Origin of the sequence: Bacillus sp. AFS055030, assembly GCF_002574545.1 — a bacterium.
Taxonomy (GTDB): Bacteria; Bacillota; Bacilli; order Bacillales; family Bacillaceae_G; genus Gottfriedia.
The window spans coordinates 173,015-230,685 of the sequence record NZ_NUGT01000020.1; the positions used below are offsets into that span (position 1 = coordinate 173,015).

Annotated in this window: 61 protein-coding genes and 2 pseudogenes; 13 read left to right on the forward strand and 50 right to left on the reverse strand. The window is 31.5% G+C overall.

Going from position 1 to position 57,671, the window contains the following annotated elements:
* Window positions 1-272: 272 nt before the first annotated feature.
* The 11 genes from CN925_RS09565 to CN925_RS09615 form a co-directional block, all read right to left on the reverse strand.
* Window positions 273-1,232 carry a PDR/VanB family oxidoreductase gene (locus CN925_RS09565; protein WP_098846024.1) on the reverse strand — a complete coding sequence of 320 codons (960 nt, stop codon included), beginning with the start codon at window positions 1,230-1,232 and terminating at the stop codon, window positions 273-275.
* A gap of 15 nt (window positions 1,233-1,247) precedes the next feature.
* Window positions 1,248-1,736, reverse strand: coding sequence for a hypothetical protein (locus tag CN925_RS09570; RefSeq protein WP_098846025.1), 489 nt, complete (start codon window positions 1,734-1,736; stop codon window positions 1,248-1,250).
* Window positions 1,737-1,742: 6 nt separating this feature from the next.
* The gene (locus CN925_RS09575; protein ID WP_098846026.1) at window positions 1,743-2,693 is read right to left on the reverse strand and encodes a heme-dependent oxidative N-demethylase family protein; all 951 of its coding nucleotides are present in this window, start codon (window positions 2,691-2,693) and stop codon (window positions 1,743-1,745) included.
* A 338-nt stretch (window positions 2,694-3,031) separates the two neighbouring features.
* A complete protein-coding gene (locus CN925_RS09580; RefSeq protein ID WP_098846027.1) occupies window positions 3,032-3,328 on the reverse strand; it encodes a rhodanese-like domain-containing protein in 297 nt (98 codons plus the stop codon).
* Between the two features lie 16 nt (window positions 3,329-3,344).
* The gene (locus CN925_RS09585; RefSeq protein WP_098846028.1) at window positions 3,345-3,704 is read right to left on the reverse strand and encodes a rhodanese-like domain-containing protein; all 360 of its coding nucleotides are present in this window, start codon (window positions 3,702-3,704) and stop codon (window positions 3,345-3,347) included.
* Between the two features lie 55 nt (window positions 3,705-3,759).
* On the reverse strand, window positions 3,760-4,020 hold the full coding sequence (locus CN925_RS09590) for a metal-sensitive transcriptional regulator (RefSeq protein WP_098846029.1): 261 nt from the start codon (window positions 4,018-4,020) through the stop codon (window positions 3,760-3,762).
* Window positions 4,021-4,527: 507 nt separating this feature from the next.
* Complete coding sequence (lepB, locus tag CN925_RS09595; RefSeq protein WP_286138309.1) at window positions 4,528-5,064, reverse strand: signal peptidase I; 537 nt, start codon at window positions 5,062-5,064, stop codon at window positions 4,528-4,530.
* 139 nt (window positions 5,065-5,203) lie between these two features.
* Complete coding sequence (locus CN925_RS09600) at window positions 5,204-6,847, reverse strand: AMP-binding protein (protein ID WP_098846030.1); 1,644 nt, start codon at window positions 6,845-6,847, stop codon at window positions 5,204-5,206.
* A 186-nt stretch (window positions 6,848-7,033) separates the two neighbouring features.
* Window positions 7,034-7,432, reverse strand: a complete 399-nt coding sequence (locus tag CN925_RS09605; RefSeq protein WP_142339210.1) for a BsuPI-related putative proteinase inhibitor — start codon at window positions 7,430-7,432, stop codon at window positions 7,034-7,036.
* A 164-nt stretch (window positions 7,433-7,596) separates the two neighbouring features.
* Window positions 7,597-11,274 (reverse strand): M4 family metallopeptidase, encoded by a 3,678-nt coding sequence (locus CN925_RS09610; RefSeq protein ID WP_098846032.1) that lies wholly within the window; start codon window positions 11,272-11,274, stop codon window positions 7,597-7,599.
* A gap of 684 nt (window positions 11,275-11,958) precedes the next feature.
* Window positions 11,959-13,215, reverse strand: a complete 1,257-nt coding sequence (locus tag CN925_RS09615; protein ID WP_098846033.1) for a cation:dicarboxylate symporter family transporter — start codon at window positions 13,213-13,215, stop codon at window positions 11,959-11,961.
* A gap of 636 nt (window positions 13,216-13,851) precedes the next feature.
* On the opposite strand from CN925_RS09615, the gene zwf (CN925_RS09620) reads away from it, so the two are divergent.
* Window positions 13,852-15,351, forward strand: a complete 1,500-nt coding sequence (gene zwf, locus CN925_RS09620) for a glucose-6-phosphate dehydrogenase (protein WP_098846034.1) — start codon at window positions 13,852-13,854, stop codon at window positions 15,349-15,351.
* A 56-nt stretch (window positions 15,352-15,407) separates the two neighbouring features.
* Here the strand turns inward: zwf (CN925_RS09620) and gndA are convergent, their stop codons facing one another.
* Entirely contained in the window at window positions 15,408-16,814 is a 1,407-nt protein-coding gene (gndA, locus tag CN925_RS09625) for an NADP-dependent phosphogluconate dehydrogenase (RefSeq protein WP_098846035.1), read from the reverse strand.
* 249 nt (window positions 16,815-17,063) lie between these two features.
* On the opposite strand from gndA, the gene CN925_RS09630 reads away from it, so the two are divergent.
* Window positions 17,064-18,173: an AbrB family transcriptional regulator gene (locus CN925_RS09630; protein WP_098846036.1), complete on the forward strand. Its 1,110-nt coding sequence runs from the start codon at window positions 17,064-17,066 to the stop codon at window positions 18,171-18,173.
* Window positions 18,174-18,206: 33 nt separating this feature from the next.
* Here the strand turns inward: CN925_RS09630 and CN925_RS09635 are convergent, their stop codons facing one another.
* Window positions 18,207-18,953: an SDR family NAD(P)-dependent oxidoreductase gene (locus tag CN925_RS09635; RefSeq protein ID WP_098846037.1), complete on the reverse strand. Its 747-nt coding sequence runs from the start codon at window positions 18,951-18,953 to the stop codon at window positions 18,207-18,209.
* Window positions 18,954-19,065: 112 nt separating this feature from the next.
* Window positions 19,066-19,515: a MarR family winged helix-turn-helix transcriptional regulator gene (locus tag CN925_RS09640; RefSeq protein ID WP_142339211.1), complete on the reverse strand. Its 450-nt coding sequence runs from the start codon at window positions 19,513-19,515 to the stop codon at window positions 19,066-19,068.
* Between the two features lie 411 nt (window positions 19,516-19,926).
* Between CN925_RS09640 and CN925_RS09645 the strand changes: the two genes are divergently transcribed.
* Window positions 19,927-21,474 (forward strand): bifunctional GNAT family N-acetyltransferase/carbon-nitrogen hydrolase family protein, encoded by a 1,548-nt coding sequence (locus tag CN925_RS09645; RefSeq protein ID WP_098846038.1) that lies wholly within the window; start codon window positions 19,927-19,929, stop codon window positions 21,472-21,474.
* Window positions 21,475-21,906: 432 nt separating this feature from the next.
* Entirely contained in the window at window positions 21,907-22,686 is a 780-nt protein-coding gene (locus CN925_RS09650; RefSeq protein WP_098846039.1) for a nitroreductase family protein, read from the forward strand.
* An 85-nt stretch (window positions 22,687-22,771) separates the two neighbouring features.
* On the opposite strand, the gene CN925_RS09655 is transcribed toward CN925_RS09650, so the two are convergent.
* Window positions 22,772-23,431 (reverse strand): class I SAM-dependent methyltransferase, encoded by a 660-nt coding sequence (locus tag CN925_RS09655; RefSeq protein ID WP_286138311.1) that lies wholly within the window; start codon window positions 23,429-23,431, stop codon window positions 22,772-22,774.
* Window positions 23,432-23,662: 231 nt separating this feature from the next.
* Here CN925_RS09655 and CN925_RS09660 point away from each other — a divergent pair, with 231 nt between their 5' ends.
* A complete protein-coding gene (locus CN925_RS09660; RefSeq protein ID WP_098846041.1) occupies window positions 23,663-24,244 on the forward strand; it encodes a TetR/AcrR family transcriptional regulator C-terminal domain-containing protein in 582 nt (193 codons plus the stop codon).
* A 139-nt stretch (window positions 24,245-24,383) separates the two neighbouring features.
* Here the strand turns inward: CN925_RS09660 and CN925_RS21290 are convergent, their stop codons facing one another.
* The 3 genes from CN925_RS21290 to CN925_RS09665 form a co-directional block, all read right to left on the reverse strand.
* Window positions 24,384-24,554: a hypothetical protein gene (locus tag CN925_RS21290; RefSeq protein WP_180232920.1), complete on the reverse strand. Its 171-nt coding sequence runs from the start codon at window positions 24,552-24,554 to the stop codon at window positions 24,384-24,386.
* 193 nt (window positions 24,555-24,747) lie between these two features.
* The gene (locus CN925_RS21295; protein WP_180232921.1) at window positions 24,748-24,915 is read right to left on the reverse strand and encodes a hypothetical protein; all 168 of its coding nucleotides are present in this window, start codon (window positions 24,913-24,915) and stop codon (window positions 24,748-24,750) included.
* 92 nt (window positions 24,916-25,007) lie between these two features.
* Complete coding sequence (locus CN925_RS09665) at window positions 25,008-25,334, reverse strand: hypothetical protein (protein WP_098846042.1); 327 nt, start codon at window positions 25,332-25,334, stop codon at window positions 25,008-25,010.
* A 177-nt stretch (window positions 25,335-25,511) separates the two neighbouring features.
* On the opposite strand from CN925_RS09665, the gene pssA reads away from it, so the two are divergent.
* On the forward strand, window positions 25,512-26,003 hold the full coding sequence (gene pssA, locus CN925_RS09670; RefSeq protein WP_098846043.1) for a CDP-diacylglycerol--serine O-phosphatidyltransferase: 492 nt from the start codon (window positions 25,512-25,514) through the stop codon (window positions 26,001-26,003).
* Window positions 26,004-26,085: 82 nt separating this feature from the next.
* On the opposite strand, the gene CN925_RS09675 is transcribed toward pssA, so the two are convergent.
* The 12 genes from CN925_RS09675 to CN925_RS09730 all read right to left on the reverse strand — a co-directional run bounded on the left by CN925_RS09675 (window position 26,086) and on the right by CN925_RS09730 (window position 37,709).
* Window positions 26,086-26,439, reverse strand: coding sequence for a hypothetical protein (locus CN925_RS09675; protein WP_098846044.1), 354 nt, complete (start codon window positions 26,437-26,439; stop codon window positions 26,086-26,088).
* A 184-nt stretch (window positions 26,440-26,623) separates the two neighbouring features.
* Window positions 26,624-26,938 (reverse strand): iron-sulfur cluster biosynthesis family protein, encoded by a 315-nt coding sequence (locus CN925_RS09680; RefSeq protein WP_098846045.1) that lies wholly within the window; start codon window positions 26,936-26,938, stop codon window positions 26,624-26,626.
* A gap of 22 nt (window positions 26,939-26,960) precedes the next feature.
* Entirely contained in the window at window positions 26,961-28,019 is a 1,059-nt protein-coding gene (locus CN925_RS09685; RefSeq protein WP_098846046.1) for a lactonase family protein, read from the reverse strand.
* A gap of 116 nt (window positions 28,020-28,135) precedes the next feature.
* Window positions 28,136-28,801, reverse strand: coding sequence for a fructose-6-phosphate aldolase (gene fsa / locus CN925_RS09690; RefSeq protein ID WP_098846047.1), 666 nt, complete (start codon window positions 28,799-28,801; stop codon window positions 28,136-28,138).
* Between the two features lie 48 nt (window positions 28,802-28,849).
* Window positions 28,850-29,743, reverse strand: a complete 894-nt coding sequence (gene gnd, locus CN925_RS09695) for a phosphogluconate dehydrogenase (NAD(+)-dependent, decarboxylating) (RefSeq protein ID WP_098846048.1) — start codon at window positions 29,741-29,743, stop codon at window positions 28,850-28,852.
* A 92-nt stretch (window positions 29,744-29,835) separates the two neighbouring features.
* Window positions 29,836-31,830 carry a transketolase gene (tkt, locus tag CN925_RS09700; RefSeq protein ID WP_098846049.1) on the reverse strand — a complete coding sequence of 665 codons (1,995 nt, stop codon included), beginning with the start codon at window positions 31,828-31,830 and terminating at the stop codon, window positions 29,836-29,838.
* Complete coding sequence (zwf, locus tag CN925_RS09705; RefSeq protein WP_098846050.1) at window positions 31,831-33,342, reverse strand: glucose-6-phosphate dehydrogenase; 1,512 nt, start codon at window positions 33,340-33,342, stop codon at window positions 31,831-31,833.
* 348 nt (window positions 33,343-33,690) lie between these two features.
* On the reverse strand, window positions 33,691-34,881 hold the full coding sequence (locus CN925_RS09710; RefSeq protein WP_098846051.1) for a DUF445 domain-containing protein: 1,191 nt from the start codon (window positions 34,879-34,881) through the stop codon (window positions 33,691-33,693).
* 191 nt (window positions 34,882-35,072) lie between these two features.
* Window positions 35,073-35,498, reverse strand: coding sequence for a GNAT family N-acetyltransferase (locus CN925_RS09715; RefSeq protein WP_098846052.1), 426 nt, complete (start codon window positions 35,496-35,498; stop codon window positions 35,073-35,075).
* A 75-nt stretch (window positions 35,499-35,573) separates the two neighbouring features.
* Complete coding sequence (locus CN925_RS09720; protein ID WP_098846053.1) at window positions 35,574-36,392, reverse strand: SPL family radical SAM protein; 819 nt, start codon at window positions 36,390-36,392, stop codon at window positions 35,574-35,576.
* An 18-nt stretch (window positions 36,393-36,410) separates the two neighbouring features.
* A complete protein-coding gene (locus CN925_RS09725; RefSeq protein ID WP_098846054.1) occupies window positions 36,411-36,929 on the reverse strand; it encodes a methylated-DNA--[protein]-cysteine S-methyltransferase in 519 nt (172 codons plus the stop codon).
* A gap of 207 nt (window positions 36,930-37,136) precedes the next feature.
* Window positions 37,137-37,709, reverse strand: a complete 573-nt coding sequence (locus tag CN925_RS09730; protein WP_098846055.1) for a DUF1836 domain-containing protein — start codon at window positions 37,707-37,709, stop codon at window positions 37,137-37,139.
* A gap of 142 nt (window positions 37,710-37,851) precedes the next feature.
* Between CN925_RS09730 and trhA the strand changes: the two genes are divergently transcribed.
* Window positions 37,852-38,499, forward strand: a complete 648-nt coding sequence (trhA, locus tag CN925_RS09735; protein ID WP_098846056.1) for a PAQR family membrane homeostasis protein TrhA — start codon at window positions 37,852-37,854, stop codon at window positions 38,497-38,499.
* 50 nt (window positions 38,500-38,549) lie between these two features.
* Here the strand turns inward: trhA and CN925_RS09740 are convergent, their stop codons facing one another.
* The 7 genes and pseudogenes from CN925_RS09740 to CN925_RS09765 form a co-directional block, all read right to left on the reverse strand.
* On the reverse strand, window positions 38,550-39,677 hold the full coding sequence (locus CN925_RS09740) for a Ger(x)C family spore germination protein (RefSeq protein WP_098846057.1): 1,128 nt from the start codon (window positions 39,675-39,677) through the stop codon (window positions 38,550-38,552).
* Entirely contained in the window at window positions 39,667-40,770 is a 1,104-nt protein-coding gene (locus CN925_RS09745; protein WP_180232922.1) for a GerAB/ArcD/ProY family transporter, read from the reverse strand. The genes CN925_RS09740 and CN925_RS09745 overlap by 11 nt, the downstream gene beginning before the upstream one ends.
* Window positions 40,760-42,256: a spore germination protein gene (locus CN925_RS09750; RefSeq protein WP_098846059.1), complete on the reverse strand. Its 1,497-nt coding sequence runs from the start codon at window positions 42,254-42,256 to the stop codon at window positions 40,760-40,762. Before CN925_RS09750 ends, CN925_RS09745 begins: the two co-directional genes overlap by 11 nt.
* A 177-nt stretch (window positions 42,257-42,433) precedes the next feature.
* Window positions 42,434-43,780 (reverse strand): annotated as a pseudogene (locus CN925_RS09755) (PTS fructose transporter subunit IIC); the annotation flags it as partial.
* A gap of 77 nt (window positions 43,781-43,857) precedes the next feature.
* Window positions 43,858-44,281 (reverse strand): annotated as a pseudogene (locus CN925_RS21760) (PTS sugar transporter subunit IIA); the annotation flags it as partial.
* 11 nt (window positions 44,282-44,292) lie between these two features.
* The gene (gene pfkB / locus CN925_RS09760) at window positions 44,293-45,204 is read right to left on the reverse strand and encodes a 1-phosphofructokinase (protein ID WP_098846061.1); all 912 of its coding nucleotides are present in this window, start codon (window positions 45,202-45,204) and stop codon (window positions 44,293-44,295) included.
* The gene (locus CN925_RS09765; protein ID WP_286138312.1) at window positions 45,201-45,956 is read right to left on the reverse strand and encodes a DeoR/GlpR family DNA-binding transcription regulator; all 756 of its coding nucleotides are present in this window, start codon (window positions 45,954-45,956) and stop codon (window positions 45,201-45,203) included. The genes pfkB and CN925_RS09765 overlap by 4 nt, the downstream gene beginning before the upstream one ends.
* Before the next feature lie 288 nt (window positions 45,957-46,244).
* Between CN925_RS09765 and CN925_RS09770 the strand changes: the two genes are divergently transcribed.
* Window positions 46,245-46,736 (forward strand): DinB family protein, encoded by a 492-nt coding sequence (locus tag CN925_RS09770; protein ID WP_098846063.1) that lies wholly within the window; start codon window positions 46,245-46,247, stop codon window positions 46,734-46,736.
* Window positions 46,737-46,795: 59 nt separating this feature from the next.
* On the opposite strand, the gene CN925_RS09775 is transcribed toward CN925_RS09770, so the two are convergent.
* The 3 genes from CN925_RS09775 to CN925_RS09785 all read right to left on the reverse strand — a co-directional run bounded on the left by CN925_RS09775 (window position 46,796) and on the right by CN925_RS09785 (window position 48,606).
* On the reverse strand, window positions 46,796-47,581 hold the full coding sequence (locus CN925_RS09775; protein ID WP_483295185.1) for a DUF4931 domain-containing protein: 786 nt from the start codon (window positions 47,579-47,581) through the stop codon (window positions 46,796-46,798).
* A gap of 35 nt (window positions 47,582-47,616) precedes the next feature.
* Window positions 47,617-47,817 carry a hypothetical protein gene (locus CN925_RS09780; RefSeq protein WP_142339212.1) on the reverse strand — a complete coding sequence of 67 codons (201 nt, stop codon included), beginning with the start codon at window positions 47,815-47,817 and terminating at the stop codon, window positions 47,617-47,619.
* Window positions 47,818-47,895: 78 nt separating this feature from the next.
* Entirely contained in the window at window positions 47,896-48,606 is a 711-nt protein-coding gene (locus CN925_RS09785) for a phosphotransferase (protein ID WP_098846066.1), read from the reverse strand.
* Window positions 48,607-48,845: 239 nt separating this feature from the next.
* On the opposite strand from CN925_RS09785, the gene CN925_RS09790 reads away from it, so the two are divergent.
* Complete coding sequence (locus CN925_RS09790) at window positions 48,846-48,998, forward strand: YpzG family protein (RefSeq protein WP_098846067.1); 153 nt, start codon at window positions 48,846-48,848, stop codon at window positions 48,996-48,998.
* A 96-nt stretch (window positions 48,999-49,094) separates the two neighbouring features.
* Here the strand turns inward: CN925_RS09790 and CN925_RS09795 are convergent, their stop codons facing one another.
* The 5 genes from CN925_RS09795 to CN925_RS09815 all read right to left on the reverse strand — a co-directional run bounded on the left by CN925_RS09795 (window position 49,095) and on the right by CN925_RS09815 (window position 51,235).
* On the reverse strand, window positions 49,095-49,226 hold the full coding sequence (locus CN925_RS09795) for a DUF4023 domain-containing protein (RefSeq protein WP_056466015.1): 132 nt from the start codon (window positions 49,224-49,226) through the stop codon (window positions 49,095-49,097).
* An 82-nt stretch (window positions 49,227-49,308) separates the two neighbouring features.
* Window positions 49,309-49,632 carry a DUF2085 domain-containing protein gene (locus CN925_RS09800; RefSeq protein ID WP_098846068.1) on the reverse strand — a complete coding sequence of 108 codons (324 nt, stop codon included), beginning with the start codon at window positions 49,630-49,632 and terminating at the stop codon, window positions 49,309-49,311.
* A gap of 14 nt (window positions 49,633-49,646) precedes the next feature.
* A complete protein-coding gene (locus CN925_RS09805; protein ID WP_098846069.1) occupies window positions 49,647-49,931 on the reverse strand; it encodes a hypothetical protein in 285 nt (94 codons plus the stop codon).
* A gap of 80 nt (window positions 49,932-50,011) precedes the next feature.
* Window positions 50,012-50,308, reverse strand: coding sequence for a hypothetical protein (locus CN925_RS09810; protein ID WP_098846070.1), 297 nt, complete (start codon window positions 50,306-50,308; stop codon window positions 50,012-50,014).
* Window positions 50,309-50,479: 171 nt separating this feature from the next.
* Window positions 50,480-51,235: a sporulation protein gene (locus CN925_RS09815; RefSeq protein WP_098846071.1), complete on the reverse strand. Its 756-nt coding sequence runs from the start codon at window positions 51,233-51,235 to the stop codon at window positions 50,480-50,482.
* Between the two features lie 184 nt (window positions 51,236-51,419).
* On the opposite strand from CN925_RS09815, the gene CN925_RS09820 reads away from it, so the two are divergent.
* Window positions 51,420-51,857, forward strand: a complete 438-nt coding sequence (locus CN925_RS09820) for a cupredoxin domain-containing protein (protein ID WP_098846072.1) — start codon at window positions 51,420-51,422, stop codon at window positions 51,855-51,857.
* A 91-nt stretch (window positions 51,858-51,948) separates the two neighbouring features.
* Here the strand turns inward: CN925_RS09820 and CN925_RS09825 are convergent, their stop codons facing one another.
* Window positions 51,949-52,329 carry a FixH family protein gene (locus CN925_RS09825; RefSeq protein ID WP_180232923.1) on the reverse strand — a complete coding sequence of 127 codons (381 nt, stop codon included), beginning with the start codon at window positions 52,327-52,329 and terminating at the stop codon, window positions 51,949-51,951.
* Window positions 52,330-52,518: 189 nt separating this feature from the next.
* Here CN925_RS09825 and CN925_RS09830 point away from each other — a divergent pair, with 189 nt between their 5' ends.
* Window positions 52,519-52,983, forward strand: a complete 465-nt coding sequence (locus CN925_RS09830) for a hypothetical protein (protein ID WP_098846074.1) — start codon at window positions 52,519-52,521, stop codon at window positions 52,981-52,983.
* A 58-nt stretch (window positions 52,984-53,041) separates the two neighbouring features.
* On the opposite strand, the gene CN925_RS09835 is transcribed toward CN925_RS09830, so the two are convergent.
* The 4 genes from CN925_RS09835 to CN925_RS09850 all read right to left on the reverse strand — a co-directional run bounded on the left by CN925_RS09835 (window position 53,042) and on the right by CN925_RS09850 (window position 55,519).
* Window positions 53,042-53,665 (reverse strand): histidine phosphatase family protein, encoded by a 624-nt coding sequence (locus tag CN925_RS09835; RefSeq protein ID WP_180232924.1) that lies wholly within the window; start codon window positions 53,663-53,665, stop codon window positions 53,042-53,044.
* Between the two features lie 40 nt (window positions 53,666-53,705).
* Entirely contained in the window at window positions 53,706-54,059 is a 354-nt protein-coding gene (locus tag CN925_RS09840; RefSeq protein WP_098846076.1) for an NIPSNAP family protein, read from the reverse strand.
* Between the two features lie 26 nt (window positions 54,060-54,085).
* Window positions 54,086-54,937 (reverse strand): alpha/beta fold hydrolase, encoded by an 852-nt coding sequence (locus CN925_RS09845; protein WP_098846077.1) that lies wholly within the window; start codon window positions 54,935-54,937, stop codon window positions 54,086-54,088.
* A 117-nt stretch (window positions 54,938-55,054) separates the two neighbouring features.
* Window positions 55,055-55,519: a GNAT family N-acetyltransferase gene (locus CN925_RS09850; protein WP_098846078.1), complete on the reverse strand. Its 465-nt coding sequence runs from the start codon at window positions 55,517-55,519 to the stop codon at window positions 55,055-55,057.
* Window positions 55,520-55,735: 216 nt separating this feature from the next.
* On the opposite strand from CN925_RS09850, the gene CN925_RS09855 reads away from it, so the two are divergent.
* Window positions 55,736-56,563: a 5'-nucleotidase, lipoprotein e(P4) family gene (locus CN925_RS09855; RefSeq protein ID WP_098846079.1), complete on the forward strand. Its 828-nt coding sequence runs from the start codon at window positions 55,736-55,738 to the stop codon at window positions 56,561-56,563.
* 439 nt (window positions 56,564-57,002) lie between these two features.
* Entirely contained in the window at window positions 57,003-57,650 is a 648-nt protein-coding gene (locus CN925_RS09860; RefSeq protein WP_098846080.1) for a 2OG-Fe(II) oxygenase, read from the forward strand.
* Window positions 57,651-57,671: the final 21 nt, after the last annotated feature.

The following is a 57,671-nucleotide window of genomic DNA, read 5'->3' on the forward strand; positions in this document are numbered from 1 at the left end:
GCTGTCTAATTAGACAACCTGATACTGAATATTTTTTAAATGAATCCGAACCAACTATGTTTATCCCACACTCAAACATTGTTATGGTCAAAAAGAAAGATGATGATGATTAATACAGTCTATATAAGTACTAAAAGAGATAACTTAAATCTTATTAGGCTTTATAATCATCCAAATAATTTGGTAGATTACTAGGACAGTTTTCTCATAAAAATAAAACAGCTAGTCTACCAATCAAATGGATCGTCTAGCTGTTTTATTTTAATTGCACTCTATATTTCAAGTATTATTTGATCTGATTTTGCCCTAGAGACACAAGTTAAAATCATTTTATTGCTTTTTCTTTGGTCCTCATCTAATAGAAAGTCATGATGCTCAATTTGCCCATCGATTACATTTACTTCGCATGTACCACATCGACCAACTCTACAGGAATATGGTACTTTTAAGCCTTCATCGAGTAAAACATCTAATAAAGTTTTATCGACGGGAACTTGTTTTGTCGTACCATTGGCCAGTTTTACCTCAAAAGGTCTAGCGTTAGCCAATAATTGTGGTGTAAATACTTCAATATGAACACTTGATTTCGGATAGCCAAATGCATATGCTGATTCATTAAATTGAGAAATAAACCGATTAGGACCACAAAAATATACATGAGTTCCGATTGAATGGTCTAAAAGCGTTTCAACTTTTATCCGACTAGAATTAAGTTCTTTCGTAAAGTAAAAAGTTGTCTCTTCTTTATAATATTCATTTAAAAAATCATAAAATGCACTACTTGATTTTGTTGCCGAAGTATAGTGAAGTTCAAACGATTTATTTTTACTTTTTAATTCTTTCATCATTGATATAAATGGCGTTATGCCAATACCCGCTGCATAAAACACATGATGTTTCGCTCTTGAACTTAATGGAAAATGATTTTTAGGATAACTAATCCGCAGTCGATCTCCTACTTTCATTCGTTCATGCCAATATTTTGAACCACCTTTTGATTCCGAACTTAAATGAATCGCAATCTTATATGTGTTATCAATAAGTGAATGGTGAACTAAAGAATAAGGTCTACAAATAATCTCATTTTCTACATCAACATATGTATTGATATGAGAACCTCCACTAAAAGTTGGAAGAATAAATCCATCAATTGGAATGAAACTAAATTCTTTAACCTGTTGTGTTATTTGCTTTATTTCATTCACACGAACTAGTATCGTATTCTCGATCAATACATTCACTCCCATCTACAATTTAGCAACGTTTCCTAAATATGCGTCATAATGGACCGAATAATGGTCAGAAACTGAAAGTAATAAATGACAATTTTCACATGAAACTTCTTTACCTATATCTAATTTTTTTAATTCCGTTAAACTATGACAACGACAACAAAAAACCTTTGAGTTTAATTCACCATAACCAACATATTGCACTTCATCTTCAAAAAATCCAACATCTTCTATAATTGGCCGTAATTTTTTTAGTTCTTCTTTACTTAGTGCTAAATATAAATAGCTACCCATTTTCTGACTTTGCAACCAAGTTTTAAGATTACTTTCCAATTGTTCTGGACTTGAATCAAATCCGATGAATACAAAATCAAAAGAATAGTTTTTCTCAAGTAACTTTTCTATTATTGGCTGAATTAACGACCTCCCTCTATGATTCGAACAAATTAAATACTTTCTTTTTCCATCTATAAAACTAGCTTCTTCAACTATTAAATTATTCATCGCATTCTACCCAACTTCTTCAAGTTTATTTTTCAAATATGTTATTACTTCTTTTTTATATGAAGAGATTCCTTTATAATCTAAAATGAAATCCGGCAATTCACATACTATATTATAAAATTGCTTTAACCATTCTTTATTAAGCGCTAATTTCTCTAGTGATAATAAATGAGTATGAATCGTAAATAGTAGTCCATTAGTAGCAGCCAACCTAAATAACTTTTGAACTTCAACGCGTAAATGAACAAATTTCCCGACATTATCAGTTGTAACTTTTTTTCGTTCCTTACCCCATTGATCGAATGTTTCTAAAGAAGTATCTAATCTATTTCCTGCCATGAGTGACCAATTTTTACGAGTCCAAGGTGCACCTTGTTCAATCGTTTTTAAGAAACGAAGAATTCGATCATCCAATGACTTTTCAGAAAACTTTGGGATCGGTTGATGAATCTCTTTAAATCTCATTCCTAGTTTAAAAGTAAGTGACCAATTCGAAGGAAAACAGAGATGCCCAGCATCTAAAAATAAATCGCCATCTCGTTGACTCATATAAATTAAATCCTCTTGTACATGTCTACCTATGAAATTCAACGGCTTTCCTAAAACTGAAGTTCGATCGCCGATGCGAAATTGTTCCTCCTCCATCAAAAGCTTATTATAAAACGTCCAATATTCATTCCCTTTATGAACTTCAAAATATTTTGGGTAATACGTTATTAAATGATCTAAAGCTAATTCTACAATTTCCCATTGCCCTTCAAAACTAGTAGGAAGTGCTTGATAACAATGGTTAGGTGAATTATGTAACAAGCTTCTTTTTAATTTTATTTCATCCTCATATTTAGGAGTAATCTCAATACTTACAGGTGGATCTAATAGAATAGAATTATTTGAGTAACGAAATATCTCTTCTTTAAACGGATACGGAAAGCTTTCTATTTCATTAACTGGTTTCATCTGAACACCCTTTATAGTAGATTAAAAAGTAAATCGTTCAAATAAGTTAAACTAGCCAAAGATTAACATACAATTAATATCTTTTTTGTTCCATTAGAGTTAATTAATTATAAGAATATTCTGTCTTTTGTGTCAATAGTAAGTCCCATTTATTGTACATAATAAAAGATAGTTTATAAGGTACTACATCTGTAGTTTCACACTTTTATTTCTCTATGAACCATTAAGCATATGTCTTTATTTTGCGTTTTCTCCTTCAAACAATCCTGAATAAGTTGTGATCTTTCCATACAAAAAAAATTGCCTATAATTTTTATAAGCAATTTTAATCATTATGTTTATTCAATTTCTCCTGTCCAAGCAAGCATACCGCCAGTCATGTTTACAACATTAAATCCATGACTTTCTAAAAACTGTACTGCTCGGCTACTTCTGCCACCAGCATGACATACAACGATGTATTCATTATTTTTATCTAAATCGGCCATGCGAAATTCGATTAATCCAAGTGGAATATGCTCAGCACCTGGAATCATTCCGTTTGCTACTTCATCTGCCTCTCGAACATCAATTATATTAACTGATTGTCCATTTTTTAATAGTTCTTCAAGTTTTTCTGCTGTAATTTCTTTCATTTATAACTCTCCTTTATTAAGACCAGGTACTCATTCCGCCTTTTACATTTGTAATATTTGTATAGCCCATTTTTTTAAGAACTTTACATGCTTTTTTACTTCTCATTCCACTCTGGCAAATAATGATTGTTTCTTGATCTTTTGATAGATGATTTATATTTTGCTTTAACAAATGCAATGGAATATTTTTGAATTCTTTAATATGTCTTCCTTTATATTCTGCAGGGGTTCTAACATCAATGAATTGTTTTTCCTTACTTTTCAATTCATTTTTTAGTTCAGTTGTTGAAATTTGCTTAACCCCTTTGATCGGAAGAAAAGTTTGTACTAGAAAATAAGTAATTAATGCGATGATTAGAATATTTAACATTTCAATGAATGTCCTACTTTCAAAAAATTTTTTGGCCTGTAATAGGTTTTACGAAAGATTTTTATCTACTTTTTACTAATAAATTAACTGCTTCTTTTACAAGCTCTTCTGCATTTTCTCCATTTTCATCTGCTAGTCTTACACATTCAATTAGATTTGTACTGACGATCACTCCAATTGTACGATCCATTGCCGCTCTAACTGCCGATAATTGTGTTATAACATCTTTACAGCCCTTATCCTCTTCCATCATCTTTAAAATGCCTCTAAGCTGCCCTTCGATTCTTTTGACTCTATTTTTTATTTGATCATCATAAGTCATACAAATCTTTCCTTTCATTGAAAAATTTTTATATTAGATAAATTGAACTATATACCCAGATAGGTATGATGTCAAATAAATTTGAGTCCATTTTAGATTAGTAGAAAAAGAAGATTAATGTCATATACTGTTGAAAAATAGTCAATTTATTTTTAAACAGCATAAAAGCCTGGTATCAAACGATTCCAGGCTTTACTTCTTCACATATTTATGACTAAGAAGGGTATCGTGATAATTGCTATAATCATTATTAACCAATTATTCTTCTTAATATGAGTGATTTCTTCCTCCAATATGAGCTCTTCACTTTTTTTCATTATATATTCCTACTTTCAGTTTTGATTAATTTATTCTTCTATTTAAGATTTATTTCCTTAAATAAAGCTTAAAATACCTGTAAGTAACAATTTTATTGCGATTTAACTTTATATAATGAAAATGAAAATTAAATGAAAAACCTTATTCGAACATCAATTATTTCCTATTTAATCCATTTTACTTTTCCTTTTAGTGTATTATTCTTACTCGATCAAACGGAAAAAAAACTCCTTCAACTTTACCAACTATTTCAGACTGTTTAATATACCCTAATCCATTTCTACTATCTTTACTATTAAGACGATTATCACCCATTACTAAATAAGATTGATTTGGAACTTTAACTTGATTAAATTGTAAATATTTTTTATAGACATTTTTTAAGTGGTCATTTAGATAATTTTCTGATACTTGTTTTCCATTAATATAAAGGTTTCCATTTGTTAAATGAACCGTGTCATTTGGCAAGCCAATTATTCTTTTGACATAATACTTAGGGTCATTTTGTTTTTTTATGATGACAACTTCACCTCTATTGATTGTTGAAAGATGGAATGAGGCTTTGTTTACAAACAAATAGTCATTATTATGTAGTGTCGGTTGCATCGAAGCACCTTGAACAATAAAGGGTGAAAAAATAAAAACCTTAACAATTAATGCAATCGTAAAAGAATAGATTAATAGTTTAAAAGTTTGCCATGCAGAATCTTTTTTTCGTATTTTCAACTTTGTATCCCCTTTAAATTTATTGTTTCCACACTTTAACATAATACGATTAATTGTTTGAATATTCATTACAAAACTTTAATAAAAAAATAGCAAAGCTTACTAATTCACTTTGCTATTTCTTTAATGTTTAGGAGTTTTAAACTTGATTTTGTGCAGTTTCGATAGCCTGCTCTCTAAGTCGGAATTTTTGTATTTTTCCCGAGGCAGTCATCGGGTAAGCTTCTACAAACTCTATATATCGAGGAATTTTATGTTTTGAGATTTTCCCTCTACAGTACAATCGTATATCCTCTTGTGTTATTTTTATTCCTTCTTTAAGAATAATCCAAGCCATTACTTCTTCCCCATAAACTTGATCAGGTACTCCAACTACTTGAACATCTAACACATCTGGGTGAGTATATAAAAATTCTTCAATTTCTCGAGGATAAATATTTTCCCCACCGCGGATAATCATGTCTTTTAGCCTACCAGTCACTTTGCAATAGCCACTGTCGTCCATGATCGCTAAATCTCCAGTATGTAACCAGCCATCTTCGTCAATTGCATTACGAGTAGCTTCTTCATTTTTATAGTAACCTTTCATTACATGATAGCCTCTAGTACAAAGTTCACCTTGCACTCCACGGGGTACTTCATTAGAAGTGCCAGGTTCTACTATTTTCACTTCAACATTGGGTAATGCCTTACCAACCGTTTCAACTCGTACCTCAATTGGATCATTCGTTCTAGTTTGTGTGATAACTGGAGAAGACTCCGTTTGGCCATATGCTATTGTAATCTCTGAAATTCCCATTTTTTCGATTACTGCTTTCATTACCTCGATTGGGCAGTTTGAACCTGCCATTATTCCAGTTCGTAATGTTGATAAATCATATTTAGAAAAATCAGGTTCATTTAATTCAGCAATAAACATTGTAGGAACTCCATGTAATCCGGTACATTTTTCATCTTGTACTGTTTGAAGCACTCTTTTTGGACTAAAGTCTTGGACAGGTACCATTGTTGCTCCAACTGTTACACAAGCCATCGTTCCTAAAACGCATCCAAAACAGTGAAAAAATGGTACAGGAATGCAAAGCCGGTCATCTTTTGTTAATTCCATACAATTTGCGATGTTGTACCCATTATTCACGATATTTGAATGTGTAAGCATTACTCCTTTTGGGAAACCGGTAGTACCAGAAGTATATTGCATATTAATTACATCATGTGGGCTCATTGTTGCGATTCTTGTATCTAACTCTAAGTCTGAAGTATTTTTTGCTAAGGAAATTAACTCGTTCCATGAAAATGTTCCTGGATATTTTTTATCGCCAAGTACAATAACATTACGTAGATACGGTAATCGACTGCTCTTTAACTCTCCAGGTTCTGCATCCTTTAACTCTGGCACGATTTCATATAGCATTTCAATATATGAAGAATCTTTATACTGATCCATTAATATGATTGTCGTTGAATCAGATTGCTTTAATAAATATTCTAGTTCTGCTGTACGATAATTTGTATTTACTGTTACAAGTACTCCACCCATTTTTCCAGTAGCAAATTGTGAAGTAAGCCATTCAGGTGTATTAGAAGACCATATTGCAATATGATCGCCTTTTTTTATGCTAAGACTCATTAATCCTTTTGCAATTTCTCTACAATAGTTTTCAAATTGCTCATAATTCATCCTCAAACCTCTATCCGCGTAGACAACAGCCTCGTGAGTAGGATGCAATTTCGCTTTTTCTTCTAATAATTTCCCTATCGTTACATCTAGTAAATTTGTCATCTGATCCTCCTTGATTGGTTACCGTTCCAAAAGGACGCGTAATTAGTATTTAAACTCAACATAATTAAGAATATTCTATGTTTTTAGACTTTTCCCTTTTAAATTTATTGTAATTCATTTTCTGTTTTATTAATTTTTTTCAGCATAAAAAAGGAATCTAATTTTTATTAGATTCCTAATTGGTAACTATTTAATCTCAATTTCAAGTACTGCTTTGATATTTCTACTTGTTGCAGTCGACATAAATTCTATTTTATATGTACCCTTAGGTAGTCCATCTACTAGTTTGTAGTAATCTTCATAGTAAACTAATTCTTGTGCTTGCTTTAAAGTAACGCTTTTTAGTTTTTGAGTAGAAACTTCATCCTTTGACCTTTGTCTAAGAACTTTCCCAAAATGGTCTATGATTTTAAAATCATATTCTATGGTCGAAGAAAATACTAGTTTTTCAGGATGTTCATTTTGGTTTTTTAAAGTAAAAATAAAAGATTTATCATGTTTTTCTTCTACTAATTTTAATGAAGGCACAATTCCCATAAAAACAATTCCTTGAGTTTCGATAGGAAGTTCTTTTTTTTCACTCACTTTAGGTTGAGAACAGCTACAAATAAGTGTAAAAGTAAAGAAAATTAGTATAGTAATTTTAATAAAAGATTCAACTCCTTATTAAAAGGATAGGAGCAAAATTGGCTCCTATCTCTTTTATTTGAAAATTTTAAGTAAATTACTTTAATGTCTATTAGCGTTTTTTATTCATATTTTTGTTTTGGTTTCATTTTTTTAGTGTTTACTTTCATAACTGCTGCTGCAGCATCCAATCGCCCTGAACCAAAGCTTTCGTCGTATCCCTCATCACCTAAGTCATGAGCTGATTCTTGTAATATTCTTTTCACTTCTGAAACACTAATAGTAGGTTTTAGAGAATATAATAAACCTGCGACTGCTGACACGTGTGGTGCAGCCATGGATGTACCACTACTATAATAAACATCACCGTTGGCAAAAATTGCTGGAATACGTTCACCTGGTGCTACTAAATCTAGTCCTTTACCAGTATTAGAAGTCTTACTAAGGGCATCACTATTATCAGTAGAACCAACTGAAATAACATACTCGGAACTAGCAGGGTAAGCTAACTTTGTATCAGAATAGTTACCAGCAGCTGCAACAATCGTTACACCTTTATTATAAGCGTATTTTAGAGCATCTTCTACTAAGGGGCTAGTTTGTGATGCACCTAGGCTAATATTAATAACTTTAGCTCCATAATCAGTCGCATAACGAATACCTAAAGCAAGATTTTCGAATGTCCCTAGAGCTTCAGTATTTAATATTTGAATTGGCAAGATTTTTACATGTTGATTGATTCCTGCCATCGACTTCTTGTTATTTGCTAAAGCACCAATGATACTTGCTACTTGTGTTCCATGTCCATTATCGTCTATTGCATCTTTTTCATTATGAACAAAATCATAACCTTGATCCTTTAACACTACTCCTTTAAAATCATCGAAGTCATATCCAACCCCTGTGTCTAGAACAGCAACAATCGTATCAGGAAGATTTTTCCCGTGTAGGAATTTCTCCATTTCTTTATAGTTTATATCGGCTCCTACAATTCCACCAATTGGTCGGTCAATTCCATCTCCTTGCGCAGTATTTTCAAGTGACCATTGTGTTTTATATTGAACATCTTTACTTAGTGCTTGAATTGGATTACTTTGTTTACTTTCTTCTACAAACTCAAATATATTTTCATTTTTCAATTGGTTATATAGTTCCCTTGCATTGCCAGCTACTTCTAAAATAAACGTATTCTCAATTGATGTTACATTATTACTTAAGCCTTTAATTTTAGGTAGATTTGTCAAACCTGTTTTTTGTACAACTTCATTAAGTTGAGATAATGTGACTCCATTTTTCACTTTAACGATTAGTTTATTCGACGAATTTGTTGTCAACCCAAATTCTTTGATGGTTTCGATAAGGCTTTTACCTTCCTCTAACTGTAAACTTTGCCAATATTTATTAAGCTGTTCATCAGATGTTTTTGAAGCCTTTTTATTAATTGTTTCTTTCAGATGCTTTATAACTTCGATATCATTTTTTGTAAGTTTATAATCACTATTTTCGCCATCACTGATCTTTTGAATTTCATTAATAACTCCTGTTAGCTCTCTAAGGTCTTTTGCTACTGAATTTCTGAAATCAGCATCTAAAATAGCATCATCAACAACTTCCTTAGAAATCTTATAATATAATGTGGAAATGCTTTGACCTTTATCAGATTCTTCTAACAAATTATCTCTTATATCTCTTAATCTTCCCAATAAACTAAGAATTGATGGGTTTTGCTTAGCACTTACCTCAAGAGCACAACCAGTTGGCTCGTTATATGGTAGATGATAAGTTGGTTCGCTATTAAAAGTAAATAGACCACCTTTAACGCTTTCTACCTTTATATAAATAGTTGAATCGTTTGAAAGTGGATAAAGAATATGATCAGGGTTCTCTTTGTAATTGAAATAAGCCTTTCCTGCTTCCGCACTTTTTTTATCTCTATATACAGTAATTAGCGGTCCGTAGCCATCACCATGGTCACCTTTGATCGTGAAATTTATATGTGAGTTCGGCCCAAATGCAGAATGAGGATTTACCTTAAACCACTTGATTTCACCTTCTTTTTTAAATTCAAAACTTGTTGGTGTATTTAATTTTACATTTTGGATATCCTTTTCATCAGGCTTTTGGTAGATTCCAACTGCATTAAAAGCATTTTCCACCGATTGTACTTCAGGTGAATTTTTCCCGTATAAATCTTTTGTCGCTTGAATAACACTCAATCGTAATTGGACAAAATCAGCTACGGGTGTTAAATAATTTGTGAGTGCTCTGTAGTAAATTTTACCTAGCTTTTCTTTTCCAATGCCTTTCACATTAACCCCATAGTGTGTGCCACCTTCACTTATTAAATAAGCCGCTTTATTGGAAATCCCACTATTCCAATGTACTCCTCCATTATCCAGTATGCCTCTATATCTATTACTATAGTGATCTGGATTTTCGTTAAGCGTTGGATCAGACATAGAACGTAGAGCATCTCCTGAACGACCAGGCGTGAAAACGTCTTCGCCAATCTGCCAATTATCTTTCTTTTTCGTATCAAATTCGATTAATGTACCAAATATATCTGAAATCGACTCGTTTATAGCTCCCGGTTCACTAGCATAAACAAGTTCTGCCGAATGCTGGGTTACTGCGTGTGTGAATTCATGACCCACGACATCTACTGCACCTGATAATGGAATAAAAGTATTTCCATCACCATCACCGAATGCAAATTGAACCCCATCCCAGTAAGCATTGTTATAGTTCTTTCCGACGTGTACAGTTGCTTTTATCGAAGCACCACGATTATCAAAACTATTTAGATTAAATTTCTTTTTAAAAAAATCATAAGCGATTGCTGTATTGTAATGTGCATCAACGGCTGCAGCATCATAAGTTTCGTTCAAGATTCCGTCATCGTCAACCCAAACTTTCCCTGGAAGAATTTCACTAGATTGGCCATCATAGGTCGTAATTCCTGATCCTCGTGTAAAATCTTGTAAATAATATTTATTTTCAGCTTTATTCGCTAAAATTCTTTTTGTATCTCCTAGAACTCCTTTACCTATTATAGTTGTTTGTTCTCTAGATTCTTGTCCAGCTTCATGAATCGTATTATATTTTTCCACTACTTTTCCTGTCTTTACGTCAATAAAGTAGTACCAGTTTCCTGGCTCTGGTTCTAAGAAATTTAATTTTACAAAATAGACTAAACTCGCTTTATCTTCTTTCATATAGATATTAAGTTCAGGAGTAAGTGTTTTTGTAAATACTGCGTTCATTTTTAAGTCTTGTTTTGCAATATTAATAGCTTGTTCTTTCGTAATATTTTTATCATTATGAATAACTTCTTCTAATAATGCTTCTGGAGCAACAGATCCCGAAAAGGATTCAAGAATTCCGTTTTTAATATGGGCAATTTGTTGGTAGCCAAATATTTTAACCCCTTTATATTCTTGCTGAAAACGAACTAAATGATCTCCTTGATTCCTTACTTCTTTAATGACTTTAAATGATTTTTCTGCATCATTTTTTAGTTTATACATTGGCTTTGAATCATTTAAAAAACTATGAACAGTTTTTTCTGCTGAGTCTGACGAAGGAACTGATAGATTACCAGACATAAAACTAGGGGTACCAAAAGACTTTGAAAGACTCATTGACTCAATGTTTTCATTAGAATAAGCATATTCTGGAGAGGTAATCTCTATATGTGAATGCTTTACAGGAAGGACCTGTGCTTTTGAAACAAAAGGAACGGGCGATTGTGATAGTGCTAATGAAGTCAAAGCTGTTATTGATAAAAGTTTTTTCAACATAAATTAAACCCCTTTAAATTATTGTACACTTGCAATGAAATCCTTAATAAACATCGCTAATTACTTAGAAAACCTCTACAATTATTTTTCTATCAAACTACTAGTTTAATCTAAATTGAACTAGTAAATATGTGGTCTAGGAATGAAAAAACAAAGATCTAATATATTATTTTTGTTAAGATCGTGAAGTTCATTTATAAGAACATGTATATGATGTTTCTCAAGTTAATAAAAAAGAGAACTGTAACAATTGTATTTTGATAAAAATTTATCTAGTTACCACTTAAAATCCTCATCACACCCCTCCATTCTATTAATAAATTGTTTGAGTACTCAACGTCTTAATATTATGAGTATTCAAAAATATTAACAATACAGGATTTTCGATTGATTCGATTTATCTATTAGATGAATTCAAATTTTAAGCTTTAAATAGATTGAATATGGTTCTTTTTTCGCAATATCGAATGAAGAAAGTTCCAAAAAAAAATAAAACCACTAAATTCTTTGATTTGCGCACAAAAAAAGGTTGAGGGGCAATTAATAGAAACCTCAACCTTTTTGTCTTTTATGTGTAATTCTTTATAAACTTCTGTAGATTTTTTGTTTTGATCATTCAACTGCAAACAAAAAGAAGAAGCATTTTTAGCTTCTTCTTCTTTTTTAACTATTTAGTTTAATTCATTACATAGCAATATTATTATCATTCTCAACTACTGTTGGTTTAAATACGCGTTCCCATTTAGCAATTACAACTGCAGCTAAAGAGTTACCTACTACGTTTACTGCTGTTCTAGCCATATCAAGAATACGGTCAATACCAGCAATAAATGCTAAACCTTCAACTGGAATTCCTACCGTACCTAATGTTGCTAATAATACAACAAACGAAACGCCTGGTACACCTGCGATCCCTTTTGAAGTAACCATTAAAACTAACATTAGAGAAATTTGATCTGTAATTGATAAATCGATACCATACATTTGAGCGATGAAAATTGCTGCTAATGCTTGATATAAAGTTGATCCATCCAGATTGAATGAGTAACCAGTCGGAATTACGAATGATGAAATAGATCTTGGTACTCCGAATTTTTCTACTTTTTCCATAATTCTTGGTAAAACTGTTTCAGAACTCGCTGTTGAATAGGCTAAGATCAGTTCATCTTTAATTAATTTAATGAACTTAAAAATATTAACTCCTACCATTTTAGCTACTAAACCTAATACTACAATAATAAAGAATGCCATCGTTATATAAACAGTTATGACTAATTTTCCTAATGGAATTAAAGATTCTAGTCCAAATTTTGAAACTGTAACACCGATTAATGCAAAAACTCCAAATGGAGCAAATTTCATAATTTGATTTGTAATGTAAAACATTGTATCAGCTGTACCTTGGAAAAATGCTAATACAGGCTTTCCTCTTTCTCCTACTGCTGTAATACCAAGACCAAACAGCACTGAGAAAAAGATAATTGCTAACATATTTCCTTCAACGAAAGCTGAAAAAATGTTTGGCGGTACGATATTTACAAAAGTATCTGCAAAACCATGACTTTTTACTTCTTTAGCTGTTTCAACATAAGTATTTATATCAGTTTTGTGAAGAATACTCATATCTACACCAGCGCCTGGTTTAACGATATTCGCTACTAGTAAACCGATTAAAATCGCAACAGTTGTAATAATTTCAAAGTACAAAATAGTTTTTCCGCCTAAACGGCCAAGTTTTTTCGTGTCACCAACACTTGCAACACCTACAATAATACTTGAAACAACGATTGGTATTACAATCATTTTAATCAGACGTAAAAAGATGTCTCCGATTGGTTGTAAGTAATCAGCAACCTTTGGATTTCCATAAAAAATTGCGCCCACAATGATCCCGATCACAAGACCAATTAATATTTGCCAAGCTAAGCCAATTTTTTTCATAATAAAAGTCCCCCTTTTAGTAGAATTTTGCCAAGTTTTTTAATTTACTAAAAATAACAAAACCATTTTAATTTTTAAAACGGTTTAAGCACAACTTGGCTTGAGTATGTTATCGATGGAACTCTTATAAATTACCCATCATTTCCATAATTTGCTTTTTTGATTATATTCAGAATTTATAAACAAAAAAGGCTATTAAAAACAGTAGAAAAGAAATCATTACGATTTCAATTTTACTATATTTTCCATATTTCTATCATGGCACATTACAATTTTACTAAAAAACTGAGATTTTGACAAATTTCTCTTTCGTTTTTTTAATTACTTTTTAATTTTTAACCAAATAATTACATATAATTGATTTAAAGTTGAAGGAACAATTCATATAAAACCACTTTGTTTACGATAAATTAAGAAGAAAAAAGTTAAATATTATCAAGACTTTTATTTACGAATCAGTCGGTTTTGTTTATGATATAAGATGAATAATTTGGAAGTTTAATTTATTTTTTAATAATTAATGAAACTGCTTTCAAGATATTTTTTTTGAAAGTGATTTTACATATTTTGTATAATCAGTCTTGATTATTACTAAAATAAGTTAGTAATTTAAGTTTAAGAAGTGAGGTAAATTAATTGAAAACTAAAGTAAACCCAAAAGCAGTTATTGTTATTTTTGGAGCGACAGGAGACCTAGCAAAAAGAAAGCTTTTCATTTCAATATATAGATTATTTTTAAGTCAAAAAATTGATGAAGGTTTTGCGGTTGTAGGTGTAGGTAGAAGACCTTGGTCTAACGATGAGTTTCGTGAAACTGTAAAAAAATCAATAAAATCTATTGCTTCATCTGAGACTGAAATTGAAAGCTTCTTATCTCATTTTTATTACCACCAATTTGAAGTATTAGAACCATCTTCTTATATCGAATTAGGAAATTTATTAACAAACTTGGATAACCATTATGAAATTCCTGGTAATCGTGTTTTCTTCTTAGCAATGGCACCAGAGTTTTTCGGAACAATTGCTAAACAGTTGAAACAAAATGGCTTGGCTGATACGGAAGGTTGGAGTCGAATTGTCATCGAAAAACCATTTGGACATGATTTACCAAGTGCAATGGAATTGAATAATGAAATTCGTGAAGCATTTTCTGAAGATCAAATCTACCGTATCGACCATTACTTAGGTAAAGAAATGGTTCAAAATATTGAAGTAATCCGTTTTGCTAATGCAATGTTTGAACCACTATGGAATAATCGATTTATTTCGAATATCCAAATTACTTCTAGTGAAATTCTTGGTGTTGAGGACCGTGGTAAGTATTATGAGAACTCTGGAGCTTTAAAAGATATGGTTCAAAATCATATGCTTCAAGTGGCAGCACTTCTTGCTATGGAACCTCCAATTAAATTAACAACAGAAGAAATTCGTAGTGAAAAAGTGAAAGTATTTAAAGCACTTCGAAAAATTGATGAAACTGAAGTAAAAGATTACTTTGTTCGTGGTCAATATGATGCTGGTGTTATAAACGGTGAAGAAGTTCCTTCATATAGAAATGAGAACAATGTAGACCCTGAGTCTCAAACTGAAACATTTGTAGCGGGTAAACTTTTTATCGATAATTTTAGATGGGCAGGTGTTCCATTCTATATTCGAACTGGTAAAAGAATGGCGACAAAATCTACTAAGATTATCGTTCAGTTCTCAGATATACCGATGAATCTTTATTACAATACAAAAGAGACGATGTCTCCGAATTTATTAATTATACATATTCAACCTGACGAAGGGATTACATTGCAGTTAAATGCAAAAAGATCTGGCTCAGATGAAGGTTACACAAAGCCAATTCAATTAACATTTAATAATAATTGCGTTGATTGTATTAATACACCTGAAGCTTATGAGCGATTAATTTATGATTGTATGCTAGGTGATGGTACAAACTTTACTCATTGGGATGAAGTAAAATATTCTTGGAGCTTTGTTGATGTGATCACAAAAGCTTGGGATAAAAATTTAGCACCACTTACAACTTATAGTGCTGGATCAATGGGTCCAGACGAAGCTGATACTTTATTGACAGTTGATGGTCATAAATGGTGGCCAGTTACTGATCGATTAAATGAAAATTAATAAAAAGTTCCCCCCTCATCAAATCGAGGGGGGAACTTTTTATTTCAATCTTTAAATTATGTCCACTGAGTATGGAACTTACCTTCTTTATCAATTCGTTCATAAGTATGTGCACCAAAATAATCTCTTTGTGCTTGAATTAAATTTGCAGGAAGTGTTTCTGTACGGTAACTATCAAAATAAGCTAATGCAGCAGAGAAACATGGAATTGGTACTCCAGCTTCAATTGCTACTACGCTAATTTTACGTAATGCACCTTGATAACTTTCTACGATTTCTTTGAAATATGGATCAAGCAATAAGTTAGAAAGATTAGCATCTAAATCATATGCTTCCTTAATTTTTTGTAAGAAGGCTGCTCGGATAATACATCCACCTCTGAAAATCATCGCTATATCACCATATTGTAAATCCCAGTTATACTCATCAGATGCAGCTCTTAATTGAGCAAATCCTTGAGCATATGAACAAATTTTACTCATATAAAGGGCTTTACGGACATCTTCAATCAGTTGCTTTTTATCACCATTATATGTACTAGTTGATGGACCAGATAATAATTTACTTGCTTTTACTCTTTCATCTTTCATTGCAGAAATAAAACGTGCAAATACAGACTCCGTTATAATAGAAGTAGGTACGCCTAAATCAAGCGTGCTTTGGCTTGTCCATTTTCCTGTACCTTTTTGTCCTGCTTTATCTAAAATAACGTCTACAAGTGGTTTACCAGTTTCTTCGTCTGTTTTCGTAAAGATATCGGCTGTAATTTCAATTAAATAACTATCAAGTTCACCCTTATTCCAATCACTAAACACACGGTGTAATTCTTCAGCACTTAAGCCCAGTACATTTTTTAATAAAAAGTAAGCTTCTGAGATTAATTGCATATCACCATATTCAATTCCATTATGAACCATTTTCACGTAATGACCTGCACCATCTGGGCCTATATATGTTGTACAAGGCTCATTATTCACTTTTGCAGAAATCGCTTCAAAAATTGGTTTAACTAGTTCAAATGCTTCTTTTTGTCCACCAGGCATAATTGAAGGTCCTTTTAAAGCCCCCTCTTCTCCTCCTGAAACACCTGTTCCAATAAAATGAATTCCGCTATCAGAAAGCATTTTGTTTCGTCTTTGAGTGTCTTTATAGTATGTATTTCCGCCATCAATTAAAATATCACCTTGGTCAAGATGAGGTAATAACATTTCAATTGTTGAATCTGTTGGGGCACCTGCTTTTACCATTATCAAAATTTTTCTAGGTGTTTCAAGAGAATTTACAAATTCTTCAATTGAAAATGCACCAACTACATTTTTACCTTCTGCTTCTTTTAAAAATTCTTCTGTTTTTTCAACTGATCGGTTATAAACAGAAATTGAGAAACCTCTACTTTCAATATTTAAAGCTAGGTTTTTTCCCATTACTGCTAATCCAATTACGCCTATTTGTTGTTTAGCCAATTCAATTAGTCCTTTCTAATTAAAAATTTGCAAGGGTTTTCAAATTAAAAAATTGTAAAATATTTACTCTCTTTAATATATCCTCCGATTAGTTATGCTATCCTGTAAAATAGTCAAAAGACTAACCAAGCAAAATCCTTGCATACCATAAACTTAAGGTCAATAATGATATTAACATAACAAGCGCGATGAATAAATGTAAACATGATCTAGACATTAAAATTTCATAATTTGAAAAGAAGTGAGACGATGATAAAAAATTACAAGAATAATAAATGGACCCAACTTTTATTTACTTTAACCATTGCAATAATCGGTGGATTTTTATTTCAATCGATTAATCTACCAATACCTTGGCTCCTTGGACCAATGTTTTTTGTCCTTATACTTTCTAAAATAAAAGGGATTAAATTGTATTGGCCAAGTAAAATTCGAGATACAGCCATGATCATAATCGGCTACACAATTGGGCTATCATTTACAGCCTCTACCTTTATTCAAATCGGTCATCAAATAACTTCTATGATTTTGATGACCTTTTTACTCATCCTTTTTACAATTACAATTTCAATCATCATTTCAAAAGTATTTAAAATACATTATCCAACTGTATTGCTAGGTAGCATTCCTGGTGGCCTTAGCCAAATGATTGCTCTAGCAGAAGAAATTAAAGATATTGACTTTACAATTGTCACTTTCTTACAAATTTCCAGGCTAATGATGATTATTTTTATGGTCCCATTATTAATTTTCAGTCCTTTTTTTAATGTACATAAAAGTTCAATTTCAGAAGCCATTCAACACACTTCAGCTAGCTGGCATGGCTTATATCCAAACATCATAATTTTTGCTATTTTTTGTACATTACTTGGAATATTAGGGAAGAAAATAAATTTTCCAACAGCATTACTTTTAGGACCAATGATTGCTACCATTATCCTTAATTTATCTGGACTCCATGGACCTGCATTACCATCTGTTATTCTAGATTGCTCTCAGCTGATGATGGGAAGTTATATTGGCTTATTATTAAAACCAGAAAACTTAAATAACAAATTAAAGATCATTTTCGTTTCAATCTTAAGTGGTATCATTTTATTAACATTTTCACTTTTATCTAGTCTATTTTTAACACATATTCACACCATTGATCTAATCAGTGCCTTACTAAGCTTAGCTCCCGGTGGAATGGATCAAATGGCATTAATTGCGAAAGAAGTAGATGCAGATATAACTGTCATCATGTGTTATCAACTATTCAGAACATTATTCATATTTATCGTAGTACCCTATTTACTAAGATATATTTTTAGGGCAAAAATCCAAGAAAGTAACTTAAAACGAATAAGTAACGAATAAAAAAAAGCAAGGAATATAAACGTTCCTTGCTTTTTACTCTTCATAAATCATTTTTCTAGTCATTCCACCATCAATTATGATATTTTGACCATTTATAAAGTTATTTTCTGGATCAGCTAGATAAATACAAGCTTTCGCTATATCCTCAGGCTTACCTACTCGATTTGACCAATGTTGAGTATGATCAGTTTCTTTTAATTGTTCATTTTCGTCAACTTGTATCCATCCAGGGCTAATGCAGTTTACTGTTATACCATTTGGCTGAAGCGTTGCAGCTAATGAATGGGTAATTGATACAATTCCACCTTTTGATGCTGCATAAGCTTCTGAATTTGGCTCTGACATGATCGCTCTTGTTGATGCCATATTTATGATTCTCGCACCATTATTCATCACTTTGGCAGCTTCTCTAGATGAAATAAAAACGCTCCTTAAATTTGTATTTATTACTTTATCCCATTCATTTGTTGATAAACTCAAAAATGGCTTAAAAGCTGAAATTCCTGCATTATTTATTAAAATATCAAGCTTACCAACTTGATCAATGACTGTGCCAATTAGATTGATAATGTCCCCTTCTATACTAACATCCGTCTTAAAGAATATTGCTCTCCCACCGTTTTCTTCAATTCTCTTTACAACACTATTACCATTTATCTCATCAACATCCGCTATAAAAACAATTGCTCCTAATCTTCCAAATGCAATTGCAATACCCTCTCCAATTCCATTTGCACCACCTGTGATAATAATTGATTTCCCTTTAAATTTTTCCTTCAATTTTCATACCTCTTTTTAAAATTAGTCTATTATTATTATTTCCACCCTTTACAAAAAAAGCCGTCAAATGACATGACGGCTATTAGTATGATTTAATTCGAACTAAGTTATCTCAACATTGAGGTTGATTATTACTTAATCCAATTTTCTTTAATAAATAAATCAACATATCTTTTTCAACTGAATTTAACCTAGAAAATAAGCTATGAATCATTTCACTATGAGCTGGAAAGATACAACTAATTACTCTTCTCCCCTCGTCAGTCAAAGCTGCAAAAATAACTCGTCGATCTGTTGGACAATGAATGCGTTTAATATATCCCCTTGACTCTAATTTATCTAATACATACGTCATGTTTCCACTGGAGATTAAGATTCTTTTTCCAATTTGTTGAATTGGCTGATCTCCTTTATGATAAAGCAATTCTAGCACTGCAAATTCAGTTAAATTCAAACCAAAACATTTGATATTATTAAAAGAAGCATCAGTCAAAAAACGATTTGCTTTACAAATTTCAGAAAATAATTGGAGCGAATTAGTTGAAATTTCATTTTCATCCAATCATATCAACCCCTTTCGATTATCTTGAATTAAAGATAATTTTAAAGTATTTATCGAAAGTAGTCAATTTCGTAGTACAGACTATTTTAATAGAAAAATGACAATTGGTTTACATAATAATATTATTTGATTCACTTTCGAATCTCTTATTGAAGTATGTATTCTGAACCTGTTTTTTAGGAACTAATTTTCTCATTTTTGCTGGTCTCCTTCCTCATGAACCTCTTTTGAGGAACTATATCTCCCATTTTTGCTGGTTTCCTTCCTTATGAACCTCCTCCAAATAACGATCTTATTTAGACTATATTGAAAAGGAAAATTGTGGGTATCCTAACTGTAAGCATCAAATGCATTAGACCACTTAAAATGGTCCTTTAGTAAGCGAGACATTTATATTTAGGACGTGAGATTATGTCAGAGACAGATATGTCAAAATATGAGAAGAAAATTGTAGTTCGAAATATTCGTATGGAAGATATTAGTGAAATTATGAGTTTATCAAATCGTTGTTTTCCTGGGATGGAAGGATGGAAACGGGAACAATTAGAAAGTCATATTCGCATTTTTCCTGAAGGTCAGTTTTGTGTTGAGTATGAGGATAAAATTATTGGTTCTTGTTCAAGTTTAATGGTTGACTTTGACGAATATGATGACCAGCACACTTGGAACGTCATAACTGATAATGGTTATATTACAAATCATGATCCGAATGGATTTAATTTATATGGAATTGAAGTAATGGTTGATCCTGAATACCGTCGTATGAAAATTGGCCATCGTCTTTACGAAGCGAGAAAAGAGCTGGCTCGTCAATTAAATCTTCAAAGCATTATTATTGGTGGTCGTATTCCAAATTATCATAAATATAGAGATGAAATGACACCAAGAGAATATGTAGCTGCAGTAGAAAAACACAGTATTTATGATCCTGTTTTATCATTTCAATTAATGGAAGGTTTTACAATTAAACGGATTAATACGCGTTATCTTCCGGATGATAAAGCATCAGATTCATTTGCCACTTTGATGGAATGGAGTAATATTGATTATCTTCCAAAATCTAAGCGGGTTTATCGCGCATCATTCCCAGTTCGAATTTGCGCAATACAATACATGATGAAAAAAATTGAATCATTCTCTGATTTTACGAAACAGATCGAGTATTATGTTGACGTCGCCGCTGACTTCGGTTCGGATTTTGCTGTTTTCCCAGAGTTATTTACAACACAATTGATGTCTTTTCTAGAAGAAAAACGTCCCGATCAAGCTGTTCGTAGGCTTGCAACTTATACTGAGCAATACATTGAACTTTTTACAGAACTTGCTGTACGTTACAATGTCAATATAATTGGGGGCTCTCATTTCGTCGAGGAAGAAGGTAATATCTACAATGTTGCTTATTTATTTAGACGGGATGGTACGATTGAAAAGCAATTAAAAATTCACGCAACTCCTAATGAGAGAAAATGGTGGGGAATATCAGAAGGAAATGAAATCCATGTGTTTGATACAGACTGTGGAAAAATCGCAATTCAAATCTGTTACGATATCGAGTTTCCGGAACTTGCTCGAATTGCAGTTGATCAAGGAGCAAATATAATTTTCGTTCCATTTTGTACAGACGATCGCCAAGGTTATCTTCGTGTTCGTTATTGCGCTCAAGCAAGAGCAATCGAGAACCAAGTATATACTTGTATCGCAGGAACAGTTGGTAACTTAACACATGTAGAGAACATGGACATTCAATATGCTCAATCCGGTATTTTCTCCCCTTCTGATTTTGGCTTCGCAAGAGATGGCATTGTTGGAGAATGTGATGCCAATGTTGATACGGTCGTAGTAGGAGATGTTGACCTTGAAAAATTAAGACGTTCACGAAATACAGGCTCAGTCCGTCAATTACGCGATCGCCGTCGTGATTTGTATCGAATTGAATTTAAGAATTTAAAGTTAGAATAAAGATCTTGATTAATAAAAAATGATATTAAAAATTAAGCTCAGCCTAATATAGTATGCTGAGCTTATTTTATTATGTAAATTCCTTTTTATTTAGGCACAAGTTTTACTATATTCTACCAATACTATTAGACTCTTATCGTATTCTACTTTATTGTCTAATGGATTAAACAAATCAAACGATTACCCTTTGATCTATATAGAAATAATAATTTGACATATTTAGACACAAACGGAAACATCTACTATTCTAAAAAAATGTTAAACTGAGTAATTTTTACTAAATATCTTTAAAAAGCACAAATTTATGTACGGTTCCGTTTTTTTATGATATGTTTACATTATAATTTGATTATTCAGAAATAATTACAAATTTAAATTATCTGTCGAATTTTTATTTCTAATGAAATCTTTTAGCTATAAGGAGTGAAAGTTTTGGAATTTAATGATGTATTACATGGACACAGATCAATTCGAGAATATGAGGATAAGGAAATAAGCCAAGAGCTGTTAGATCAAATATTAGATGCAGGTATTCGTGCGTCATCAAGTGGCAATATGCAATCTTACTCGATTATTGTCACAAAAGATAAGGAAATTAGAAAGAAATTATATTCTGCACATATGGAGCAATCAATGGTAATTGATGCACCTATTCTTTTAACTTTTTGTGTGGACTTTAATCGAATGAGAAAATGGCTTTCGCTTAATGATGCACCGGTACATTTTGATAATTTCATGAGCTTTATGATTGGTGCCATTGATGCAACATTGGCATCTCAAAATTGTGCATTAGCAGCTGAAAATGCTGGTCTTGGTCTATGTTATATGGGCTCTACACTTGCAAATTGCGATCAAATTGGAGAAATTCTTAACTTACCGCCAAATGTCGTACCAGTTGTCGGCTATTCATTAGGCTATCCAAAAGAAAATCCCCCATTACGTGACCGACTTCCAAGAAAAGGTCTAGTTCATTATGAACAATATAATGATTATTCGGATGAAGATATTCTTGAAATTTATAAAGAAAGAAATGAAAAAGGCTGGCAACGTTATATGGACGTTCCAAAGCTTAAAGAAATGACAGAACAGCTAGGATTAAAGAATTTAGCTCAAATTTATACAATCGCAAAATATACACAAGAATCTCACCATGAGTATTCTCAAACAGTTTTAAACTATTTAGAGAAACAAAATTTTATGAACAATAAATGATCATTAAGTGTAAAAAAGTCGATTTCCAATTGTGGAATTGACTTTTTTATATTTTCATTAGTTTATAGATTAATCGTTATTCTTCTCATTTATAAAGATATACATATAAACTGATCTCCTCTTGCTTTATGTTATAATTCTTAAATTCTGTTTCCTTTATAAAAAATTCAAAATTTTCTTTTGTATAAGCACCTTTTTTCAAGAATGTTTTAAATGCAAATTTTACAAAATACTTATCAAACCCCTTCATTCCAGTTTTTCTAATTTCACTTTCAATATCTTTGGCAGTTGCATTAAAATTCATGTCAATGATCAGTGTTGTTCCTCCTGGTTTTAAAACCCTATACATTTCTTTAAGTGCTTTTACTGGATCCATAAAGTTCTTAAATGCAGCACTGCAAACAATAAAATCAAATGTGTTATCATCACAAGGTAGATTTGCTGCATTTCCTTCTATAAAATCTACTAAAACATTTGCTTGTTTTGCATTATTTTTTTCGATGATAACGAAATCTGGACTTAACTCTACCCCTGTAACAACAAAACCCATTTTTGCAAGTTCAATAGATAGATATCCTGGTCCGGGAGCTACTTCTAAAATCCTTGCACCATCATGAACTAAAGATTTAATTTCAGTTGCATATTCTTGCATTTGTTTCAAACGGCTTTTTCGTGAATTTTTGTCATACCATTTTGCAGTATATCCATAAATACCAACATCTTTTTTCTTGCGCATATTTTTCATCATCATATCCACCCTATCTCTTTTTTATCTTCTCGCTCATTGTTCACATGCCTTATTATTTAAATTTTTATGAATTAACTTGTCGGTTATTTGTTTGACCTTTAATGTAGTTTATATTTCTAGTACAATAAGAGAACAAAACGTCTAACAATGTTAGTTACCTAACACCGTTAGATTAACATCTAACACTGTTAGAGTCAATGACAATTATTAAATTTTTGGAGAGATTTTATGGCGATAACGAAAGAAGCAATTGTAAAAGCATCCCTCGATATTTTGAATCGTGACGGAATAAGTAATTTATCAATGCGCACGTTGGCAAAAGAGCTTGAGATCAAAGCGGCATCTTTATATTGGCATATTAAAGATAAACAGGCATTATATGATTTAATTGCTGAGCAGTTAAATAATGAAATTGTCCTACCTGAAGAATTAGATGATCCCAAGGAAGCTTTAACAGCTCTAGCATTTGAAGTGCGTAGAGTTTTATTAAAAACACGAGATGCAGTAGAAGTTTTTGCGCAATCAATGCCAACTACACCGAGTAGATTGAAAGCAGTCAAATTTACATTAGAAAATTTGACTAAATATGGTGTCTCTGATATGGACTGTTTAGTTGCTGGTAACCTTTTTAACAACTATGTATTATCATTTGTAGCAGATGAACATCGTGCAAAGCAGTTCTCATTCACTCCAGAAGAAATAACGGCATTCACATCATTTTTTGGTGAACAGTATCAGTATAATTTTGATTTTGAAGAACAATTTCTATATGGATTAAGAGTAATATTTGCCGGATTACATACTGAATAAAAAAAGTCACATCATATTTTCGATGTGACTTTTTGGTGTATTATTTAGAAATTACATAAAAATTTAATATTAACTTTCCTTGAAAAAAGATAGATTACATTAAATCGTACAAATCTTTCCCAGACAGATGATTTCCTCTTTAATCAAAACGTACTGTATCAAAACCATCCAAAATGTCTTCTAATTCAGTTAAAAAATTTAATTGGACTGGATCTGGAATTTGCTGCATCCACTTTTTAACTTCAGGTAACTCTTGGGCTTCTTCTATATTTGTTGGTTTTGGATCAAGTGTTTCCCACCATTTCTTCATCTCATCAATAAATTCATAAAAGTAGCGTTCGAATCTTTATGCCCATTCTGCACCTTCATCATCAGTTGTTTTTTGCATCATACTCCAAGCTTCTATTGCTGTTTCAAAGTATTCATCGATCTTTTTCATGTTATTTTCCTTTCTTGTTAAGTACTACTTACTCTTTATACTAGCTCTAATTTTAAACGGTAATTTAAAATCTCGGTCGATCATTATTATGAGTCTGTCTTGTAATTTCTTCATGCAATTTTTGGCTTTCCGTTTTATCTGGTGCTTTTGTTCCAAATTTTTTTTGCATAAAGAAACCAAATGTAATGCTGACAACTATAAATCCCCAAAATAAATAGCCAAATAGTGTCAATTCAATCACCCCTATCTTCAATTAATAGGCAAAATAAAAATCGACTAGTCGTCGATCTTGGTGTTTTATACGTAGCTGCTATCTTGATTATTTTATAACCTATGAATTAATTCATTCAAACCTGGTATTAAGATCATTATGATTGAGCAAGAAATTAAAAGTTTTGTGACTAGTTTAGTTAATTTCTTCCTTCCTTTTCCATTATACCATCCACTGAATTGAAATTTATTTCGATATATGACAAATAGTAATACGAGTATACCAAAATAACACCACCATCCAGTATGAGTAAGATTCACGCCAATTGTATTATATATTTCTGATACTATTGTTGATAAAAAACCACCGAGTAATCCAAAGATCAATATAATTCTAATCACTTCTAGTATTAGTCCGAGTGAAACAGTTAATGCCTTCATTAAGGTCTCCTATCTTCTTATTTTTATTTGTTCCTATATATTACTATTCGATATACGGTATTCTCACCCTTTTTTAATTTTACAAACTTGATAAAAAGATACTATGTAAGGTTTAAGCATAAAGTAAAAATAGTTAGAAAATACTATTGAAAGGTTTTAATGTTCAGGGGGGATACTTTGTTTAGTCAGATTGTAAAATCTATACCGAATTTACTTACAATTGGTAATTTAGTTTGTGGTGTTCTATCGATTACGCTTAATATGAGTGGATTAATCATGTTATCCTCAATTTTAATTTTCATCGCTGCAATTTTTGACCTGTTTGACGGTAGGGTTGCAAGGAAACTAAAAGTGAATAGTGAATTTGGTGTAGAGCTAGATTCTTTAGCAGATATTGTTAGTTTCGGCGTTGCCCCTGCTCTCTTATTTCATTCCATTTCGGCACCATCATTCTTAACCTCACTAGCATTTATCCTTTTTCCTACGATGGGGGCATTAAGATTAGCAAAATTTAGTGCTAAACCTACAATAGGTTATTTTAAAGGTTTGCCTATTCCTGCTGCTGGTTTACCGTTAGCTGGTATGGGAATGTTTTTTTATAGTAATGCATGGATTACTTTAATCCTTGCTTTCTTAATGGTTAGTCCAATTCGATTTAAAAAACTTTAACAATACCAATGTAAAATGCTATTACCTTTTGTAGAGGAGATAGCATTTTTAATTATTATTGAAATACTTTTGACGCATAATATTACTTGTTATTAAATGAGTTGATTGCATTTTTTAATGTGTAGAGTTTTGCTGTGAAAATATAAAGTTCATTATAATTATTTTCAACATATTCATCAATAATGCTTATTCCTTTTATAAAATTCTCGATTAATAAATATGTATATTTTCCATCCCATGCGAATCGATTAATTCTGAATAATTCATCTGCTAATACTTGGAATCTAAATTCTTCTATTAATAGTTTTATTTGATAGATTTTGTCTTTATTTTTTGTTGATGTGTAATTACTATTTTCATAACTATTATGTACTAATTTTACAAATTCATTTATATCTTCAGCCAACATATTCGCTTTTTGCATCTCAAATTTCATATCTCCATCCCCTATAGTGTTAAAAATATACATCACTAGAGTGTATGTTTTTATTTTAAATCATATCACAAACTATCCAATTAATCTTGTTTCATACCATATCCTAAAATAAAATAAGAGATACCCATTCATCAAAGAACGGCATCTCTAACTTATCAAACAATATAAGTAATTGATATTAACCTTATTTAATATAAGTTAATCCAATTCGATTATTAAAAATTTGATTTCGATTTTTGAAAACAAATGATCCATTTACATAATCGATTACTAGTTGGTCTTCGTATACATCTTCAAAATTTTTATTAACCATAAATTCAAATTGGTCTCCAATGATCATTTTTTCATTAGGACCACATTCTCTTTTATTAATAACTTTTATCTCATAAATGTTATTAACAACATCACAGCTTCCACGGTCAAATTCTAATTGAAGTATTTTATTTTTGTCTACTGCGCCAAGTATTTCTTTGGCTGCATCTGTTATTTTAAAATCCATATTAAAAGTCTCCTAATTTAGATTAAGCGTTTAAAAATTTCACACATACTGCTTCAGGCACTTGTACGTCTGAATGAATCACTGTTAATTTACCAGTCGTTTTGTTTCTTGCATATAAAACTAGATTCCCTGACATTTCATTTGAACCAATTAAATAGTTTTCAGATGGATCTAAAACGAAATCCCTTGGCCAATTACCTTCACTTGAAGTGATTTCCACTAATTCAAGTTTACCAGTATCTTGATTTACACTAAATACTGCGATACTGTTATGGCCACGATTTCCGGCATATACGAATTGACCGTCTTTTGAAATATGAATAGCGCTACCTTGATTGTTTTCAGTAAAGTCGCTAGGGATTGTGGAAATATATTGTAATTCTGTAAAGCTTCCATCTTCATTCAATTGTAGCGCAATTACTTCTGAACTAAGCTCAGTCATTATATATGCAAACTTTCCATTAGGATGGAATGAGATATGACGTGGCCCACTTCCAGGTTTTACAGTTAAACTGCTTACTTCAATTAATGAATTGTTTTCAATTTTATAAGTTATTAATTTATCAATTCCTAAATCTACTGCTACTACATATTTTTCATTCAGTGTATAACCAGAAAAATGGGCATGAGGTTTTTCTTGGCGTTCTTTATTCGGACCTGTTCCTTCATGTTGCATAGTTGATTTAACATCACTTGCAAAACCATTTTCTTGATTAATCTTGTACAATTCAATTGTACCTTTATGATAATTTGCAGTAACAATATTTTGTTTACTTGAATCAACGCTAATATGACAAGGTGAAGCGCCTTCATTAAGTTGTTCATTTAATTTTTTCAGTTCTCCACTGTTTTCATCGATCGAATAAACAGCAATTCCACCTAGGTTTCCTTCTTTTGCAACAGCATATAGATTCTTATTGTCTTCACTAATTGTTAAATAAGTTGGATTCCCTAGCTCAGCAACCGGTTTTACATCTGTAATTCTCTCTTTTTCTGTATCAAGCGTAAATTGATAAATACCTCTACTTTCAATTTTAGTATATGTACCTACATAACCAACAAATTTCTGATTCGAATTCATTACTATTTCCTCCTCTATTCCTTGTTTTTATGTAAATACCCCCATTTCATTGCTACAAAATGAGTTTCAATGAAGATGGGGGTTTTATACTGATTAGATATAAAATTTCTTACAAATTATAGTGAAGTTTTTGCCCAGTCAGCAGCAAATTTTTCAATACCTTGATCAGTTAATGGGTGTTTAGATAATTGTTCAATAACACTGTAAGGAATTGTTGCGATATGAGCACCAGCTAATGCTACACGAGTAACATGGTCTGGATGACGAACTGACGCAGCAATGATTTGAGTGTCCATATTATGAACTCGGAATAATTCAGCAATTTTAGCAACTAATAATACGCCGTCTTCAGAAATATCATCTAAACGACCTAAGAATGGAGATACATAAGTAGCGCCTGCTCTAGCAGCTAATAATGCTTGGTTAACAGTAAAGATTAATGTTACGTTCGTTTTAACACCTTTTTTCGTTAAGTAGCGGCATGCTTCTAAACCAGCAAGTGTCATAGGTAATTTAATTGTAATATTTTTATCTCCACCGTTTATTTTAATAAGCTCGTCAGCTTCTGCGATCATTTCTTCAGCAGTTACAGCATTTGGCGTTACCTCAGCAGATACTGATTCTACTTCAGGAACTAATTTTAAAATTTCTTCGATACGGTCTTCGAATTTAACTCCTTCTTTTGCTACTAAAGATGGGTTTGTTGTTACTCCAGATAATACGCCCATTTTATAAGCTTTTTGGATGTCGTCTACATTAGCTGTGTCAATAAAAAATTTCATTTTTAATTTCCTCCAATTTTTAGGTATATTTCCTATTTTATACTTTATTTATTTCTTTTCAACTGCATGTCCACCAAATTCATTACGAAGAGCCGCAACAACTTTACCAGTGAACGTATCGTTATCTAAAGAACGGTAGCGCATTAATAATGACATTGCAATAACTGGTGTAGCAGCTTGTAAGTCTAGAGCTGTTTCAATTGTCCATTTTCCTTCACCAGAAGAATGCATTACCCCTCTAATCTCATCAAGTTTAGCATCTTTAGAGAATGCATTTTCAGTTAATTCCATTAACCAAGAACGAATAACAGAACCATTATTCCATACTTTCGCAACTTTTTCATAATCATAATCGAAGTCACTTTTTTCTAATACTTCAAATCCTTCACCGATTGCAGCCATCATACCGTATTCGATTCCATTATGAACCATTTTTAGGAAATGTCCACTACCAATTTTACCAGCGTATAGGAATCCATTTTCTACTGCAGTATCTTTAAAGATTGGTTCTACGATATCCCAAGCTTCTTGGTCTCCACCAACCATGTAACAAGCACCATTACGAGCGCCTTCCATACCGCCTGAAGTACCTGCATCCATGAATCTAATGCCATGTTCTTTTAATTCATTATAGCGTCTAATAGACTCTTTATAGTGTGAGTTTCCTGCTTCAATAATAATATCCCCTTCTGTTAAGAATGGTTTAACATCATTAATAACAGAATCTACAACACCATGTGGTACCATAATCCATAGAACTCTTGGAGTATCAAGATTTTTAACTAATTCTTCTAAGCTTGAAGTACCAATCGCACCAAAGCCTTTCATTTCTTCTACTGCAGCAGTGTTTAAATCAAATGCTACTACTTCGTGATTATGATCCATTAAATTTTGACCTAAGTTTAGTCCCATTTTTCCTAATCCAATTAATCCAACTTTCATTACGTTATCCTCCCATAATATCTACTGTAATATTAATGTTTTTCTCTAACTAAAAATTTTTATGATAAAAAAATAATTAAAATATGATATGATCAAGAATTTAATAAAGATTTACTTACATTTACTACATTCGTAGTCGTAAAACCAAATAATTCCATTACTTCATTACCTGTTCCAGATGCTCCAAAAGTCTCAATTGAGATTTTTTTACCTTTGAAACCAACATAGCGTTCCCATCCAAGTGAAATCCCCATTTCAATTGAAACACGGTTTAATACATGTGATGGTAAAACAGACTCTTTATATTCATCTGATTGTTGATCGAATAATTCCCAACTTGGCATTGCGACTACACGAACTGATAAGGTTTCATTTTCTAACTCATTTTTACTATTTACAGCAAGTGACACTTCTGAACCTGTAGCGATTAAAATTAAGTCTGGTTGATTGTTTGTTTCTGTTAAAACATATCCACCTTTTGAAAGATTATCTAATCTAGATGCTGTTTCTTCAAATACTGGTAAATTTTGACGACTTAAAACTAAAGCGATTGGTCCATTTGTATTTTGTAATGCATATGCCCAAGCATTAGCTGTTTCATTTGCGTCTGATGGACGAATAACTGTTAAGCCAGGGATTGCACGTAAAGCAGCTAAATGTTCTACTGGCTCATGTGTAGGACCGTCTTCACCAACTGCAATTGAGTCATGTGTGAATACATATGTTACTGGTAATTTTTGTAATGCAGCTAATCGAATTGATGGACGTAAATAATCATTAAATACGAAGAATGTACTTACAAAAGGCTTTACTCCACCATGTAATGCCATACCATTTGCTGCAGCACCCATAGCATGCTCACGTACTCCAAAATAAATATTACGTCCAGCAAATGATTCGACAGCAAATTTACTTTCATCTTTAATATCAGTCATTGTTGAATGAGATAAATCTGCGCTTCCACCGAAAATTTCAGGAACTGATTTAATGTAGTGATTAATTGCCTCTCCACTAGCTACACGTGTTGAAATTGTTTTATTCTCTTCAAAAGTTAATAAATCTTTTGTTTCGATTAAAACTTCTCCTTTTATTGCTTTTTCAAGCTGAGCTGCTAATTCTGGGTAAGCTTCTTTGTATGCATTAAATAATTGATTCCACTCAGCTTCTTTTTCACTACCTTTTTCTTGTATTTCTTTGAAATGTAATTTAACTTCTTCTGGTACAAAGAAATCTTCTTCGTAGTTCCAAGCATATGCTTTTTTTGTTTCTTTTGCTTCTTCAAGACCTAATGGATTACCATGGGCTTTATTTGTACCAGCCACTTTTGGACTACCGTATCCAATAATTGTTCTAACCTCAATAATTGTTGGTTGGTCTGTATTTTGTTTAGCTAATTCGATTGCTTTTGAAATTTCTACATGATCATTTCCGTCTTCTACTCTTAAATATTGCCAGTTAAATGATTCGGCTCTCTTTTTCATATCTTCTGAATAAGAAAGATTTAATGTTCCATCTAATGAAATATCATTTGAATCATATAATACAACTAACTTTCCAAGTTTCATATGGCCAGCAAGTGACATCGCTTCGTATGCTACACCTTCCATTAAATCGCCATCACCAACTAATGCATAAGTAAAGTGATCAATAATAGAAAGATTATCTTTGTTAAACTTCCCTGCTAAATGAGCTTCAGCCATCGCCATACCAACTGCAGTCGCAATACCTTGTCCTAATGGACCAGTCGTAGCTTCAACACCATCAGTATGTCCAAATTCAGGATGGCCAGGTGTTTTACTATTTAGTTTACGGAAATCTTTAAGGTCTTCAATTGAAACATCGTAACCTGCAAGATGTAATAAACTATATAACATACTTGAACCATGACCAGCAGATAAAACAAAACGGTCACGGTCAAACCATTTTGAACTTTTTGGATTATGCTTTAAATGCTCAGCCCATAATGCATAGGCCATTGGTGCAGCACCCATTGGTAATCCTGGATGACCAGAATTAGCTTGATTGATCGCATCAATTGAAAGTGTACGGATTGTATTAATTGATAATGTAGAAATTGAACTCATAATTTAAATACTCCTTTTTAGATCTGTTTTGTTGTTTTCATTTTCTTGTACAAAATCTGTATCTAACCACCATTTGAAACCATCTTCTGCTAATAATTGATCAGCAGCTTCTGGACCAAATGAACCGGATTTATAAGTATGAAGTGGTACTAAATTTTCTTCAAATGCTTCTAAAATTGGTTGAACCCATTGCCATGACAATTCTACTTCATTCCAATGAGCAAAAAATTTCGAATCGCCACGTAACGCATCATAAACTAATAATTCATACGCTTCTGGACGTTCTTCTTTATTCGCAAAATACTCAGCTTGTACTGGTTCTATGTTACCTTCTACGTTTTTGCTATTTAAATAGAAAGAAACTCTTTCATTAGGATTAATTTCAATAACCAGTAAATTTGGACCATTATTTGTTCTGTTCTTTTTAGAAAGGTTTTGAATCGGACTTTTGAATTCAAATACGATTCGAGTCGATTTTTCTTTCATTCTTTTACCTGTACGGATATAGAATGGAATTCCCTTCCAAAAGTCGTTTTCGATTAATACTCTAGCAGCTACATAAGTATCATTTTGTGATGAAAACTCAATTCCTGGTTCTTGTCTATATGCAACTACTTTTTTACCATTTTGTTCACCAGAACCATATTGACCTCGAACTACATGAGAAACAACATCTTCTTTTGAAAGTGGTCGAAGTGACTCAAGAACTTTTTTCTTCTCTGCTCTAACATCACTTGCAGAATTTTGGTTCGTTAAATGCATAGCAGACATCATTAACATTTGTAACATATGATTTTGGAACATATCTCGAATTGCTCCAGATTTATCATAGTAACCTGCTCGTTCCTCAACACCAACTGTTTCACTTGCAGTAATTTGAACATTTGCAATATATTGATTGTTCCATAATGCTTGTAAAACTGGATTAGCAAACTCTAAGGCTTCTAAATTTTGAACCATTGGTTTGCCTAAGTAATGATCAATTCGGAAGATTTCTTCTTCTTTAAATGACTTACTTAATTTTTCATTTAAATCTCTAGCAGATTTCAAGTCACGCCCAAAAGGTTTTTCGATAATTAGACGCTTCCAACCTTTTGTCGTACCTAGTCCACTTTCTTTAATATTTGCTGCAATAATTTCAAAAAATTCCGGTGCAACTGATAAATAAAATAATCTGTTTTCAGGTATCTGTAATTCCTGTTCTCTTTCTTTGACTAAATTTAATAAATCAACGAATCCTTCTTTGTTCGTGATATCTAGCTGTTGATAACGAATTGAATCTAGAAATTCTTGGACCATTTTTTGATCTTCTAAAGAACGTCTTGAAAAAGTAATTAGTGATTGCATTACTTGATTCTGAAATTCGTCACTTGAAAAATCTTTCCTACCAATTCCAATAATTGAAAAAGACTCGGGCATCTTTTGATCAATATATAAATTATATAAAGCAGGGAAAATTTTTCGTTTTGCTAAATCGCCTGTGGCTCCGAACAAAACAAATGACATAGAATCCATTAACTAAACCTCACCTTCGTCGAACCTTTAATAGTAGATAATAAAAAATATATTTTCAAACGATCCTTAATTTATATTTAGAGCTAATGTTAGTTCAAATAATTCATTCCAATCATTCATTTAGAAAATATTTTTTACACAAACTTATAATACATGAAAAAATTTTTTATTTCCATTAAAATGCTTATATTTCTAGTTATAGGATTTTTTTATTTCATTTAAAGAAAATTCACTGATTGGCAAGGGTTTAGCTACTTGCACTTCTACTAATGTATTAAAAATGCAAAAAAACCTTAATTAACTTTTTTAAGTTAATTAAGGTTTTAATTAGGAATTATTATTTGAATATTATGCAAAAATCAATCTTGCACTAGTCAGTACTAATCCAATTATAAATCCACAAACAGCTCCATTCACACGAATCCAAGTAATATCTTTACCAATTTTATTTTCCAATAAATCAGTAATTTCTTCTGTAGATAATTTTTCAATATTAAATCTCACTAAATCACCAATCTTATGGTGATATTTTTCAATCGTGTTAATTAATAATTTCTTAAAACTTAGCTCAACTTGATCAATCCAATTAGAGTTTTTAATAAAATGGATTATTTGTTGGATCGTATTCAAGATAAAATCTTTATCGTTTATTTTATTTCTGAATAATTTTATTGCTTGTTCGACTACATATTCATAGCCCTTATTTTTCCATTCATCTAATTGGCGAATAATATTTTCATTTGATTTATTTTTCTCGGCTTCCATACGAATAAAAGACAAAATAAAATTCCGTCGATCACTATTAGGGTCTTTTAGCTCTGATAATAAATCTACTAATCCACTATGTATAAATTCAGTTATTTTTTCTTCACCAATCATAGGTAGAAAAGCTTTAATCATAAAAAACTTCCGCTCAATAAACTGAATTACTTCTTTACCAATTAATTCTTTAATATGCGGTATATTTATAGTTTCTTCAATTTTATTAATTAAAAATTCATAGGTTAATGCATCCCATTCTTTTTCAATGACTGTGTCTACAGCATTGCTTAATAACTTTTGAGAACTGATCGATGTTACGGCTGGTTTAAATGTATTATGTAAAGTTTTTTCAATCGTTTCATCAGGAATTGATGCTCCAAATTGTTGAATTGATTGAATGATTTTAGTTCTAGACTCATCATTTTCTAGCATCTGTTCAAAAGCAGCAATTCCTTGATGAATCCAGTCCCTTTCTTCAACTTTTTCAATTAAGCTCTCTTTACTTAACCATTGATTATTCAGTGTATTTAAAATTCCGTCGGTAATCTTTGCTCTATTTTTTGGTAATAACGCAGTATGGGGAATTGGTATACCTAGTGGGTGACGAAACATTGCAGTTACAGCAAACCAATCCGCAAGACCTCCGACTAATGCTGCCTCAAAACCACCAGATAGTATTTGCAATAGTTTAGATTGAAACGGCACTGTAGCAGCAAACCCACAAGATGCCACTATTAACGAAATATTGGCTAGCCGTTTTGAATTCTTTTCTTTCATTTACTAAAAGCCTCCTGTTTCTATTTGAAAATAGTATATCATTCCTTTAATTTTTTCTAAAATCAATTCTAATTTATTTCAAATTTATATTGTTTTTTTAACTTACTAACAAGAAAAAGACTGTTTTTACAGTCCTCGTGTATTCTGTAATTCTATCTAATTTTGTAGCAATTGTATTCCCGCTGATTTCATTAAAAATTCAATTGAAAATGATGACATGATATATTTAGATTATTTTTTAGATAAAACCGATGGGCATCGTAGCGATGTACCCCTGAATCTAGATGGAATTGTTCACAATTATTTTGTTTTGCTTCATCGATTAACCAGTTCCACAAAGTTTGAGCATATCCTTTTTTACGGTGATTCTCACTTGTGATTAAATCGTCAACATATAAATATTTTCCCCATGCTAATGATTCAGTCATTCGATAACCAGCAACGGCTGTAACTTCTTCATTTTCGATCACAGCCACAAGATGATAATTATTTGTGTTGATTAATCTGTTAATCGTCTGAACAAACTCATCTTCTCGTAAATGTGGACGTAATTGACTGACTGTTTGAAACGTTTTCAAAATATCTGAACTATTTTTCATTCTTCTTACATCTGCCATCTTTTTTCTCTCCAATCAGAAATAACATTCTACAATAAAAATACCATAGTTTTTATTGTAGAATGTTAGCAATTTTTACGGTTCGAAACCTTTTTGACTAATAAAAAGCTGATCTTCTGAAAAATAGTTTTTAAAGCGTTCATAAACTCGTTGATAAGCTTCAGGTCCATACCATTCCTTTAGATTAAGCTGGGCATATTTTTTTTCAATACCTAAGCGACCGGTTCGTTTACCTCCGCTTCCGTCACCCATGAAAAAATCATCAATACAAACTCTATTGACAATTTCTAATAATTTTTTCGGAAAATCCTCACTACTAGGCAAAATAGGTGCAATTGTAGCTTGAGTTGGAATTCCTGCTATTACAAGTTCTTCTATAGTTTTGAGACGTGCATTAACAGAAGGTGCATTTGGTGAAAAAGACTTTCTTATCCCATCCAAGTCTGTTTCAATCGTCATACTGACTCGTACTTTCTCCTTAAATTGCTTTAAAAGATCAATGTCTCTTTTTACAAGTGGACTTCGAGTTTGAACAAATAAAAAATCCGGTTGATTTTGCAACATGACTTCTAATAAACTTCTAGTCAATCTCTCTTTGAATTCAATCGGTTGATACGGATCTGTACTAGAAGACATAAAAATAGTAACTTTATCTTTCTTTTTTGCCTTTTTCAATTCTTTCTCTAGCAAAATAGGCGCACTTTGTTTAATGTCAACCCAACTACCCCATTCTTGTTTTCGAAAAAGTGAAACAGGCATTTGCCTCACATAACAATATGAACAGGCAAATGAGCAACCGGTATAAGGATTTAAAGAGTGAGTATATCCTGATAGATAACCTGTCCCTTTATTTAGAATGGTTTTTGGATTTTTATAAACTATTTCATTTTTCATCCAACTACCTCCTAATGATCATCTTAAGTTTCTAGTTTCAATTTTTAATAGGCTTTTTTTCATTTCTAAACCACCACGATAGCCAGTTAATGATCCATTCTTTCCAATTACTCGATGACAAGGAATGATGATCAATAGTGGATTTGCACCAATTGCCCTCGCAACTGCACGAACAGATTTTGGCTTATTTAAGTAAATCGCAATGTCGGAATAATGTTTCGTTTCTCCATAATCAATCGAACAGAGCGCACTCCAAACTGATTTTTGAAAATCTGTGCCACGAAAATCAAGTCTACTATTAAATGTAATCCGCTCACCCTCTAAAAATTCGATGATCTCTTTTTTATAAGTTTCTAATTTTGTCTCATCCTTTTCCATTATCATTTTTGGAAAGTATTTATCCTTAAATAATCGTAATTCTTGAATGGTTCCGTTATGTGAACCTACAAAACATAGCCCTTTTATAGTTGCAGCAATATGAATCTTCCATCCTTTATGTTCGATTAAAGTCCAATATAAATTTTCAGTTGAATGCAATCTAAATTCCCCTTTGCTTCATTTTCTTATTTAAACTTTATTATAGACTTAATGAAGAAAAATGGAGTGTTATTAGAATGAAAGAGCAAGAATTTGAAAAAAAACTATCATATGAACAACATATAAGGAAAAGTGTACTGCCAATTAGATTCAAGTTGCCTTTTTTTCATTTAACAAAATAAATGAAACAGCCCCTTATCCATCTTTTTATTTCTGCTTCTCAATCATATCCATCACTAACTTTTCAGCTGCATTTTTATATAAATTACTCATATGAACAAATGAAGTAATTAAGAGTAATTGCTCTATATATTCCTTACTTTCATCATCAATCTGTTCAATTTCTTTGTTTACATTTTCACTAGATTGCAAAAGTTCTGTTTTAAACTTTTCGAGGTTGAGTTCATTTAAATGTAGGAAACTTGAATAAAGATCATCAATATTCATTTCGGTATTTTCAAGGATTCTTTGATTTAATCCATTTAAAGTTTCTTTTATATCATTAATCGAAAGTGCACCTTTTAAATGATAAATTAAACTGATTAAAATAATATGATTCTTTGTGTATTTCTTATTTTTAATTGGGAAAAGTAATTTAGCTTTTGCGTAATTATTAATCATTGTTTTTGTCATAACTTTTTCATTCGCATTCGGTTTTGCAAACTTATTATCAAATAGTTGGATTACTTGATCCATATATAAATCTAGATTAGGAATATCTTCTAATAATATTTGTTTATCTAAATCTATTTGTTCAATTAATTCATTAATCTTTTTCATTTTTCATTCCTCTTTTTTTGTAATTTACGTGTTCATTTTATCATAAAAAAATTGTTCTATAAACACTTGACTATATAATATAGTAGATGATAACTTTATATGTAGTTATCAATACTACATAACAAGGTTGGAGGAGATAAACATGGTGAACTTTATGCGTGAGCCTATTAATTCCATGACACATTTAGTCGGAGCTGTATTATCATTATTTGGGTTACTAGCGATGGTTTTTAAGTCTACTTTTTCTGGTGGAAGTATTTTACAAACATCCGCGGTTATTGCATTCGGTGTAAGTATGATTCTTCTTTATTTGGCTTCAACAACTTATCATATGGCAATAGCGAGTGATAAAATAATCGCTTTTTTAAGACGAGTAGACCATTCAATGATCTTTGTCTTAATCGCAGGTACATACACGCCTTTTTGTATCATTAGTCTTAAAGGTACATTAGGATGGATTATCTTTTCGATCGTATCTTTCATTGCATTTTGTGGTGTTTTGTTTAAGTTAATTTGGTTTAACTGTCCTAGATGGTTATCAACCGCCCTTTATATCGCTTTAGGATGGGTCATTATACTTGCTTCTGCACCTTTATCTGATGCGATTAGTATGAAAGGTATGTTCGCTCTAATATTAGGTGGAATTTTTTACACGGTTGGAGGAGTAATTTATGGAATAAAGCCAAAATTTTTATCTTTTAAAAATTGGGGATTCCATGAAATTTTTCATATTTTTATTATGTTAGGAACACTTTGTCATTTCATATGCGTATATAATTATGTCATCTAAAAACCAAAAACCATCCTTTACTATCAAAAAAAGGATGGTTTTCATGATTTTTATTTTAAAATACCCGTGCCTACAATTTTCACTTCAACTTTTGGTTTAATTGTAATTTTTGCATAGTCTTTGTTCCAATCTAGTTTTTTCCACACTTCTGGATGGAATGAAATTAATTCTCTGCCTATTCCTAACGCATCACAATTTGATTCTTGAATTGTTTTAAAGATTTTTTCAGCTTTTTTAGTTAATTGCTTCGATAATATTTTATTTAACTTATCAATTTCTTTTTTGGAAGTTAATTCATTATGTGCGTATTCAAGTGTATCAACGTCCAATTTTAGATTTAAATTGACTGTTATCTTATTTTCTTTTGAAACATTAATTTGCATTTCAGGCTTATTTTTTTTCACTTGTATCGTTATAAATTGTTCTCTAATATCTTTTTCTTTCGGACTAACTTTTACATTAAATCTTGCGTACTTCTCCATTTCATCTTTAAATAAAAGTAACATAGTAGGATCATCACCTAACAGATTATACCCTGTATATTTCTGACCGTTAAATAATGCAACCCCTGATATATCGATTAAATTATCATTATCTTTTTCAATTAGTGGCAAAAAAATATCTTCACCTGGGTCGAACATAATTGTACAGATTGTTTGAACATTTTCAATAGGAACATTCGTATGACTTTCTGCGTTCATTACTAAATCTAAAATTTCTTCACTTACAAGGGATTCCTCTACTTTGCTTAGTTTTAAAATATCTTCAGCCCGCCCCTTAGTAATAATAACTTTAGCACCTAATGAACTTCTAGGGTCTCTGTATACAATATCAAATATAGGATAAATATCCTTTTTAGATAATTCATCTCCAATTAATAAAACCCTTGTTTTATTTGTAGTAAAATCTCCTGCTACTTTTCGAGTCACTTTTAATCTTGCATCACTAGATGTTTTTCCAGTAGAGGTAATGATGACATTTGTTGTTTTGACTTGTGTAGGATCACTTCCACCTTGACTATTTGTTTTAATGACTGCCGTTACTAGCATATTATTATCCTCTATTAAATCATATCCAGCACTATAAACTAGTCTAGACTCCTTAAGTAGTCTTTGATCCCAACAACTAGTTAAAGGCAAAATACAAATTAACGAAATCAACACTAATTTATATTTCATATGAACTACCAAGTTCTTTCTTTTTTCTAATAACTGAAACGATTAATAAAATCAAAGGTAATACGAAGATAAAAAAATAACTCGTAAAAGAAAGAAATGTACCAAATTTCATAATAAATTCTTCAGTTTGTGGAACTAAGATACAACAGATCGCAACAGCAAGTCCTGTAAAAATAGTTGTTTTACTGTGATTTCTAAACTTTAAGAGTTTGCTAATTCCGAAACTTGTTAAATATAAATACGTCACTAATGAAGTTAAGATTGGTACAACCCAAATTGAAAGAAAGACAAGATCTAATCTTTCAATTACTTCATATGATAGAGACTTTAATAAATATAAAATTGGCTCAGGTACGATTTCAATTTCTGCCTTGCTAAAACTCATATAACTTGTAACTAAAAAAAATGTATATAAAATCGTTACAAAACTAATCGAAATCGTTCCTGCTTTTAATATTTTGGTTGGCTTACCTTTTATATACGGAAATAATACTAACATAAATTCAAACCCCATCATTGAGATTAACGCATCGTGAGCTCCAAGAAGTATGTTTTTTACACCAACCTGTCCAATTGGAAATAAATAGCGATAATTTACATTATTGAAAGAACAGAATTCAAAGAAAATCAAAAATAATATTAAAATACAGACGAAAGTAAAAAATCGTCCAATTACTTTCAAATTTTCTTTCGCTAAATATACTCCTGTACCAACGATAAAAATAACTAATACATATGGTGGCGTAAATGTCAAAATCCATTTTTTAAGTGTTGAAATCGTAAGCGTCACAACATAAATTGAAACTAGAAAGAAAAATAAAATATAAAGATACGAAATGACGATTCCTATATATTTCCCTACTATTTTCGTTGAATAATCATAGATCGTATCTTTTGGGTATCTCTTACCGAGTAACCACATGATAAGTAAGAGTAAAAACACTCCGATGCCAGCAACCAATACAGAAATCCAACCATCATGACCAGCATGTTTATGCACAATATATGGTAGTGAGAGTAATCCTACACCAATTTGAGATTGAATAATGACGAATGTGAATTGTGTTATTGAAAGCATCTTTTCATTTTTCATCATTTTCCCATCCTCTAGAATTATTTTCTCGATTAAAGTTCTTTGGTAAAGCTGCAAATGGCCGTTTTTTCATTTTCCAATGAGGTGCTCGAACAACGGTATCTTTTAAATCTGATTTTCTAAATGGAGCAAATGGTGCAAAATATGGAGACCCGAACGATTCAAGTTTACATAGATGGATTAGGATAATACTAAGTCCAAATACAATCCCTATTAATCCTATTAACGATGCTGCAAACATTAACGGAAATCCTAGTAATCGTACAGATGTACCAATTTCATTATCTGGTACAACAAATGATGCAATTGCAGTAAGTGAAATGACAACAATCATCGTATTTGAAACTAAATTTGCCTGTACGACTGCAGTTCCAATTACTAACCCACCAACAACACCTAGTGTTTGTGCAATAGGATTCGGTAGTCTAATGGCTGATTCTCTCAGTAATTCTAATGTTATTTGCATAAACAGGGCTTCGATTAAAGGTGGGTATGGAACGTTTTCTAATGAGCTTTTTACATTAAACACTAAATCGATTGGAATAATTTCAAAGTGAAAAGAAACTAATGCGATATATAATGCCGGTAATGAAATAGAAATTAAAAAACTAACCAATCTTAATAAACGAGCAAATGATGCGATCATCCATCGGCTATTATAGTCATCAGGTGATTGATAAAACGTGAAAAAAGTAATTGGAAAAACAAGTGCTGAAGGACTACCATCAGTCAAAATAGCAACTTTTCCTTCCATTAAATTACCCGCTACTCGGTCAGATCTCTCCGTTGTTAATAGTTGCGGAAAAGGTGAATATGGGTCATCTTCTATAAATTCCTCAAGATTACCAGGAGAATGGATAAAATCAACATTTATGTATGAAAGTCTTCTATGGACTTCCTTCACTACCTCCTCATTTGCAATCGTATCAATATATAAGACAGCTAATCGTGTATCAGATTCTACCCCTAGCGATAACGTTTTTACAACAAGATTAGGATTACTAATTCTTCTTCTTATTTGATTAATATTTGTCAGTATACATTCTACTAATCCATCATGGGAGCCTCTGATTGTTTGCTCACTACTAGGCTCTTGAATTGATCTATTTTGAAAGGAAGTCGTTTCTAATATAAATACATTTTTTTCATCTTCAGTGAAAATGAGCGTGTTTCCTTTTACTATACTGAGAATACACTCGTCAAACGAATCAGAACTCTTAACATCATTAATTGAAACAGTATTTGGAATTGTATCTTTTGGATTATTAATAATTTGTTGAATGATTTGAACTTCAAGAGCTTCCCTTCCTATGATCGTACTAATATAGGCAACTGCTATCTTTTTATGATGAAACATTAAATGCCTAATCGTTAAATCACTTGTATTAATTAATGATTTCTTTACTCGCTCTATATTACAATCCAAATCTGGACTAATTTCTATTTTTGAATTCCGATTACTTTGGTCATGTTTATTTGAACGCATTATGCATTTCACCTAATTTCCAAACTCATACAATAAATTAGAATTATTTTGTGTTAATTTAGTCTTATTATTCACTTTGAAGTTCCAGTATTTGTAAAACGATTAACTTTTTGAATCGTAAAAGGCGACCCTATAAGTCAATTTATGACCTTAAGATCGCCTTTTTATTTTACTTCATTATTTTACTCTTTTTTTCCAAATTCCAAGCATAATCGCTGTAATGATTGAACCTATTAATATTGCTAATATATACAATACTGGTTTATTTACTAACGGAATAACAAATGCTCCCCCATGTGGTGCTGGTAATGTAATACCAAATGCCATTGCAAGACCACCTGCTATTGAAGAACCTACAACAGAACTAATAATTACTCTTACTGGGTCTGCAGCGGCAAAAGGAATTGCTCCTTCTGTTATAAAAGAAATTCCCATAACATAGTTTGTAATACCCGATTTTCGTTCCATTTCAGTAAACTTTGATTTAAAAAGTGTAGTAGCTAAAGCAATACCTAATGGAGGTACCATACCACCTGCCATTACAGCAGCATGTGGTGCAAAATTATTAGCTGCAATTGCAGCTATACCAAATGTGAATGCCGCTTTATTAATCGGTCCACCCATATCGACTGCCATCATTCCGCCAAGGATTAATCCTAATAATATAGCGTTTCCACCATTTAAACTACTTAACCAATGAGTTAAACCTGAATTTAAATAAGTTACAGGAGGATTTACAACTAATTCCATTAAAATACCAGTAATTAATAATCCAAATACAGGATATAAGAGAACCGGCTTAATACCTTCTAATGAATTAGGTAACTTTGAAAATACTTTCTTAAGCCCAAGTACAACATAACCAGCTAAGAAACCTGCAATTAATCCACCTAAGAATCCTGCTCCAGCACTTGAAGCTAAAAATCCACCAACTACCCCTGGTACAAATCCAGGACGATCAGCTATCGAACTTGCAATAAAACCGGCCAATATCGGAACTAAATAACTAAAAGCACCAGTTCCACCAATTTTCATTAGTAATTCAGCTACTGGACCTTTTGTATGAATTCCTCCAAAAGCAAATGCTAACGCAATTAGAATACCTCCACCAACTACAAAAGGTAACATATTACTTACACCATTCATTAAATGCTTGTAAATACCAGAACCTTGATTAGATGAAGAACTTCCACTACTAGTATGATTAGCATGGAATATTGGTGCATCTTGTTTAACAGCTCTTTCAAGTAACTCTTTAGACTTACGAATTCCATCTGCTACCGGTACTTGGATGACATGTTTTCCATCAAATCGATTTACATCTACTTGTTTATCCGCTGCTACGATAATAGCTGTTGCTCTATTAATCTCGTCTTTAGTTAATTCGTTTTTTATTCCAGTCGATCCATTTGTCTCAACTTTTATGTCAATATTCAATTCTCTTGCTTTTGCCTTTAATGCATCTGCGGCCATATAAGTATGTGCGATACCTGTTGGACATGCAGTTACTGCAAGGACTAGTGGACGAGAAGAATTTTCTATTACTGTATCTTCATTTTCATTAGTTAATGATTTTTCTTTTTGATCGATTAATTGAATAATTTCATTTGCGTCTTTTGAACTTAATAATGAGCTACGAAATTCTTCATCCATTAATAGTGAAGATAATCTAGATAATGTTTCCAAATGCGCATTATTTGCTCCTTCACTAGCTGCAATCATAAAAAATAAATGCGCTTTTTGACCATCAAGTGATTCATAATCAATTCCCTCTTTTGATCGACCAAATGCAATTGCAGGAGTCTTAACCGCTTGTGTCTTAGCATGTGGAATTGCAATACCTTCTCCAATTCCGGTTGTACTTTGACCTTCACGTGTTAAAATCGCTTCTTTAAACTGTTGTTTATCATTTAATTTCCCTGCATGATCCAGAACCTTTATTAATTCATCAATTACTGACAATTTTGATGTTGCATTCAAATCAATGAGAACTGTATCTATTTTTAATAATTCTGTGATTCTCATCATTCGTCCCCCTAGTCTTTTTCAATCTTTACTTGATTAAGTAATTCTTCAATTTTCTCTCTTTTTGTTAAATCTTCTGAAAATGCGGTAGCACTGCCTGATGCTACACCTACTTTAAATGCAGTTTCAATATTATTTGTTTTTACATAAGTACCAATAAAACCAGCCACAAGAGAATCACCTGCACCAACTGAATTAATGACTTCTCCCTTTGGAACATTTGAAATATAAATAGAAGACTCAGTAATAAGTACCGCTCCATCACCAGCAAACGATATTCCTACATTTTGAGCACCCATTTCAACTAATTTTTTACCGTACGGGATTGCTTGTTCAATTGAAGTAATTTTGACATCAAACAAGTCACCTAATTCATGATGATTTGGCTTGATAAAAAATGGACGATGTTTAACCACATCTAAAAGTACTTTTCCACTTGCATCGACTATAATCTGAATCCCATTTTCGTGTCCCCACAAAGCCAATTGCTCATATAAATCAGCTGGTAATGTATTAGGGATATTACCAGCTAATACGACATAATCACCTTTTTTAATTTGTTTTAGTTTATAAAAAAATTGATCTAGTTTTTCCTTTGAAATTGCAGGGCCTTGTCCGTTTATTTCCGTTTCTAATTGAGATTTTAATTTTATGTTAATCCTAGAATCGCCTTCTACTTGAACAAAGTCAGATGTAACTTTTTCATTCTCCAACACATTTTTAATAAAATCTCCTGTAAATCCTCCAACAAAACCAAGTGCAATGCTTTTTACATCTAATCGTTTCAAAACTCTAGAAACATTAATTCCTTTACCACCTGGAAATTTATTTTCCCTTTTCATTCGATTAATTTTTCCTAACCGAATATCGTCTACTTCAACGATGTAATCAATTGAAGGATTAAGTGTTACTGTATAAATCATGATTTCACTACCTTTATCAAAGATGTTTTTTCCCCATATTGTTTGGCTAGAACATCATCTATTTCGTCTGTTAAAATAATTGCTTCTTCAATTTCACCAATCTTTGCAAAACTTGTTTCGCCAAATTTACTATAATCAGCCATAATAAATACTTTCTCTGACATAGAAATTGCTGTTTTCTTTACAAACGCCTCTTCAGGATCTGGTGTGGTATAGCCATACTTGAGATGGATTCCATTTGTTCCGATAAAGCACTTATCAAACCGATAATTCTTTAAACTTTCAGAAGCCATGCTCCCAATCAATGCTTTTGTATGCCCTTTCATTTTTCCGCCAATAAGATATGCGGACACTTCATTATCGAAAAGCGCTTCAACGTGCATCAATCCATTCGTTACGACCGTTACATTCAAACCCTTTAATAAAGGAATCATTTCGAATGTAGTACTACCAGCATCTAAATAGATACAATCGCCATCATTAATTTGAGTTACTGCAAGCCCAGCGATTAATTTTTTACTTTGAACGTTTTTGGATGTTTTTTCAGTCATACTTAATTCAGTGGCTTTGCTATTAATTGAAGCTGCTCCACCGTGAACTCTTTTTAAGAGATTAAGAGACTCAAGCTCCACTAAATCACGACGTATTGTCGACTCAGAAGTATTTGTCGCCTCAACGATATCCCTTAATTTCACAATACCCATTTTTTTTATCATATCGATAATCAATTGTTGTCTTTCAGGAGTTAACATAAAATTCATCCTTTCACTAAACCAAGTATAAGACACAAAAAATGAAAAATCAATCATTTTCTTTCAAAAACATTCAATAACATTCTGAACCATTCAAAATCGTTCAAAATCATTCGAATTTGTAAATAATTACAAACCACATTAAACTAAAAATAAGAATTTAAACTTGTTTTTTATAGTATTTCTTATGATTACTCATAATATTTATCTAAATAAGTAATACTCAAATTTTAGATTCATAGAGTGATGTAAAAAATTAATAATGTAAATTGAAAAGGGGAATTTCTTTTGAAGGAAAATATCAAAATTCGTGAAGAACTAATGGAAGTTATTGATCATTTAACAGACGAGCAATTAAATAGAAAGATAAATAATGAAAAATGGTCCATTATGCAAGTACTTGAACATTTATACTTAATCGAATCTAAATTAGTAAAGCTGATGATACGAACATTCAATGAAGCACCTAGTGAAGTTATACAAGATAAGCCAATTCATCTAGCAATTGATCGAACGAAAAAAATAACCGCTCCACCCCATTTTGAACCAACGGATCAATTTATGACTAAAAAAGAAATAACTGAAAAATTAAACCAATCAAGAAAATCACTAATTGACTTTGTTGAACTTACGAAAGATCAAAAATTAGATGATAAAGGAATGCCACATCCGATTTTTGGACAAATCAATTTAAAGCAATGGATTCCTTTTATAGGTGTTCATGAAAAACGTCATATTGAGCAAATTAAAGAATTAAAAAACGAATTATTCATTAAATAAACACAGCTGTTATGGAAATCAAAAACGTGAAAAAGAGCTTACAACGCGTAAGCTCTTTTTCATATTGAAGCAATTCCCTCTAATTCCTTTTTGTAAAGACTAAGAATTTGATCTTTATGTACTTCTAGCTGATTTGACACTTGTGAAATTGAATAGCCAATAAATAATGGAGATACAACAAATCTAGGAATAATTTTACAAATTATTTTACCCTTCCATTTATAAAAAAATAAATTATAGCTTTGAAGTCCTTTATAAAAATGATTAAGTAAATAATGAGTAACCATTTGTAGGTAAACGGCCATTTGTGGAATAAATTTCCGATCATCAATTAGTATATTGAATTCTCTAAACCCCATAATTGGATGAGTAGAAATATTTAATTCATATCCAATATCCGACGAAATGTTTATCCCTTCGAAATACACATCTGTTACCTTTTTGTTGTAATCTATATTTTTTAATCCAACTATTTGCATATGTGGATGACTGAGTGTTCCCCCTGATAATGGGCCATGATTTTTATATAAAATGACAGATTTGAATTCTCCAGTCGATTCCATTTCATCCCATTTATCAATCGCAAAAGTTAATAATTCTCTCAAATGTGTTAAAGAATATTTCGAAGGATCTCCTTTGCAATCATCACTTTCTATAATAACAGTTTGCAAAGTATCTTCTAATGTTGGAAATTTATTTTTCAAATAAATGATCGAGCCGGATGTATCAATAATATCCGTTAAGTTTTCACGATCACAAAATGGGCATTTAACTTCTTTATTTTTAATACTATCAGGTTTTTTAACACCAATATCCATTTTAAATTGTAAGACCTCATTTTGAATATCCATCACGGTTTCCCCTTTGAGTATATATGTTTTTAAATTAATAACGACTTTAATTCATTACCTCTTTTTAAATAATTATCTAAATGAGGTTTTAATTTATTTTCATTTGAATTGATTAAATTTGAAGTTTTTTGATAGAATCCCCAATTTATGCATCCAGAAAGCCAAAGTAAGGAAGAAAGGCGATCAATATGCTCTGATCCAATTTGAAAAAAGTTACTATATTTATTCATAAATTTTTCAGCTAAATTCTTTGACATTGCGATTGATTTATTGTCGCTTGTTTTTGAATACCATTTAATTAACCATGCTTACCCCTCAATTCGATCAACATAAGTAATCGATTCAAAATCAATTATTCCTTTTATAGTTGAGGCATCATGATTCCAAATAATATTTAATGGATTCAAATCTGATTGAATAATAAAATCAAATTGATCTGTTTCTGCATTCTTTAAATGCAGTTTGGCCATTTCTAAATATTCATTTAGTAATGATTTATTTTCTTTCAAAATATCTTTTGAATTTAATTCGCCCTTAAGCCTATTCACAAATCCTTCATATGCAATTAAATGGGATGTTTTAGGAAAAGAATTACATGAATACCGAGTGGCAGTCTTATGAAAAACAGCTGCCATATTTCCAACTTCTTCGGTGATCACTTGATTAAATTTAGTCATATGTATACCATCTATCCATTTAAATAATATAAAACGATACGGTTGATTATCAATTAAAACGCTCAAAAAACGTTCATTCTTTCTAGATTTAACGATCTCCATAAAAGGAATTCTATTTTCAACTAGAAATTCTGTAAATTTTATTTGTTCTTCAATTATTTCATCTGAAAGTTCACCAAAGAATTCATTATTCGAGCGATGTAAACTAATAAATCTAGCTGAATACGCGTAATTGTTAATTAAAATTTTAAAATGCTTATCGTTATGCCAATTTTTTCTGTTTAAGTTCTTTACAATTTCAATTAATATAACGGAATTCTTCCATCCTTTATATCCTTTCAAATCAAATAATGTTTAATATTGAACTTAAAAGAGTCCATAAAAGGTAACTGATTCCTTCAGGATAATTTCATTTTAATTTTAGTGGCTAATGTTCTATTCATTAAAATACAAGTTAAAAAAACCTAAATCTAATTTAGTGCTTTAAAATTGTATCTTTTTCGTTTATTTTTCAAATACTAACAACGATATTCGACTTGAATATCAAAGATATCCTAAATTATCTTAGAGGTGAATCAAACATGACCATAAAAAATCATTTAGATCCTCAATCTCAAAAATTTTACCACAATTGGACTAGACCTAAACATGCTAAATCACAAGTCAATGGACAAACTATGGAGTCTCAGAATACAATCATTTTAAAAAGCAACGCTAAGGCACATAGATGGTAAAAAAGGATAATTAAGGAGCAGGAAGACATTTAGTTGTCTTCCTTTCTTTTAACAAAAAACTAGCCACAGGCAACCGCCATGGCTAGTCATACTCAATTATTTATTTGTTCCATGTTGTTTAGTAGGTAGTTTTTCATTTGGTGTTCCATTACCTTGGTGTTCTTTATTTTTTTGGTCTTTTCTTTGTTTTTCATGTAATTTTTCGACAAATTCATGCGTATCTTCCATTTTTTAAGCCTCCTTGTAAAGAATCTAAATGTTACTTTAACCAAACAAGGAGGAAAAAATTCATATTAGCATAATGTAGAAATTACATGAGAATTTTTGTCAAGTCTAATACAGACCTTATAATTAAAATAGTTTGTGCAATACCAAATAGTAATCCCGTTATGAAACGTAAAAAATTATTACTTTCTCTCCAATTCCATTTTTGTGTAAACCCGTCAATCAATAAAGGGAACATTAAAATTGGAATGTACCACCAATAAAGGAATGATGCGATCATAAATAAAAATGGAAGAAACAAATAACCAAATAGAATTGCCGTACATCTTGCACAAAGTGGAAAAGTATATGAACCTATGCGATATGATCTGTCTTGCCTTCTATGACAAGGAATCCAATTTAAAATCAAATTTAATCCTCCTATTAGCTTGGACAATCTGGACTACAATCGCAATCCGGTGCGCAATCTGGCATGTGATGATGACAATCAGGGAGGTCACAATCTGGAACATAACCAAAATCACCGCAATCACACCAATCGCACGCTTTTCTTTTTTTTCTTCTCCGCTCATAATAAATAATCATTATAATTCCAAAAACGATACTTGCACTAATTAATAATAGTCCTTTAAGTAGAAAACCCTTCACAATTAAAACGATACCAACAATAAGAAGAATGAAAAATCCACTGATTAAGAAAAAGACCAACTTTACCACTCTTTCATAAAAATAATGAAAGACTAACTCGATGTTAGTCTTGTAATTACCAATTAAATCTTACTATCCTTTTATTTAGAACGACCAGTTGCTGCACCAATCAAAATAAAAATGGCTGATAAAATATGCATGATCATGCCTAAAACAGGAATCCATGCAAGACAAGATGTGATGATTCCAAAAATATTCCCATTAGCAGAGACACCAGCTTTTTTCGCTAACACGAGTGTAATAATGTGAAGAATTAAAGCGATAAATAATGGCGTATAGCCAAAACCAATAACGATCGAACCACCTAAAACAGGAATACCGAGTAATGCTTCAAAACCACCCGAAATCCATTTCATATTTTTAACGTTTGATCTCATATATTCTCCTTTTCAACTTAAAAATGTAAATTTTTTCTAATAATCCTATTGTATTCTAAAAATTCTTAAACGAATAGTTTTTATTAGAAATTTGATTTAAATTCAGTCTCAAGAATGAGAATCTTCAAAAATTAAAAAGTAAGAGACAATAACGGTCTCTTACTTTATTAATTAGTTATATTGTTGTAAAAAAGCCCTAACTGAGTTTGCAATAGTTTGAGCATCTTTAAGTTGTTCATTTTTAAAGTTAAGAGATGTTTTCTTTTCATCCAATCCGAATGATTCTTGAAGTAAACCTGCTAAACCACGATGTGAACCTGATTTATCTACTTGAACCCTCATAAACAGACCATCTTTATTCGGTTCAATCATACATTCAATTTCATCAAATCGCCATTCCCTCTTGGAGTTTGGAACAAATTCCCACTCTTGATAGAAACGACCATTTTGAGCCTCCACCTCAACTTGACGTAAACGGAAGCCAAGTATCGTAAATGCTTCTACAAAGTTTGCTAGTTCTTCATGTGGATGAACTTTTAAGAAATCAGTATCTGTAGGGTCTATACTTAAATCGATATCTAAATCCGTCTCAATCCAAACTTGGCCATGTCCGATTGTAATCGGTGTGTAATATGGCAGTTGGAACGTAAAAGGAATGACTTTTTGTTCATTCGCTTCAATTTTCATTTTGCCAGAAACACGCTCTTCATGTAATTGGATTTTTACATTTACCTCATCGTCTCCACTTTTCTTTTGAGCATAAGACTTTAACTTAAGGCCAATATGATTAATTTCTTGCGCAACTGATCCACCCTTAATTTCAACTACACCTTCAACATTTTTTCCTGGATATAAATCTCTCGTATGGATAATTGTATTTACCGTAGCAGCTCCAATTCCTAGTCTAGCTAGTACTTTTTTAAACATTAGATCCCCTCCAAAGAAATTACTATATTTCCATTATATAGTAGATTTCTAGTGTTGAATAATCCAAATTTAAGTATTTAATTCCTTCTATTAGATTATGAATAAAAGAAATAATTATGTATTAGACAAGTTATTAAAAGGTTGAGCATATTTTATAATAAGAAGTTAATTTTGGAGGTGTTTTATGCACTTTATTTTTATTAAGAAAAAATGGTTATTAATTTGTTTTCTTCTTGTTGTTATTGGAGTAAGTGGTTGGTATTATTTAACACCAAAATCAGTTCAAACTGCAGTCCAGCAGCATGTAAAAACGTTCGACATCGATATGATCACAGCCGAGTTTAGTACAAAGCTAGATGATGGAACGGAAATTGAAGCTTATAGATGGGATCCAGGTACAATCGTTATTGATAAAAACAAAAAAGTAACTTTAAAAATTCATGGAATAAATGGAAAAGAACATCATTTTCATATCGAAGGAACGAATATTACCGGTGTGGTAGCCAAAGGTAAAACGACCGAGGTACCTTTATTTTTTAAAAAAGAAGGTACATACCGTTTAATTTGTGATAATCATTCTCATGACGTGGCACCTATGATTGGTTATATTGTTGTAGATTAATGATTTAAGATTAGACAACCAATTAACTTTCATAGAAAAGATAGTAAAAAATTATCTTTACTAAATTTTACTATCTTTTTCTAATTCATCTTTATCTAATTGATACTTTACGTTCATTTTTACCTTTTATTAAAGTTATTTGTTTACTCCAAGTACCTTCCATTGGCAGTTCTAAACTCACTTCATATATACCTTTATTTATTTTCTTCATACTTGCTTCAACATGATGATTCATACTTTTCATTTCCATTTTAAAATAAACCGAATCTACATCTACTTCATTTCCATCGGTATCTACTAAATTTACTAAATACACATGTGTTTGCTTTTTATTTGTTAATTTTTTTTCATTAATAGATAATTGAATATGATCTAAAAAAGGACTCGATTTAATTTCAGCCTTTTTTCCGCAACCAGAACATAGTACTAAACTACATAATAGGGTTATGAATATGTAAAACACTTTCTTCATTAACATCACTCCTATTTTAAGATAACCTCACTCTAAACTGACTTAAAAAAAGAAATGAAAATTTGATTACACAAATAAAAATAAAATTATTGTTATCACATTCATACAATTAAGCTTTTTCAACATATAATTGAACGTTATAACTCAAACAACTAAGGATTCTACATAGGGAGGGAGGAGTTTAACTGAATGTTCTTAGAATGGGCTAGCATTGTCTTAACTGTTCTACTCTCATCATATGTCATCATCATCACTAATAGAAAGAAAGAAAAACTTTCTTGTACAGTCGGAAAAATGATCAGTATGACGAATTCAATGATGACAAGTGTCACCGTGGGTACAATCTTTGGTATTTTTTTTCGGAATACTGATTTAACCATTCCGACAATTCTTTCCATGACAGCAGGCATATTAATCGGATACTTAACTGGTAAACCTTTATCACTAATGGCCGTATTAGAAGGGATAACTGCGGGAATTATGGGTGGAATGATGGGAGCAATGCTTGGTATTATGCTACAGGAGACTTATTTAAACATCTTAATCTATTTTATAGACGTCGTATTTGTATTAGTTACAATCCTATTAATTAAAGTGATTGATCAAGAAGTTAGCAAATTCAATAAAAATGAAAAATCCCTCCATTCAATTTGAACATAAAAATAGCCTACCTAGTTTAAATTAGGTAGGCTATTTTATTTTTGTAAGAACATTAAATACGATTCAAATGCGTTGTATCGCATAGTAACATAAAGTCCAACTCTTTCTCTTCTCCAAAATTAATTATCGTTAAACTTGTTCCGTGGACATAAGGTAGATCCCATAATTTTTCAATTGGTGATTGTTTTAAATGAGCTACAATCGCTGCCAATACAACTGCATGTGTAACAATTAATATATTACCTTCTTCATTCGAATTTAAAATAGTTTGGATGACATTTCCTACTCTTTCTGTTAAGGCGAGTAAACTCTCACCTTGATGTGGACGATGGTCGTATAAATGAGGTGTTTTCCAAAGAGATTCAAATTCATTTTCAAAACAATCATTTATTTCTTTTTTCGTTTTACCTTCCCACTCACCAAAATTAATTTCTTTTAAATCATCTTCTTCAATAATTGGAATCGATGAATTGTTTCTTAAAATATTTGCAGTTGTTACTGCACGTTTACTCGAACTAGTATATATTTTACTAAAACTCACTTTAGCTAATTTATTACTTAATAATTTAGCATCAATAATCCCGCTAGCAGTAAGTTCGGAATCTTTTGATCCTTGTAATCGATTTTCGATATTCCACACCGTTTCACCGTGTCTTGTTAAATAAATTGTTAACAACTTTGCTCCTCCAGCTTTCGTAAATAAAACTTCTCCGCTATTATTTTTGAAATAAATCCAAACAATGTTTAGGTATTTCATATATTCCAATTGGTGAAGTTGAAGTAAGAAATTCTTGATGACTTTCTTCAAATAATTCACCTAATTGAGCCCTTTTCTTTTTTGCATTCAGATGAAGCTCAGATTTCCTGATCATCTTTTCAATCTGCTCATTCTGTTCTATACTTTCATATTGCCAAATCGCTTCAATTTTATCATTCGATTCGTTAACCCACCTACCAATTAATTTAGCACCATGCTTGATTTGATTTGGGTATAAATAAAAATGAAAAAAATCATTAAATTGTTCTAATTGATCTGGATTTATTTTATAAGACTTTTTCCTATAGATCATTTTTACCTCTACTCCACACTGTGGATTTAGACAAGCGTTTTTTTAGTAAATTGTTTTACTTCCTTCAAAAACAGTTCCTTCTCTTCTAAAAATGGATAATGATTACTTTCATGTAAAATGACTAATTTTGAATTTTCAATTCCTTCAGCCATTTCTTCTGAATATTCGATTGGACATTGTACGTCATGTTTGCCACAAATAATTAGAGTTGGACAACTTATTAATGATAACTTTCTTGTTACATCGTAAATTTGCAATTCCCTATTGAAATAATTTAGTCGAATTGCTGACATTTTTTTAGAGATTGGTAAATTAAAATATTCGTGATATCGATTTGGCTTATGCAAAGATAACTTTGTCCGTTCAATTGATAGAGCTTCTCTTTCTTCATTAGATATTGTAGTATCTTTTAACTTTTCAATTAATTCTTGCATGATATTATATTGCGGATGAGCTTTGTTATAAATACAGTTTTTTGAAAACGTTGCATAATCTCTCGCTGCAGCTCCAACAATCAAATTATGATTTAAAGAATTTGAAAAATAGATTCCATAAATAATTCCAAGCATTCCACCGGTAGAATGACCGGCAAAACTCCAGGATGAATAACCTAATGTTTCCCTAATTTCTTCTAGATCAAATATTGTTTCTAGCATACTTAATTCATAAGGAGAATGTGCTTTTTCAGAATTACCAGTTTCTCTTAAATTTATTAAAAATACTTTAAATAATGTAGTAAATGAATTTGCAAAATAATCTCCCGAATCATTAAATTCAGAGTAATTATGAGTGATACATAAAGGCTCTCCTTCACCTTTACAAAATACTTCAAATGTCCCTCTTTTCGTATTAATTAGTCTCCGTTCCCATTTCTCCATAACGTAAAAACCCCTACTTTTTGACATACTCTACTATTTCTTGAAAACAGGTTCTAATTCCTATCTTCTAAAAAATTGTTCACATATTATCCATAAATATATATCCGTAAAATTTAGTTATCTTTGAACAATATAATACCAAACCTCTTCTTCTCCAAAGTAGTTACCAGTCGGAATAAAACCTAATTGCTTATATAAATTCATAGCTAATTTATTATCTTTATGAACTGTTAATCGAATCTCTTTACATTGCTGGAATTTATTCCCGATCCACTTAATCATTTCAACAAATGCTAATTTACCATATCCTTTACTTTGAAACTGTTTATCAATTAAAAACCCGTTGATCCAATAGCTATTTGTTGTATGTTCTTCAAAAGCATGCATAATAAATCCAACCATCGTCTGATCATCATAAATGGCAAATGGGATATATTCCACATTTTCACCATCTGGTTTTATATATACTTTTGCAAGTGATACTGCAACCGTGGGAACAAAATTCAATTGTTCACTATTTACTTCAAGTTTAATAGCTTCTTCCCAATTTTCTCTTGTTACGATTTTTAAATGAATCATCATCGTTCGCTCTCCCTTAAACTTAAAAATTAAATCACTTTTATCATATCACTTTCTTTGTTAAATTCTGAAATTTCCGACATTTTGGTAAATGAAATTTTTAAAAAGACGAATATTTTTTAGTCTTTAGGATATAACAACCTTGAAAAGCAATTTTTCATATTTACTAACTAATTTTTACTTAGCTAGTACATTTAATATAGATGAAAGGAAAATAGTATGAAAAAAATTGTTATTATTCTATCTATCTTTTTTGCATTTGCCTTTGGTTCCTTAGCTGGCATAGGCTTTAGTAAAGCCGAATTCGCAAGGAGCACACAAGAACATAATGTTATGTCTACTAATTGGTTTCAAACCTCTGCGGAAAACAAGGCTTTGCAAATTCAAATCTATAACCAGGCAAAAGAAGAACTGGCTGAAACAATGGCTAAAAAGAAAGCAACTGATAAATTAAAAAATAAACCAAAACCTGCTGCAGTTGTTTTAGACATTGATGAAACAATTCTTGATAATTCCCCTGATACCGCATGGTCGATCAAAAATAATGCTTCCAATCCACAAGGATGGGATGAATGGATTCATATGGCAAAAGCCGAACTAATCCCAGGTGCAAAAGATTTCTTGCTTGCAGCGAAAAAAATGAATGTAGATGTTTTTTATCTTACAAACCGCCCTGAAAAAACAAGAAATGATACAATTAAAAATTTAAAATTACATGGATTACCGAATGTTGACTCAAAACATTTATTTCTTAAAACAGATACAGCTCAAAAAGGACCAAGACAAGCCCAAATTGCAAAAACACACGAAATTGTTATGTTAATAGGCGATAATTCAAATGATCTATCAGATATTTTTTATAAAGCGGATTTGAAAACTCGAAAAGATAATGTCGATAAAATTTCAAAAGACCTTGGGGTAAAATATATCCAATTACCAAATCCGATGTATGGAGATTGGGAAGACGCGATCTATCATTATAAAATGTCAAAAACTGCTGATGAAAAAGCAGTCGATCGATACAAGGCTTTACAACCAATGAAATAGGCTTCTTTCTTAGGTTAGATAAGTTAGTTTTAACTTATCTAACCTTTTTTCTATCTTAATCCTCACATATAAGAATGGAAAAATACTATTTCCTAAGATTTTTTCATTCCTTCTATTTTCCAGCTCATACTCTTCCGCCTTCTTTTCATTTCGATATGATTTACACATCTAATATTCAACAAAACTCCCAAATTACCTCAATTAAAACAATACAAAGTCAATTTTCGAAAAATTCTTGTAACAACAGTCTGTCTGGCTTTGATTTAAGCAGGAAAATGTCAACACAATGAGGAATTTATTCTAAAAACATAATTTTTATCTGATAAATCATTTTAAATTTTAGTTCTTTTCTACAATGTGTTTTTCAAAAGTTCAACGTAATGTGCCTATCAATTTTCCTAGGATATAGATGACAAAATGTACAAGGAGATGTGACAAAATGTTAGAAGTAGGAAATTTAAAGGAAATCGAACAAACCATTTTTAATCATACTGGTCAGATAATCCAAACAATTGATCGCGAGGTTGAGATTCTTACTCGGCAAGAGGAACCATTAATTGTCTTACTTAATAATGTTTTAAGTGATGAAGAATGCGACGATTTAATTAACCATTCGAAATTACGCATGAAACGCTCAAAAATAGGGTTAACTCATGAGGAAAATGATATGCGAACAAGTAGTGGGATGTTTTTTGAGGAAAGTGAAACGGAACTAATTAAACGTATTGAAAAACGAATCGAAACGATCATGAATATTTCAATCGAACATGCGGAACCTTTACAAGTGCTTCATTACGAACCTGGGCAACAGTATAAACCACATTTTGATTACTTTTCCAACCATCGAACAAATAATAATAGGATTAGTACACTCATTCTCTATTTAAATGATGTGGAAGAAGGCGGCGAAACGATTTTTCCTGCGCTCAATTATTCTGTTTCCGCCAAAAAAGGCACTGCCTTATACTTTGAATATTTTTATCAGGACGAAGCAATCAATGAACTTACAATCCATGCAGGTAGCCCTGTTATAAGCGGAGAAAAATGGGTTGCGACTCAGTGGATGAGACGACAACGTATTCGCTAGAATAATTTGCATCTTTAGGAC

Bases quoted from the DNA above. Each gene is read 5' to 3' on its own strand.
- CN925_RS09570 (WP_098846025.1), bottom strand. From the start codon at position 1,736: ATGAATAATTTAATAGTTGAAGAAGCTAGTTTTATAGATGGAAAAAGA.
- CN925_RS09575 (WP_098846026.1), bottom strand. From the start codon at position 2,693: ATGAAACCAGTTAATGAAATAGAAAGCTTTCCGTATCCGTTTAAAGAA.
- CN925_RS09580 (WP_098846027.1), bottom strand. From the start codon at position 3,328: ATGAAAGAAATTACAGCAGAAAAACTTGAAGAACTATTAAAAAATGGA.
- CN925_RS09590 (WP_098846029.1), bottom strand. From the start codon at position 4,020: ATGACTTATGATGATCAAATAAAAAATAGAGTCAAAAGAATCGAAGGG.
- CN925_RS09600 (WP_098846030.1), bottom strand. From the start codon at position 6,847: ATGACAAATTTACTAGATGTAACGATAGGGAAATTATTAGAAGAAAAA.
- CN925_RS09610 (WP_098846032.1), bottom strand. From the start codon at position 11,274: ATGTTGAAAAAACTTTTATCAATAACAGCTTTGACTTCATTAGCACTA.
- CN925_RS09615 (WP_098846033.1), bottom strand. From the start codon at position 13,215: ATGAAAAAAATTGGCTTAGCTTGGCAAATATTAATTGGTCTTGTGATC.
- CN925_RS09630 (WP_098846036.1), top strand. From the start codon at position 17,064: ATGATAAAAAATTACAAGAATAATAAATGGACCCAACTTTTATTTACT.
- CN925_RS09645 (WP_098846038.1), top strand. From the start codon at position 19,927: ATGTCAGAGACAGATATGTCAAAATATGAGAAGAAAATTGTAGTTCGA.
- CN925_RS09655 (WP_286138311.1), bottom strand. From the start codon at position 23,431: ATGAAAAATATGCGCAAGAAAAAAGATGTTGGTATTTATGGATATACT.
- CN925_RS09660 (WP_098846041.1), top strand. From the start codon at position 23,663: ATGGCGATAACGAAAGAAGCAATTGTAAAAGCATCCCTCGATATTTTG.
- CN925_RS21290 (WP_180232920.1), bottom strand. From the start codon at position 24,554: ATGAAGAAATGGTGGGAAACACTTGATCCAAAACCAACAAATATAGAA.
- CN925_RS09665 (WP_098846042.1), bottom strand. From the start codon at position 25,334: ATGAAGGCATTAACTGTTTCACTCGGACTAATACTAGAAGTGATTAGA.
- CN925_RS09675 (WP_098846044.1), bottom strand. From the start codon at position 26,439: ATGAAATTTGAGATGCAAAAAGCGAATATGTTGGCTGAAGATATAAAT.
- CN925_RS09680 (WP_098846045.1), bottom strand. From the start codon at position 26,938: ATGGATTTTAAAATAACAGATGCAGCCAAAGAAATACTTGGCGCAGTA.
- CN925_RS09685 (WP_098846046.1), bottom strand. From the start codon at position 28,019: ATGAATTCGAATCAGAAATTTGTTGGTTATGTAGGTACATATACTAAA.
- fsa (WP_098846047.1), bottom strand. From the start codon at position 28,801: ATGAAATTTTTTATTGACACAGCTAATGTAGACGACATCCAAAAAGCT.
- gnd (WP_098846048.1), bottom strand. From the start codon at position 29,743: ATGAAAGTTGGATTAATTGGATTAGGAAAAATGGGACTAAACTTAGGT.
- zwf (WP_098846050.1), bottom strand. From the start codon at position 33,342: ATGGATTCTATGTCATTTGTTTTGTTCGGAGCCACAGGCGATTTAGCA.
- CN925_RS09710 (WP_098846051.1), bottom strand. From the start codon at position 34,881: ATGAAAGAAAAGAATTCAAAACGGCTAGCCAATATTTCGTTAATAGTG.
- CN925_RS09715 (WP_098846052.1), bottom strand. From the start codon at position 35,498: ATGGCAGATGTAAGAAGAATGAAAAATAGTTCAGATATTTTGAAAACG.
- CN925_RS09720 (WP_098846053.1), bottom strand. From the start codon at position 36,392: ATGAAAAATGAAATAGTTTATAAAAATCCAAAAACCATTCTAAATAAA.
- CN925_RS09730 (WP_098846055.1), bottom strand. From the start codon at position 37,709: ATGAAAAAGATTAATGAATTAATTGAACAAATAGATTTAGATAAACAA.
- trhA (WP_098846056.1), top strand. From the start codon at position 37,852: ATGGTGAACTTTATGCGTGAGCCTATTAATTCCATGACACATTTAGTC.
- CN925_RS09740 (WP_098846057.1), bottom strand. From the start codon at position 39,677: ATGAAATATAAATTAGTGTTGATTTCGTTAATTTGTATTTTGCCTTTA.
- CN925_RS09745 (WP_180232922.1), bottom strand. From the start codon at position 40,770: ATGAAAAATGAAAAGATGCTTTCAATAACACAATTCACATTCGTCATT.
- CN925_RS09750 (WP_098846059.1), bottom strand. From the start codon at position 42,256: ATGCGTTCAAATAAACATGACCAAAGTAATCGGAATTCAAAAATAGAA.
- pfkB (WP_098846061.1), bottom strand. From the start codon at position 45,204: ATGATTTATACAGTAACACTTAATCCTTCAATTGATTACATCGTTGAA.
- CN925_RS09765 (WP_286138312.1), bottom strand. From the start codon at position 45,956: ATGTTAACTCCTGAAAGACAACAATTGATTATCGATATGATAAAAAAA.
- CN925_RS09780 (WP_142339212.1), bottom strand. From the start codon at position 47,817: ATGAATAAATATAGTAACTTTTTTCAAATTGGATCAGAGCATATTGAT.
- CN925_RS09790 (WP_098846067.1), top strand. From the start codon at position 48,846: ATGACCATAAAAAATCATTTAGATCCTCAATCTCAAAAATTTTACCAC.
- CN925_RS09795 (WP_056466015.1), bottom strand. From the start codon at position 49,226: ATGGAAGATACGCATGAATTTGTCGAAAAATTACATGAAAAACAAAGA.
- CN925_RS09810 (WP_098846070.1), bottom strand. From the start codon at position 50,308: ATGAGATCAAACGTTAAAAATATGAAATGGATTTCGGGTGGTTTTGAA.
- CN925_RS09815 (WP_098846071.1), bottom strand. From the start codon at position 51,235: ATGTTTAAAAAAGTACTAGCTAGACTAGGAATTGGAGCTGCTACGGTA.
- CN925_RS09820 (WP_098846072.1), top strand. From the start codon at position 51,420: ATGCACTTTATTTTTATTAAGAAAAAATGGTTATTAATTTGTTTTCTT.
- CN925_RS09825 (WP_180232923.1), bottom strand. From the start codon at position 52,329: ATGAAGAAAGTGTTTTACATATTCATAACCCTATTATGTAGTTTAGTA.
- CN925_RS09830 (WP_098846074.1), top strand. From the start codon at position 52,519: ATGTTCTTAGAATGGGCTAGCATTGTCTTAACTGTTCTACTCTCATCA.
- CN925_RS09840 (WP_098846076.1), bottom strand. From the start codon at position 54,059: ATGATCTATAGGAAAAAGTCTTATAAAATAAATCCAGATCAATTAGAA.
- CN925_RS09845 (WP_098846077.1), bottom strand. From the start codon at position 54,937: ATGGAGAAATGGGAACGGAGACTAATTAATACGAAAAGAGGGACATTT.
- CN925_RS09850 (WP_098846078.1), bottom strand. From the start codon at position 55,519: ATGATGATTCATTTAAAAATCGTAACAAGAGAAAATTGGGAAGAAGCT.
- CN925_RS09855 (WP_098846079.1), top strand. From the start codon at position 55,736: ATGAAAAAAATTGTTATTATTCTATCTATCTTTTTTGCATTTGCCTTT.
- CN925_RS09860 (WP_098846080.1), top strand. From the start codon at position 57,003: ATGTTAGAAGTAGGAAATTTAAAGGAAATCGAACAAACCATTTTTAAT.